The sequence below is a fragment of the Nocardia canadensis genome, from assembly GCF_032656385.1.
In the GTDB taxonomy this organism is placed as follows: domain Bacteria; phylum Actinomycetota; class Actinomycetes; order Mycobacteriales; family Mycobacteriaceae; genus Nocardia; species Nocardia canadensis.
Map to the genome: position 1 here is coordinate 1,093,947 of NZ_JAVCWB010000010.1, position 56,750 is coordinate 1,150,696.

A 56,750-nucleotide genomic window follows, 5' to 3' on the forward strand; every position below is an offset into this window, starting at 1 on the left:
ATCAGCGGACGTACCGTGCTGTTCGCCAGCTTCCTGCCGCCGGCCTGGCTGGCCGGCGTCGCCCTGCTCGGCACTGCCAAGATCATCGAGAACATGGAGATCGGGCACAACGTCATGCACGGGCAGTGGGACTGGATGAACGATCCGGAAGTCCACTCCACCTCGTGGGAATGGGACAACGCGGGCCCGTCGGCGCACTGGAAGATCACCCACAACTTCCTGCACCACAAGTACACCAACGTCCTGGGCATGGACGACGACATCGGCTACGGCCTGCTGCGCGTCACCCGCGATCAGCGCTGGATGCCGTTCTACCTGGGCAACCCGGTCTACAACCTGCTGCTGCAGATGCTGTTCGAGTACGGCGTCGCCATCCAGCATCTGGAGCTGGGCAAGGTCGCCAAGAAGAAGTGGACCAAGGACTCGCCCGAGTGGCAGCAGTTCGACGCCGACCGCAAGCTGGTGCTCAAGAAGATCGGCAAGCAGGCGGCCAAGGACTACGTGATCTTCCCGCTGCTCACCGGTCCCTCGTTCTTCACCACCCTGACCGCCAACATGGCCGCCAACGTGGTGCGCAACGTGTGGACCAACGCGGTGATCTTCTGCGGCCACTTCCCCGACGGCGCGGAGAAGTTCACCAAGGCCGACATCGAGAACGAGACCCAGGGCGAGTGGTACCTGCGCCAGATGCTGGGCAGCGCCAACATCTCCGGCGGCAAGGTCATGCACTTCATGACCGGCAACCTCAGCCACCAGATCGAGCACCACCTGTTCCCCGACCTGCCGAGCAACCGCTACGCCGCCATCGCCGTGCGGGTGCGCGAGCTGGCCGAGAAGTACGACCTGCCCTACACCACCGGGTCGCTGCCGGTGCAGTACTTCAAGTCGTGGCGCACGATCCTCAAGCTGTCGCTGCCCAACAAGTACCTGCGCCACACCACCGACGACGCCCCGGAGACCAAGTCCGAGAAGCTGTTCGGCGGCAATGCCGTCAGCACCGTCGACCCGGTGACCGGCCGTCGCCGTGGCCTGCGCACCGCGCTGGACGCCGGGCGCAAGCTGGCCCGCCGCTCGATGGCCTGACCGGCTGCGGTTGACTGGTCGGCGTGTGTGCCGACCAGTTGAGCGTCTACGACGCGATCCGCCTGCGCCGTGATGTGCGCGCCGAGTTCACCGGCGAGCTCGTCGACGACGACACCCTGTGGCGGATTCTGGACGCCGCCCACCGCGCGCCCAGCGTCGGCAACTCCCAACCGTGGGACTTCGTCGTGGTCCGCAAGCCCGACACTCTGCGCCGCTTCGCCGACCACGTCGCGGGCAAGCGGGTCGAGTTCCGGGACGCGCTGCCCGCCGATCGGGCCGAGACCTTCGAGCCGATCAAGATCGACGGGATCATCGAGAGCGGCACCGGCGTCGTGGTCACCCACGACGACCGGCGCGGCGGACCGCAGATCCTGGGCCGGGCGACGGTGCCGGAGACCGGCGTGTACTCGACGGTGCTGGCCATCCAGAACCTGTGGCTCGCGGCGACCGCGGAGCGGGTGGGCGTCGGCTGGGTGTCGTTCTACGATCCGGAGTTCCTGCGCGCGCTGGTCGACCTGCCCGCCGGGATCAAGCCGGTGGCCTGGCTGTGCGTCGGACCGGTGCGCGAATTCCAGCGGGTCCCCGACCTGGAACGATTCGGGTGGCGATCGGGTCGCTCGCTCACCGAAGCCGTGCACCACGAAACCTTCGGCGGCTGAACGCGATCCGGGCACCCGCTGCGACAGCGGATGCCCGGAGGGGTGTGTGTTGGTGTCAGGCCAGTCGGATCAGGCCGTAGTCGAAGGCGTGTCTGCGATAGACGACCGAGGGCCGGTCCGTCTCGCGATCATGGAACAGGAAGAAGTCGTGCCCGACCAGTTCCATCTGGTAGAGCGCATCGTCCACCGACATCGGTGTCGCGGTGTGCACCTTGGTGCGCACGATGTGGCCGGGACCGTCCTCGTGTTCGGGTTCCTCGGCATGGGCGTGCGCCGCGGCGCCGTTCGGCGCGGCGAACAGGGATTCGTCCACCAGCGTCGCGGTGGCCTGCGCGACCGAGACCGGCGTCTTGTCGCCGTAGTGCACGACGCGCCGCTTGTCCTTGGTCCGGCGCAGTCTGCTCTCGATCTTCTGGGTGGCCGACTCCAGCGCGGCGTAGAAGCTGTCTGCGCAGGCTTCCGCGCGCACGATCGGTCCACGGCCGCGCGCGGTGATCTCGACGCGCTGACAGGCCTTGCGTTGACGACGGTTGCGTTCGTGGAAAAGTTCCACATCGAAGAGGAATATCGACGGATCGAAGCGCTCTAGCCGAGCCAGCTTCTCCGCGACATAGATTCGATAGTGGTCGGGGACTTCGACATTCCGACCGGAGACCACCACTTCGGCGTGCGGGCTCTCGGTCGAGTCGGCGGCACTGTCAGCCAGTGCCGTGGGGTCAGCATCTCGCACTGATGCCCGTGAAGAAGTCGTCACGCGTACCTCCCGGATATGGCCGCACACGATGAAGCGAGTGCGGCGGGATTGAGCTGTGCCGATCGGGATTCGCTCGGCACCAGATGTCCGCGGCGCCACCTCCCAAACTTGTCGTTCGGTGTGTGTCCGCGACGCTAGTCCGCCACGGGCAAGTGCGCCACTGTTCACGCAAATTTCGCGGAGTCAAGCCGCGCAGGTCACCAAAACGGCGCACGGAAGTACGCCGATTCGACTAAGAACGCGTACCGATTCGGTGACAGTCGCCCCTGTCGTGAGGACGTCGTCGACCACGACTACCTCGGCATTCGCCGCGATGGCCGCCGCGTCGGCGAGCTGGGTCACGGTCATGATCTTGTCGCGCAGATTGTGGGCACGCTCGCGTGGCGTCAACCCCACCGAGTCGCGGACCCCGCGCCGCATCCGCAGCAGCGGCACACTCCGGCTATCGATCAGCCATCGCGCGGCCTGCGCCGCCGAGCGCGCCACCGGGTCACCACCGCGGCGGCGCGCGGCCGCCGATCGAGTCGGCGCGGGCACGAGCACCAGCGGGCGATCAGGGGCCCGTAGCCGGTCCAGAGCCAGCGCCAGCGCCAGCCCGAGTGGTGCGGCCAGGTCGCGCCTGCCGTGCTCCTTGGCGGCCAGCACGGCGCGGCGCCCCGGACCGCGATAGGGACCCAGCGCCCAGCACGGGACGCCGGGATCGGTGCGCGGACGGACCCGCACCGGGACCCGGCTCAGCTCGGCCGCGCAGCCGGGGCACCACGCCACGCCCGCCGTCGCGCAGCCACCGCAGTGGACGGGCAGCACCAGATCGAGCAGGGCTCTCATAGCGGGTGAGTATCACAGCACCCACCGACAAGTCAGCTGGGCAGCACCGGGACGACGCGCTCGCCGGTCAGACCCGGCACCTCGCGCCAGAAGCGGTCGTTGCGAGCCGGATCGGCGGTCTGCAACTGAAGCACGGCGCGGGAGTCGGCCACGTACTGGGTGGCGGGCGCGGCCGTCACCACCCGCACCGGCGGGGTCAGGTTCTGCGAGGTCACCGGGGAGAACTGGGAACCGTCGATGGAGACGGTGAAAACCGGGTCGACGTTGCCCTCGCGGGCCACCATGATCGTGTCGCCGGTGACCCAGCTCAGCGAGACCGCGCGAGTGCTCAACCCGAGCGCGAGCGGCAGCGGGGAGGTGAGCGCGTACTTGCCGTCGGGACGACGTTCGACCACCGCCACGTAGACCTTGCCGTCGGCGATCAGCGCGGCCCGCACGCCGGTGCGCGAGACCACCACCTCGCTGATCGGCGGCCGCGGCGCGCCCGTCCCCTCGAACAGGGCGGTGGTGTCGACGTCCTGGACCGAGACGTTGCCGGTGGCGCGGTCGGTGACCGCGCGGATGACGCGTTCGCCATCGATCACCGTCCAGGCCGCGCCGCCGTCGGAGGTCCACGACGGGCGGGCGACGCTGGTGCCCTCGGCCACGGCGAAGGCCTTGGCGCCGTAGTTGCCGATCAGCAGGGTGCGGCCGGGTTCGGGTGCGGGCCTGCCGGTGTCGGCGACGGCGGCGACGAACTGGCCGTCGGCGGAGATGCCCACCGACTGCAGGTTGGTCGCCTCGCCGAAGGACCCGCTCGGGGTGACGATGCCGTCGGGGGTGACCTGCACCAGCGTGCCGTTGCGCAGCGCGTGCAGGCCGATCCGGTTCTGGCCGGGGGCCGAGGCGCTGTACTGGTCGAGGTCGGCGACCGACCAACCGGCCGCGTACCGGTCGTCGAGCGGTTTGCCGTCGGCGAGCAGCACGTACGGGCCGAGGATGTCGGCGCCGGCCAGCGTCATCACCACCTGGGCGGCGAGCAGTTCGCGTTCCTTCTGCCCGAGCTGGGCGACCCCGGTGAAGTCGATGCGCACCCCACCGATGCCGATGCCCACTTCGCCGGGCTCGTCCTTGGCCTTGACGATCGGGCCGCGCACGGCCACCGGTTGCGCGAGCTGATTGCGCACCACCGGCGCGATCGCCGACTGGGGCCCGGCGCCGAGCATGCCGATCAGCCGCTCGGTCAGCTGGGCGCGCGGCACCGAGATCCAGCGCGGGTCGGGGACCAGCACGGAACTGCCCGGATCGACGTATTGCAGCACGTAGCGGCGGTAGGTCTTGTCGAACGCGGTGGAATCCATCACGACGCCGGGGGGCAGTTCGGTGATCCGCCACTCGCCGTCGATCTTGCTCATCTCGATCTTGTTCTCGAGCGTGCCCTCGACGGCCCGGTAGCTACCGTCGCCGCCCAGCTCGCCGACCTTGCGAGCGCGGATCACGTAGCTGGCCTTGTCGCCGGAGCGCGATTCCCGCAGGGTGTCGGGGCGATCGACGATGGTGATGCTCGCCTCGTCGTTCCATTCACCGGCGGTCTCGGGCGCCATGTACTGACGGGCCGCGGCGTGCCGGTTGGCCGGATCGGCGCTGGCCGCGAGGAAGTCACCGACCAGCAGATCGGGGTCGCGGCCCGAGGTCGGCGGCGGCGGTCCCTCCGAGGTGGGCGCGCGATTGATCGTGCCGAGTGCCTGGGGTGCCGAGGACTCCGGCAGGCTGGCGCACCCGCTCAGGACCAGCGCGCCGACCAGCGCGGCCGCGACCAGCGCGGCGGCCCGCCGCCCCCAGCGCACACCCCGCACGTTCGTCATGACTGTCGGTCTCCGGTCTCGGTGGACATCGGCTGGTCCTCGGCGCCGGTGGTCTCGGCGCGCCCGTTCGACGCCGGGTGCGCGTCGGGCGGGTCCGTCCGGGCGTCCGAGGGGATCGGCCCGGTGCCGGTGGGCTCGGTCGGCATCACATCGGGGCCCGCGGTGCCTGCCGGCTCGGTCTCGATCGCGCCCGCGGGCTCGGTCCTGATCTCCGCACGGTCGCCGGAATCCGGTTCGGGATCGGCCTCGGGCAGGGCGGGAACCTTGCGCAGCATCGGTTCCAGGGCCAGCGGACTGGCCCCCAGTTTACGGCCGCGCACCATCGGCAGCAGCAGCCGGAAGCTGGCGCCGACGCCGGGATCACCCCACGCCTCGAGCCTGCCTTCGTGCAGGTTGGCGTCCTCGACGCTGATCGACAGGCCCAGACCGGTGCCGCCGGAGCGCCGCACCCGCGACGGGTCCGAGCGCCAGAACCGGTTGAAGACCAGCTTCTCCTCGCCCGGCCGCAGGCCGACGCCCTGATCGCGCACGACGGTCGCGACCGCGTTGGCCTCGGCGTCGCCGCGCATCCGGATCAGCACCGGCTTGCCCTCGCTGTGGTCGATCGCGTTGGCGAGCAGGTTGCGCAGCACGCGCTCGACCCGGCGCGGGTCGACCTCGGCGACGACCGGCTCCTCGGGCAGATCGATGACGACCTCCACGCCGGCTTCCTTGGCCAGATGCCGCACCGTGGAGATCGCCGCCCGCGCGCACATCCGCACGTCGAGCGATTCCACCTGCAGCTCGGCCACACCGGCATCGTGCCGGGAGATCTCGAGCAGGTCGTTGAGCAGGCCCTCGAACCGGTCCAGCTCGTTGACCAGCAGCTCGGAGCTGCGAGCCAGCGCCGGATCGAGATCGTCGCTGGAGCCGTGGATGAGGTCGGCGGCCATGCGCACCGTGGTGAGCGGGGTGCGCAGCTCGTGGCTGACGTCGGAGGTGAACCGGCGTTGCAGATTGCCGAATTCCTCCAGCTGGGTGATCTGGTTCGACAGGCTCTCGGCCATTTCGTTGAACGCCTGCGCCAGGCGGGCCATGTCGTCCTCGCCGCGCACCAGCATGCGTTCCTTGAGCCTGCCGTCGGCGAAGCGACCGGCGATCCGCGCCGCCGACCGGATCGGCAGCACCACCTGCCGGGTGACCAGCGCGGTGATCGCGGCGAGCAGCACCAGCAGCACCACGCCACCGATGAGCATCGTGCCGCGCATCAGCGACAGACTCGCTTCCTCGCTGGCCAGCGGGAAGATCAGATAGATCTCCAGGGTCGCGACCTCGGCGCTCGGGCTGCCGATGATCAGCGCGCGCCCGCGATAGCCGTCCGGGTCGGCGACGGTGGTGAACTGGTAGGAGACCTGGTTGCGCTGGACGAAGCGGCGCAGCTCCTGCGGCACCTCCGAGATGGGACCGGTGGTGAGTTCCTGCGGCGGCGTGCCGCCGACCATCGCCAGCGCGGAGTCGAAACTGCCCGCCGCGCCACTGGACTGCCCGGTGCCGCCACGGCTGGACAGCGCGGCGCGGGCGTCGGCGAGCTGTTGCTGCTGACTGTTCGCGTCATGAACGCCGGAGAGCTTGCCCTCGATCGTGCTGCGGGCACGATCCATCTCCTCGACGGCGGCGTTGATCTTGGCTTCGAGCAGCCGGTCGGTGATCTGACCGGTGAGCACGACACCGAGGATCGTGATCACGATGAGCGAGAGGGTCAGCGTGGACACGATGACACGCAGTTGCAGCGACCGGCGCCAGAGATGGCCCAGCGCGGTCCCGACAGCCTGGAACCAGGCCATGACCGGAGCCGCCCATCGCCGCAACTGCGTGACGAAGGTTTGCGCACGTCCGTCGTGCGCTGGAGGCGCTGACGCTGTACCGGCAGGTCGACCGTCGGTCACAGCGGCGCCTCACAGGTACCGATCACGGCGGTCCGGCCTTGTAACCGACACCGCGGACGGTCAGGACGATCTCCGGGTTCTCCGGATCCTTCTCGACCTTGGCGCGTAGTCGCTGCACGTGCACGTTGACCAGGCGGGTATCGGCGGCGTGCCGGTAACCCCAGACCTGTTCGAGCAGCACCTCACGGGTGAACACCTGGCGCGGCTTGCGCGCGAGCGCGACCAGCAGGTCGAACTCCAGCGGGGTGAGCGAGATCTGCGCGCCGCCGCGGGTCACCTTGTGCGCGGGCACATCGATGACGATGTCGGCGATCGAGAGCAGCTCGGCGGGCTCGTCCTCGGTACGGCGCAGACGCGCGCGCACGCGGGCGACGAGTTCCTTCGGCTTGAACGGCTTGACGATGTAATCGTCGGCACCGGACTCCAGACCGAGCACCACGTCGACCGTGTCGGTCTTGGCGGTGAGCATCACGATCGGAACGCCGGAATCGGCCCGGAGCACGCGGCATACGTCGATGCCGTTCATCCCGGGCAGCATCAGGTCCAGCAACACCAGGTCGGGGCGGATCTCCCGCACCGCCGACAGGGCCTGCGTGCCGTCGCCGACCACGTGCGGGTCGAACCCTTCCCCGCGCAAGACGATGGTCAGCATCTCAGCGAGTGCCATATCGTCGTCGACGACCAGAATCTTGGGCTTCATAGTCCTATGTTGTCATCTCCCAGGCCAGGATCGGGCCGCCACGCCATTAATGGTGTGAACCCGTCGCGTATCCAACCTTATCCGGCAAAGATTTCCGAGCAGAGGGTGAGTAGGGCGGGCCCATCGTCATCGGATCGGTATGTCCACCAGCGACCGAACCAGTCGCGGTCGGCCAGCTCACGATAGACCTCCCCGGTACGGTGCTGTAGACCGCCGTCCCGCTCGTAGGCGTCCAGGGCCCTGGTGGTGTCGAGTTCACCACGGCGCCGGGCGCGTTCGGCCGCGACCTCGGTGGGAATGTCGATCAGGACGGTGAGGTCGGGCGTCGGCAGGGCCAGCCTGCCGAACTCCAGATCGCCCACCCAGGAGACGATTTCACCGTCGGCGTCCTGTTCGGCGCGAGCGGCAGAGTAGGCGGCGTTGGACGCCACCCAGCGGTCCAGGATGACGATGTCGTTGGCGTCCAACAGGTTCGACAGCTCCGCGCTCGCGTCGGCACGGTCCAGGGCGAACATGATCGCCATCGCGTTGATCGAGCCGGCGAGGTCGCCGTGCCCGCCGCGCAGGGCCTCCGCGGCCAGATCGGCGTGGACGGACCGGCCGTATTGCGGAAAGGCCAGGCTGCCCGCGCGCAGCCCCTTTCCGGACAATTCGTCGATCAACCCGTCGATCAGCGTCCGTTTACCGGCGCCGTCGAGGCCTTCCACCGCAATCAGCACGCCCATGAGCGGTGAGATTACCCGGCCGGAGGCGGCGAGCGCCGCATGCCCCACCCCGGAATCTCCGGCGGCCGCCGGACGCGGCGACGAGCCGGGCGCCGGACGGCCGTGTCTTCCGACGCGCCGGGACGACGGGGACCGGATTGCCCGTTTCACCTCGCGACACCAGTGTGAAGTGGTCTCATTCCAAAGTCCTCGGCGGATCGGCTCCGTCCGGGCTACCGGGGCGCACGTCAACCCCGCGCCCGCGCCGGGCCGCTCGACCCAGGAGTCATCATGCTCAACCGAACCGTTCTCCGTGCCGCCGTGGCCGCCGCCGCGCTCGGCATCGCCCTCGCCGGCTCCGGCGTCGCGACCGCCGCGCCCACCGCCGATCCCATCGGACGCGGCGAGCACGCGCGCAGCGGCTCGGCCGCCCTGCTCAGCGGCTCGGCCGAAGCCGGTTCCGCCGCCGCTGGCTCGGCGGCCGAACTCGCCGCCTGCGCGCTGCTGGAAGCGGTCATCCCGCTGCCGATCTGCCTGCTGCTGGTCTGACCGGGTACGGCACGGGCCTGCCACCAGAACTGCGGTCTGGTCCGTGCCGACTCCCCCGGCGAGGATTCCGCCATGCACAAGATCTTCCGCCTCACCGCCGCCACGCTGGCTCTCACCGCCGCCCTCGCCTGCGGCACCGCCTCCGCCCAGACCCCGGTCGCCACCCCCGACGCGGGCTCCTCGGCGGCCTTCAACTCGGTGATGTGCGCCCTGCTCGGCATCAGCAGCGAACACAACATCTTCTGCACCGGCGTGATCATCGGCTGACGAAGCCAGGCGCCCGGCCCGACCACCCTCCCCGAGGGCACTCGATGCTCGTTCGCACACCGACCACCTCGACCGCCGCGCTGGCCGCCCTCGCCCTGCTCGGCGCCGGCGCCGCGACAGCCGAATCCCCGGCACCGACCACGGTCGGCGCCGACATCGCCAGCGGCTCCGATGCCGTCCCCACGATCTGCAATACCGGGCCCGTCGGCCGACCCGCCCGGAACACGACAGTGGCCCGTCGACCGGTCGGTCGACGGGCCACTGTCGTGAGTATCAGTAGCGGTAGTGGTCCGGCTTGTACGGGCCTTCCACGTCCACGCCGATGTACTCGGCCTGATCCTTGGTGAGCTTGGTCAGCGTGCCGCCGAGAGCCTCGACGTGGATCCGCGCGACCTTCTCGTCGAGGTGCTTGGGCAGCCGGTAGACCTCGTTGTCGTACTCCTGCGGCTTGGTCCACAGCTCGATCTGGGCGATGACCTGGTTGGAGAAGCTGTTCGACATCACGAACGACGGGTGGCCGGTCGCGTTGCCCAGGTTCAGCAGGCGGCCTTCCGAGAGCACGATGATCGACTTGCCCGAGTCGAAGGTCCACAGGTCGACCTGCGGCTTGATCTCGAGGCGGGTCGCACCCGAACGCTCCAGCGCGGCCATATCGATCTCGTTGTCGAAGTGACCGATGTTGCCGAGGATGGCCTGGTCCTTCATCGCCTTCATGTGCTCGAGGGTGATGATGTCCTTGTTGCCCGTCGAGGTGATGACGATGTCGGCGTTGCCGATCGCCTGCTCCACGGTGACCACGTCGTAGCCGTCCATCAGCGCCTGCAGGGCGTTGATCGGGTCGATCTCGGTGACCTGCACGCGCGCGCCCTGGCCGGCCAGCGACTCCGCGCACCCCTTGCCGACATCGCCGTAACCGCAGATCAGCACCTTCTTGCCACCGATGAGCACATCGGTGCCCCGGTTGATGCCGTCGATCAGCGAGTGGCGGGTGCCGTACTTGTTGTCGAACTTCGACTTGGTGACCGAGTCGTTGACGTTGATCGCCGGGAACACCAGCTCACCCGCGGCGGCGAACTGGTACAGCCGCAGCACGCCGGTGGTGGTCTCCTCGGTGACGCCCTTGACCGAGTCGGCGATGACACTCCACTTGGTCTTGTCGGCCTCGAGGCTCTCGCGCAGCAGGTTGAGGAACACCTTGTACTCGGCCGAGTGGTCGGCGTCCTCGGGCGGCACCACGCCGGACTTCTCGAACTGCGCGCCGCGCAGCACGAGCATGGTCGCGTCGCCACCGTCGTCGAGGATCATGTTCGCGGGCTCGTCCGGCCAGGTGAGCATCTGCTCGGCCGCCCACCAGTACTCCTCCAGCGTCTCGCCCTTCCAGGCGAAGACCGGAGTGCCCTTGGGCTCGTCGACGGTGCCGTTGGGCCCGACGACGATGGCCGCGGCCGCGTGGTCCTGGGTGGAGAAGATGTTGCACGACGCCCAGCGCACCTGTGCGCCGAGAGCGACGAGCGTTTCGATCAGGACGGCGGTCTGCACCGTCATGTGCAGCGATCCGGAGATGCGCGCGCCCGCGAGCGGCTGCACATCGTGGTATTCGCGGCGCAGAGCCATCAGGCCGGGCATCTCGTGCTCGGCGAGGCGGATCTCCTTGCGGCCGAATTCGGCCAGCGAGAGATCTGCCACCTTGTAATCGATGCCGTTGCGAACGTCAGCGGTCAGCTCGGTGCGCGCGGGAAGTTCTGAGGTCGTCATCAGCCTCTCCTGGTAGTCAGTACCGAGGCAAGGCTACCGCGTGTGGGCTCGCAGGTTTCCCGGTCCTCGACGGGCGGCGGTCAGGCCGCGGCGCGGTATCGGGCCAGCAAACGCCGCTCCTTGGGCGGGGCGACATTGGCCAGCGACAGGTCGCCGCCGTAGTGGGCGGCCACCTTGGGGTCCATCACCGCACGCCACAGCGGCGGGACGGCCGCCAGCAGCAGCATCGTGGCGTAGCCGGCGGGCAGCTGCGGCGACTCCTCGGTCGAACGCAGGGTCTGGTAGCGGCGGCCGGGGTTGGCGTGGTGGTCGCTGTGACGCTGCAGATGGAACAGGAAGATGTTGGTGACCAGGCGATCGCTGTTCCAGCTGTCGCGCGGGGAGCAGCGCTCCCAGCGGCCGTTGGGCTTGCGGGCCCGCAGCAGTCCGTAGTGCTCGACATAGTTGACGGCTTCCAGCAGCCCGAAGCCGATGACGGCCTGCAGGACCAGCCACGGCGCGATCGCGGGCCCGAAGGCCAGCAGCAGCGAACCGAACAGCACCGCGCTCATCGACCACGCCTGCAGGATGTTGTTCTTGGTGCTCCACCAACCGCGCCCCTGCCTGGCCAGGCGCGCGCGCTCGAGCTGGATGGCCGACCGGAAGCCCCCGATCACGCTGCGCGGCAAGAACTCCCACAGCGACTCCCCCAGGCGGGCACTGGCCGGATCGTCGGGGGTGGCGACCCGGGCGTGATGGCCGCGATTGTGCTCGACGAAGAAGTGCCCGTACCCGGACTGGGCGAGCGCGATCTTCGACAGCAATCTTTCAGCACTCTCGACCCGGTGGCCCAGTTCGTGGGCGGCGTTGATGCCGATCCCGCTGACGAAGCCGACGGTGGCGGCCAGTCCGAGCTTGTCGATGACGTCGAGTTCGTCGCCCGCCCACATCGCGCAGGCGATCACCAGGCCGATCAGCTGAACCGGCAGGAACAGATAGGTGCACCACCGGTAGTACCGATCGGCGGAGAGCGCCTCGTAGTCCTCGTCGCGCGGATTGTTGCCGTCCTCGCCGACGATCCAGTCCAGGACCGGAATGGCGATGAGCACGATCACGGGTCCGATCCACCAGAGCACTTCCGCCTTGGTGTGGTACACGAGTTGGGAAGGCAGCAGCGCCGACGCCGGAGCGATCAAGCCCAAGGCCCATAGATACCGTTTGGGATCACGAAATCCCCCCGGTTTGCCAACCGTTTGCACGCACGCTCCGCTGTAAAAAAACTAATCGCCGACCGATGTGAATACTGACAGACCGTAGGCGCGTTACACAGAGTCACGGCGCCAAACGTGGTGACGGTTACATGGTGGCGAATCAGAGCCGATCAAGCGCGGTCGTGATCGCCGTCACCGATCGGGGCCCGGACGCCGCGTACCTGCACGATCGCTTCGACGTACGGACTCAGCAGCGCGCTCATCTCGGCGGGCGCGTCCCGCTCCGGCACCGGCGGATTGGGGATGTAACTCAGCGCGATCCGCACCAGGGCGTGCGCGAGCACGTCGGCCTCCGCGTCGGTGGCGTCGACCCAGCTGCGCTGGAAGACCACGGCCAGCCGCGCGGTGGCGTGCTCGAGCAAGGGGCCCGCGTCGAGGGTGATCAGGCGCAGCAGGTCCGGCTTCATCTCCCCGGCCAGCAGCGAGCGCACCAGCGGGTCGGCCGCGGCCGCGAGGAAGAACCCGGTCATGCCGACCCGGATAGCGGCGCGGGCGTCGCCGACATTGTCGTCGAGCGCCTCGCGCACGTGGTCGACGAGCTCGTCGGCCAGCCGGAGCGCGTAGGCCTGGGACAGACCCGCGCGCGACCCGAACTCGTTGTAGAGCGTCTGCCTGCTGACCCCGGCGCGCGCCGCGACATCACCGAGCGTGATCTTGGACCAATCACGCTCGGTGAGCAGTTCGCGCATCCCGTCCAGAACGGAGGTGCGCAGCAGTTCCCGCGCGGCCTCCTGGTACGGGATGCGCGGTCCGGTGCGCGGCGTGCCCGCGACGCTCACGAACGTTCGATCTCGACCATGAAGAAATCGGACTTGGCCGCGCCGCAGTCGGGGCAGGTCCAGTTGTCCGGGATGTCCTCCCACTTGGTGCCGGGGGCGATGTTGTCATCGGGCCAGCCCTGCGCCTCGTCGTATTCGAACCCGCACTGCACACACTGGTAGAGCTTGTACTCGGTCACCGCGATACTCCTACCGCCTCGAAGTCGATCTTCTCCCGCACCCCGCAGTCCGGGCAGCACCAGTCGTCGGGAACCGACGCCCAGGGCGTGCCGGCCGGAAATCCCTCGCGCGGGGCTCCTTTCGTTTCGTCGTAGACATAATCACAGACCGGGCAGCGATACGCACTCATGCCTGGCCCTCCTGTCCGTACCGGGCGAGCACCCGCTCGCGACGCTTGGGTTCGATGTTGGCGCGGGTGACGTCGCCCGAGTAGTGCGCGAGCACGCGCTTGTCCATGACCTTGCGCCAGATCGGCGGGAAGTAGGCGATCAGGATCATGCTCGCGTAGCCGCTGGGCAGGTTCGGCGCACCGTCCCAACTGCGCAGCGTCTGATAGCGACGGGTGGGGTAGGCGTGGTGGTCGCTGTGCCGCTGCAGGTGGTACAGGAAGATGTTGGTGACGATGTGGTCGCTGTTCCAGCTGTGCTCGGGCGCGGGCCGCTCGTAGCGCCCGGTGGCCGTCTTCTGCCGGACCAGGCCGTAGTGCTCGAGGTAGTTCACCGACTCGAGCAGGCTGAAGCCGACGACGGCTTGCAGGATCAGATACGGCAGCACCTCGATGCCGAAGATCGCGATCAGGCCCAGCCACAGCACCACCGACATCGCCCAGGCGTTGAGCACGTCGTTGCGCAACGTCCACGGGCTCTTGCCCAGCCGATGCAGGCGTTCCTTCTCCAGGTGCCAGGCCGAGCGGAAGCTGCCCCACACGGTGCGCGGCCAGAACGCCCAGAACGTCTCGCCGATGCGGGCGCTGGCCGGGTCCTCCGGCGTCGCGACGCGGACGTGGTGGCCGCGGTTGTGCTCGATGTAGAAGTGGCCGTAGAACGACTGGGCCAGCGCGATGCGCGCGAGCCAGCGCTCCAGCTCGACCTTCTTGTGGCCGAGTTCGTGCGCGGTGTTGATGCCGATGCCGCCGATCATGCCGACGCTGATCGCGATGCCGATCTTGTCGACCACGTTCGCCCCGCCGGGGAAGCCGAGCCAGTGCAGGTTCGGCGCGGTGATGATGTAGCAGGCGAAGATCAGCGAGGCGTACTGGAACGGCAGGTACAGGTAGGTCAGGTACCGGTAGTACTTGTCGTTCTCCAGGTACTCCATCACCTCGTCGGGGGGATTGTCGCCGTCGGGACCGAAGAACAGGTCCGCGACCGGGATCACGATGTACACCAGCACCGGTCCGAGCCAGAACGGCACTTCGGCCAGGCGATGCCAGCCGAGCTGATTGAGGCCCCAGATGAGGGGGATCGCGATCGTGAACAATCCGGTCGGGGCGAACAGGCCCCACAACCAGAGATAGCGCTTGGAATCGCGCCACTGCGGGGGCGCCACCCGCTGTTCGGACGCGTTGGCATCTGTCGACATCGTCGTCTCCATCCTGCGACACAGCTCACATCTGTGATGTGCGTAACTCTCTGTCACAGACGATAGGTCCCGATGTGTCCGGCGTCTAGACAAATTTGCAGATTTGTAAAGCTGCAACAGTCGGATAACGGAACAGCGACCGCGCCCACCTGGGGCACGATCGCTGTCATCGCAGGTCAAAGACTGATTCAGAGCCCTATACGCCCACCAGCAGAACATCGGCGCCGGCCGGTAGCCCGGACACCGGCCACCACCGCAGATCCGTCGATTCGGCACTGCGGACCGGCACCGCGCCCGGCGGGGCGACGATCTCGAACAGCAGGTCCAGATGCCGCGTCGGCACCCCGAGCGAACAGGTGATCGGGTGCGCCTGCGCGCCGTACAGTCCCGGCGTCAGCCGCAGGTCCGCGATGCCCGACTCCTCCACCGCCTCGCGCAGCGCGGCGTCGGCGACGGTCTCGTCACCGGGCTCGCAGTGCCCGCCGAGCTGGATCCAGCGACCCACCCGGGGATGCAGCGTCAGCAGGATCTCGCTGCGGTCGTGCGAGAGCACGATCGCCGAGGCCGTGATGTGGCCGGGCGCGTGCTCGCGCAGGCACCCACGCGGCGCCGAACCCAGGAACGCCAGCATCGCCTCGCGCAGCGATCGGTCCTGGCCGGACTCGGGCCGCCAGTCGGTCAGCAACTCGGTGGCCGAGGCGTGCAGGGACTCCGCGCTCACAGTTCGACCAGGCCCGCGCCCGGCGAGCCGACCGTACGCGGCGCGGGTTCGTCGAGCGGTACCCCGATCGCGATGGCGCCCAACGGCATCCAGTCCTCGTCCAAGCCGAGCACCTCGCGGACGAGTTCGGGCGCGAAGATCGTCGACCCGATCCAGCAGCTGCCAAGGCCGTCGGCGGCCAGCGCCACCAGCAGCCCCTGCACCGCGGCGCCGACCGCGACGGTGAACATCGTCTGCTCGGCGGCCTGGCGGCGGGCGTCGGGATAGTCGTGCGCGCCGTCGGGCACGCAGAACGGGATGATCACCTCGGGGGCGTCGAACAGGATGCGCCCCCGCGCGACCCGGCGCTCGACGCGCTCGGGATCGAGTCCGTCGGCGGTGAGGTCGGCCCGCCACCGCTCGGCCATGGCCTCGAGCAGCTGCGCGCGCAGCTTGGGCTTGCGCAGCCAGACAAAGCGCACCGGCCGGGTGTGGTGCGGCGCGGGCGCGGTGAGCCCGACCGCGACGGCGGCCCTGATCCGTTCCGGGTCGACCGGCTCGTCGGCGAAGGCCCGGACCGAACGCCGCAGCGGCACCGCCTCTTTGCGGCCCTTCTCGATCGCCTCGGCGGTGCCGAGCCAGAACAGGTCGTCGACGCCGCCGCGCAGCAGTGCCGCCGCGCTCGACCCGTCGTCGTCGGTCGCCAGACCGCGCACCACCGCGACCGGGACGCCGCCGAGCTTGCCCTTGACCAGATCGGCGGCGGCCGCGAGTTCGTCGGCCACGGCCACCTGGGTGACGTGCAGGTCGTTGCCCTGCCCGTCGACGGCGCCCGCGTAGTCGTGCAGCACGCGCAGCCCGGCCGCGCCGATCGCGGCGTCGATCTGGCCGTTGCGCCAGGCCCGGCCCATGGTGTCGGTGATGACCACGGCCACGTTCACCCCGAGCCGCTGCGCCAGCGCGGCGCGCAGCGCCTTGGCACTGCCATCGGGATCGGTGGGCAGCAGCACCAGTTCGCCCTCGGCCACGTTCGAGCCGTCGACGCCGGAGGCGGCCTGCACGATGCCGAGCCGGTTCTCGGTGATCAGGGTGCGGCCCTTGCGGGCGAGCACCCGCACCGCCTCCTCGTCGACCAGCTTGCGGCGCGCGGTGTCGCGCTCCTCGGGATCGGTCGGCGCGGCGACGATACGGCCCTCGGCCTTGGAGACGATCTTGCTGGTGACCACGACGATGTCGCCATCGGCCAGCCACGGCGCCTGTGCGGCAAGGTGTTCGGCGAGGTCGTCGCCGGGCCGGAACTCCGGCAGGCCGGTCACCGGCAGGATCCGCAGCTCGTCGGCCGCGTGGTCGGGCAGCACGCTCACGGCTGCGTCCTCTCGGCCCGCTCGGGCGCCCTCCGTGGTTACGCGGGCTGCCTCCTCCGGGCGCTGACCGATCATGCCGGGACTCCTGCCAGTTCCATTGCGGCGCGGGCCATTTCGGCCGTGGCCTCGGCGTCGGTCATCAGCAGCGGCACGCTGCGGACCTCGACGCCGGGGACCTCGGCGGTGTCGGTGGAGTGCACCAGCCAGCCGTCGAGGATGCCGGTGGCCGAGCGGGCGCCGTAGTGCCGCCCGATCGCCTCGGCGGTGGATTCCACGCCGATCACCGTCAGGCACTCATCGGCCATGCCGCGCAACGGCTTTCCGTCGATCACCGGCGAGAGGCCGATGACCTTGGCCGCGGTGGTGCGCAACGCGCCCCGGATACCGGGCACGGCGAGGATCGCGCCGATGCTCACGACGGGGTTCGACGGGGCCAGCAACACGGCGTCGGCGGAGGCTATGATTTCGGTCACATCGGGGGCCGGGGAGGCTTGTTCGGCGCCGATCGAGGCAAAGGAATGAGTCGGGAGCGCCGCGCGGTACCGCACCCACCATTCCTGGAAGTGGATCGCGCGACGTTCGCCGGCGTTGTCGGGATCGCTGACGACGACGTGGGTTTCACAGCGATCGTCGGTTGCCGGGATCAGGCGCACGCCCGGCTGCCACCGATTGCACAGCGCTTCGGTGACCGCGGACAGCGGATATCCGGCGCGCAGCATCTCGGTGCGGATGAGGTGGGTGGCGATGTCACGATCGCCCAGGCCGAACCAATCGGGCTGGGCGTTGTAGGCGGCCAGCTCCTCTTTCGCGTGCCAGGTCTCGTTCGCGTGGCCCCACCCGCGCTCGGTGTCGATGCCGCCACCGAGGGTGTACATGCAGGTGTCGAGGTCGGGACAGATGCGAAGCCCGTGCATCCAGACGTCGTCGCCGACGTTGACGATGGCGGAGATGTCGGCGTCGGGCAGCAGCTGCCTGACGCCTTGCAGGAACCGTGCACCGCCGACGCCGCCGACCAGAACGGCGATCTTGGGCTCGCGCACCGCGTGTTGTGCAGTCACAGGGTCACAGCCTATGCGGTGGCGGTTGCCGATTGATTTCGCGGCGAATTCCAGCAAAGTTGCTGGTCATTTGCCACAGCACATAACAAGATCAAAACGAAAGGCGGGTGCGGAGTGTAACGGAAGGGTGACGGCGGGTTGACCACCGGCGAGTGCGGCGTGTCTAATCACAGACATGTCATTCCGGTCACCGCGAGAAGGCATAGCGCGGGGGCGTTTGCGAGAGGGTGTTGGCTCGCCGGAAGACAGGTTCGGGGAAGCCCGCGAGACTACGTCGCGGTGTTCGGCCGCCGGGGTTCGTGTTGGCCCGGCGGAAAGAATCATTCTGCGCTAACACATAGTGAGGAGGCGGAACGATGACCGAAAACATGGTCTCGCCGACCGATTCCACAGCAGGCGCAGCTCACGCTGTCTGCGCCGACACGAGCTGGCCGGAACCGGACGTGGTAAGCGAAGTCGCGGCTCCCCGGCTGAGTCTGGTCGTCACGGGCTTCGACGAAATGTTCGAGTCCATCGAAGAGCAGTGGCAGGAGCGCGCGCTGTGCGCTCAGACCGACCCCGAGGCGTTCTTCCCCGAGAAGGGCGGCTCGACCCGTGAGGCCAAGCGCATCTGCCTGGGCTGTGAAGTACGCGATCAGTGCCTGGAATACGCACTGGCGCACGACGAGCGTTTCGGTATCTGGGGCGGTCTCTCGGAACGAGAGCGTCGCAGGCTGAAGCGCGGAATCGGTTAAGAGAATGTTCGAAAGTAGACTCTGAGGCTCCAGCCCGGAGCACGCAGGCGCAGTACGTCGGTGCTTCGGGCGCACGCCCAGTAGTCGCGCCGTCCCCAGGCTCGACGGGCACGACCCGGTGCACGCGAGAAAGGTGGACGACTCCCATGGCACGTTCCCGCCGTCATACCCCGGCGCCCACCGCACGCTCGGTCACCCGCCGCGGCCGCGGTGTCCGTGGCCCCATGCTCCCGCCCACCGTTCCCGCGTGGCGCACGAGGGGCCAGAAATTCGACCGGCTGGTGCTCGAGGCCTTCGCCCCGCTGGACACCCGCTGGCACGATCGCCTCACCAAACTCGACATCGCCGTCGACGACGTACCGAAAATCCGTCCGCTGCACCCTGATTCGGTCACCTGGCCGGACGAGGTGGTGGCCGACGGACCGGTCCCGCTGTCGCGGCTGATCCCCGCGGGCGTCGACCGGCACGGCGCGGCCACCCGCGCCAGGGTGGTGCTGTTCCGCAAGCCGCTGGAACTGCGCGCCGCCGATCCCGACGATCTCGTGGAACTGCTCCGCGAGGTCCTCGTCCAGCAGATCGCGACCTATCTCGGTGTCGACCCGGACCTGATCGATCCCGAGCCCGAATAACGACCCGCCGACAACGGGACGTATCACCGCGTGTCCGTATCCACTTTTGCGGGCCGGAGGGCTAATCTCGACGTCGTGATCCCCATGCGTCGTTGCTGCCGACCCGGCTGCAAGAACCCGGCTGTAGCGACGCTGACGTATGTGTACTCCGACTCGACCGCCGTCGTCGGACCGCTGGCCACCGTCGCCGAACCGCATTCCTGGGATCTGTGCGAAACCCACGCCTGCCGCATCACCGCGCCCAAGGGCTGGGAGCTGGTCCGCCACGAAGGCGGATTCTCCTCGAGCACACCCGACGACGACGATCTGACCGCGCTGGCCGAGGCCGTGCGCGAAGCGGGCCTGCGCCGTCGCCCCGCCGACGCCGACCAGCCCGGCTACCGGGACAGCGCGCCCCCGCCGTCGCGGACCACCCGCACCGGCCGCCGCGGCCACCTGCGCGTCCTGCCCGATCCGTAGGCCTCGGCAACCCACTCATCGCGCGAGGATCCGGACAACTCACCGACCACGTCCCAGTCCGTCCGTCATCACGCAGGACCTGTCGCGAACCGTCGCGCTACCGGACCTGTACGGCCTCAGTCGCGGAGAGGCGGATAGGGTGAGACTCATGACGACTGTCGCGCGCTCTGGCGAACTCGTGAACGCCGTGATCAAGGCTTATGACGTCCGCGGGGTGGTGGGCGAACAGATCGATGCGGGATTCGTCAGGGATGTGGGCGCGTCCTTCGCCCGGCTGATGCGCGCCGAGGGCGCGACCCGGGTCGTGATCGGCCACGACATGCGCGAGTCCTCCCCCGAGCTGTCGGCGGCCTTCGCCGAGGGCGTGCGGGCCCAGGGCCTCGATGTGGTGCACATCGGCCTGGCCTCGACCGACCAGCTCTACTTCGCCTCGGGCAAGCTGAGCTGCCCCGGCGCCATGTTCACCGCCAGCCACAATCCGGCCCGCTACAACGGCATCAAGCTGTGCCGCGCGAACGCGCTGCCGGTCGGCCAGGACACCGGGCTGGCCACCATCTCGGCCGAGATCATCGCCGGGGTCCCCGCCTTCGACGGCGCGGCCGGCACCGCCACCACCACCGATCTGCTCGCCGACTACGCGAGCTTCCTGCGCGAGCTGGTGAACCTCGACGACATCCGCCCGCTGACCATCGCGGTCGACGCGGGCAACGGCATGGGCGGCCACACCGTGCCCGCCGTGCTCGGCACACTCGGCCCGGTCACCATCGTGCCGCTGTACTTCGAACTCGACGGCTCGTTCCCCAACCACGAGGCCAACCCGCTGGACCCGAAGAACCTGGTCGACCTGCAGGAGCTGGTGCGCCGCAGCGGCGCCGACATCGGCCTGGCCTTCGACGGCGACGCCGACCGCTGCTTCGTCGTCGACGAGCGCGGCGAGCCGGTCTCCCCGTCCGCGATCACCGCGCTGGTCGCCCAGCGCGAGCTCGCCAAGGAGCCGGGCGCGACGATCATCCACAACCTGATCACCTCGCGGGCGGTGCCCGAGCTGGTCGAGGAGCTGGGTGGCAAGCCGGTGCGCACCCGCGTGGGGCACTCGTTCATCAAGCAGGAGATGGCCTCGGAGGGCGCGGTCTTCGGCGGCGAGCACTCCGCGCACTACTACTTCCGCGATTTCTGGGGCGCCGATTCGGGCATGCTGGCCGCGCTGCACGTGCTGGCCGCGCTGGGCGAGGGTCAGCGTCCGGTCTCGGAGCTGATGGCCGCCTACGACGTCTACGCGGCCTCCGGCGAGATCAACTCGACCGTGGCCGACGCCGCCGAGCGCACCGCCGCGGTGCTCGCCGCGTTCGCCGATCGGACCGTCTCGGTGGACCGCCTCGACGGCGTGACCGTCGACCTGGGCGAGCACGCCTGGTTCAATCTGCGCGCCTCCAATACCGAACCGCTGCTTCGACTCAACGTCGAAGCCGGATCGCAGGCCGAAGTAAACGCACTCGTGACCGAGATCCTGAGCATCGTTCGCGCCTGACTGGGAAAATGAAACCAGTACCGGTGGAATCAGACGTCGGGAGCACGGCGTCGGACGAGGCAAACGGCTCTGTTCGACACCGAGATCCCGAGCATCGTTCGCGCCTGACTGGGAAAATGAAACCAGTACCGGTGCTGACTGGAATAGTGGAATCACAGACCTGGTATTCGCCGACGGCTCGCCGGCAGACGACACAGCGCGATGAGGGGAGGTGGGATCGGCGATGATCGCTGGCACACCCGTATTCGACCTCGACGATGCCGCGTCGCTGGAGGCGGCCGACACCGGTGGCGCCTTGCGTTCGGCGGCTTCGGGCGGCGCGCAGGTGCGCGCCACGGCCGCGGCGGTCGCCGAGGCCTCGCTCACCGAACGCCTCGCCGAACTGCGTCCGCGCAGCCTGGTCCTCGTGTCCGGCTCGGGCCGGGCCACCCGCGCCGCCGGCCTGCTGGTCGCCGGCCTCGGTGACCGGGCCGGGCTGCCGATCGTGCCCGTCACCGCGCTGCCGCCGTGGGTCGGTCCGCTCGACGTGGTGCTGGTGGCAGGCGACGACGCGGGCGATCCGCGCCTGATCGATGCCGTGGACCGCGCGCTGCGGCGCAGTGCCGAGGTCATCGTGGCCGCGCCCAACGAGGGTCCGCTGCGCGCGGTCGCCGCCGGTCGCGCGATCGTGCTCGAACCGCGCGTGCCCGTGCTCGACCACAACCGGCTGCTGCGGTTCCTCGCCGTCGGCATCGCCGTGCTGCGCGGGGTCGACGCCCAGCGCAGCGTGCCCGCCACGCCCGACCTGACCGAGCTGGCCGACATGCTCGACGCCGAGGCGCTGCGCGACGGCCCGCACAACGAGGTCTTCCACAATCCGGCCAAGACGCTGGCCGCGCGGATGCACGGCGTCGGCGTGGTTCTCGCCGGCGACTCCCCCGCGGCGGTCGAACTGGCCGGGCACGGCGCCGAGGTGCTGCTGCAGTCGGCGGGCAAGCTCGCCGCGGCCGCCGACCTGGCCGACGCGGTCGCCGCCGTCGGACGACTGGCCGAGGCGGCGGGCGGTGCCGCACCGGGCTTCGATCCGCTGTTCCACGACGAGGAACTCGACGGTCCGGCCCCGGTCGACCGGGTGCGGGTGCTCGCGCTGAGCGTGCATCCCGATCAGGCCGCCGCGCGGCGCAAGCTCGCGGTGTTCGACGGCGTGGGCGGCGGGCTCGTCGACGCCGACCTGGTGCACGCCGACGTCGACGTGCTGCAGACCCAGCTGGCCGAGCCGGGCTCCGCCCCGACCACGGACAGCGGCGCCGCCACCTCCGCCGCAGGGGGCGGACACGGCAGCGAGATCGAGCAGCTGGCGGTGCTGGCCTTGCGCCTGGACATGGCCGCTGCCTATCTCCGGTTGACGGGTGCGCGCGGCCCGGCCGCGCCCGACCCGGACCCATACCACGACGGGGGACGCTACTAGTGCAGGAACTCGTTGGTGCGCTGCGTTCCTACGCCTGGGGATCGCGCACCGCGCTCGCTCAGCTGTGCGGTCGGCCGGTGCCGTCGGCGCATCCGGAGGCCGAACTGTGGTTCGGCGCCCATCCCGCCGACCCGGCCCATGTGAAAGCCGCCGGTGGCACCCGCTCGTTGCTCGAGGTCGTCGCCGCCGATCCGGCGCGCGAACTCGGCGCCGTCGCCGACACCTTCGGCACCCGGCTGCCGTTCCTGCTGAAGATCCTGGCCGCCGAGGAACCGCTGTCGCTGCAGGCGCACCCCAGTTCGGCGCAGGCCAGGGCGGGCTTCGAACGGGAGAACCGCACCGGGGTGCCGCTGGATTCGCCCATGCGCAACTACCGCGACGACAGCCACAAGCCGGAACTCGTTGTGGCGCTGGGCCGGTTCGAGGCGCTGGCCGGTTTCCGCGACCCGCGCCGCACCGTCGACCTGCTGCGCGCGCTCGACGTGCCCGGCCTCAACGTCTACGCCGAACTGCTTGCCGCCCAGCCCGATTCGGCCGGGCTGCGCACGCTGTTCACCACCTGGATCACGCTGCCCGCCGCGGCGCTGTCGGCGCTGCTGCCCGCGGTGCTCGAGGGCTGCGTGCGCTACCTGTCCGGCAAGGGCGATCGCGCCTTCACCGCCGAGGTGCGCACCGCCCTGGAGCTGGCCGAGGTCTACCCCGGTGACGCGGGCGTGCTGGCGGCGCTGCTGCTGAACCGGTTGACGCTGGAGCCCGGCCAGGCCCTCTACCTCGACGCCGGCAACCTGCACGCCTACCTGCGTGGCGTCGGCGTGGAGATCATGGCCAACTCCGACAACGTGTTGCGCGGTGGCCTCACCCCCAAGCACGTCGATGTGCCGGAGCTGTTGCGGGTGCTCGACTTCGAGCCGATCGACCTGCCGGTGATCGAACCGGAGCCCGCTGCCGACGGCGGCGTGCGGTACCGCACGCCCGCCCCGGAGTTCGCGCTGTGCCGGTTCGATCTGTCCGCCGACGCCGAACCGGTCGCGCTCGCCGACGCCGGTCCAGGCATCGTGCTGTGCACCGAGGGCACCGTCGAGCTCTCCCAGAACGGGCGCACGCTCACCGTCGCTTGCGGCAGCGCGGCGTGGATCTCCGCGGCCGACACCGAGATCAAGGCCAGGGCGATCGATGGGTCGGCGCAGCTGTTCAGCGCCTGCGTCGGCGCCGAGAACTGACGCCGAAGCGTACATTTCACGCCCCTCCCTCTAGGCTGTTGCGGGCACGAGCGTGTACAGCGGAGAGAAGGGCGGGCCGGGTATGTCGGCTGGTGGTGGCAAGAAGGCGATCGTCGCCGCGTTGACGGCCAACGCGGGAATCGCGGTGTCGAAGTTCGTCGGCGCCGTGATCACCGGATCGGCGTCGATGATGGCCGAGGCGGTGCACTCGGTCGCCGATACGGCCAACCAGGGTCTGCTGCTGTTCGGTCAGCGCGCGGCCGCCAAGGACGCCGACGAGTTGCACCAGTTCGGCTACGGACGCAACCGCTACTTCTACTCCTTCGTCGTGGCCTTGGTGCTGTTCACCCTCGGCTCGGTGTACGCGATCTACGAGGGCATCCACAAGATCCAGCATCCGGAGGAGCTGAGCCAGCCGATCGTCGCGATCGTCATCCTCGGCATCGCGATCGGCTTGGAGACCTTCAGCTTCATCACCGCTGTCCGCGAGTCCCGGCCGCTCAAGGGCGAAGCGAGCTGGTGGCGGTTCATCCGCAACTCGCGCAGCCCCGAGCTGCCGGTGGTGCTGCTCGAGGACACCGGCGCGCTCATCGGCCTGGTGATCGCCTTCGGCGCGGTCGGCCTGACCATGGTCACCGACGATCCGATCTTCGACGGCATCGGCACCCTGGCCATCGGTGTGCTGCTCGGCGTCATCGCCATCGTGCTGATCGTGGAGATGAAGAGCCTGCTGATCGGTGAGGGCGCGACCCCGGAGCAGGACGACGCCATCCGCGCCAACCTGGTCGACGGCGCGAAGATCACCTCGGTGATCCACCTCAAGAGCGAGTACCTGGGCCCGGAGGAGATGCTGGTCGCCGCCAAGGTCGCGATCGCGCCGGACCTCGACATCGCCGACATCGCCGAGGCCATCGACGCGGCCGAGGTGCGGGTGCGGGCCGCGGTGCCCACCGCCCGGCTGATCTACCTGGAGCCCGATCTGTACCGGACCCAGTCCGTCTGATCCGTCCGGCTCACCGAATCGCCGTCGTCCCGTCCGGGTCGGCGGCGATTCGCGTCGGCCGACACGGCGGCCGCACAGGGCGGGCCGTCCCGGTCTGTGCGGGTACCGTTCGGTGCCATGGCCGGTGAAGGTGGAGAGAGCAAGATCGCGATCATCGCCGCGCTGGCGGCGAACGCGGGCATCATGACCGCGAAGTTCATCGGCGCGTTCATCACCGGCTCGTCGTCGATGCTCGCCGAGGCCGTGCACTCGGTCGCCGACACCGCCAACGAGGCATTGCTGCTGGTCGGGCAGCATCGGGCCGGACGGGTTCCCGACACGCTGCACCCCTTCGGGTATTCGCGCAACCGGTACTTCTATTCGTTCGTCGTCGCGCTGGTGCTGTTCACCATGGGCTCGCTGTTCGCGGTGAACGAGGCGATCCACAAGATCGCGTCCCCGCACGGGATCGAGTCGCCGTCGGTCGCGATCGTGATCCTGCTGGTGTCGATGGTGCTCGAGGGCTTCAGTTTCCGCACCGCGCGCAAGCAGTCCGCGCCGTTGAAGGGTGAGCGCAGCTGGTGGCATTTCATCCGCACCACCCGCAATCCCGAGCTGCCGGTGGTGCTGCTCGAGGACATGGGCGCGCTGATCGGCCTGGTGTTCGCGCTGGCCGGGGTGGGCCTGACGGTGCTCACCGGCAACGGGGTGTGGGACGGCATCGGCACCCTGTTGATCGGGCTGCTGCTCGGTGTGAACGCGATCGTGCTGATCATCGAGACCAAGAGTCTGCTCATCGGGGAGGGCGCCACGGCCAAGGAGGACACCGCGATTCGCGCGGCCCTGCTCGCCGACCCTCGCATCGTGCGGGTCATCCGGATCCAGACCCAGTACCTCGGTCCGGAGGATCTGCTGGTCAACGCGAAGATCGCGATGCAACCCGGGCTCGACATCAGCCAGGTCGGCGAGGCCATCGACGCCGCCGACTACCGCATCCGCGTGGCCGCGCCCCACTCCTGCACCGTCTACCTGGAACCCGACGTCGTCAAGACCGAATCGGCGGGCGCCACACCCTGATTCAGTGGTAGGCGGGCGCCGCGCCGCGCAGCAGCTCCAGCGGCTCGGTGACGATGCCGAAGCGGGTGCGCAACAGATGCCCGGCGGCGTGCAAGCCGGGCATGCCGTGTACGCCGGGACCGGGCGGGGTCGACGACGAGCACAGGTAGGTGCCGGGGATCGGGGTGGCGTAGGGGTTCCAGCGGGCCAGGGGGCGGAAGGCGGTCTGGCGCACGGTCATCGCGCCCGCCGAGATGTCCCCGCCGACGTAGTTGGCGTTGTGGGCGGGCATGAAGGCCGCCGGCGTCACGTGTTTCGCGAGGATCAGGTCACGGAAGCCGGGCGCGAAGCGTTCGACCTGGGCGATCACCGCCTCGCTGATGTCGCGGTCGGAACCGTTGGGCACGTGGGCGTAGGTGTAGAAGGTGTGCTTGCCCGCCGGGGCCCTGGTCGTGTCGACGACCCCGGGCTGGATCGCCAGCACATAGGGCCGCTCCGCGAATTCGCCCGCCGCGATCCGGCGTTCGGCGCGCATCGCCTCGTCGCGGGTGCCCACCAGATGCAGGGTGCCTGCCAGCTCGCAGCCGGGCGCGGTCCACGGCACCGGGCCCGACAGCGCGAAGTCGACCTTGCAGGCGGCCCCGCCGTAATGGAATCGGCCCAGGCGTTCGCGGTAGCGCGCGGGCAGGCGGTCACCGGCGATGCGCAGGAGTTCGGCGGGCGAGGTGTCGAACAGGACGGCGCGGGCCCGCGCCAGCTCGGCGAAGTCGTCGACCCGGTGCCCGGTGACGACCTCGCCGCCGAGCCGTTCCAGCTCGGCGATCAGCGCGTTCGGGATGGCCTGGCTGCCGCCGCGCGGAATCACCCAGCCGCCCGCGTGCGCCAGGGTGCCGAGCAGCAGGGCGGCGCCGACCGCGGGCAGGGCGCGCGGCTGGGTGATCGCGTGGGTGGCGACGCCGGTCAGCAGCGCGGGCGCGACCTCGTCGTGGAAGCGGTTGTTCCACAGGGGTGATCCCTGTTCGAGCAGCCGCAGGCCGAAGCGGACGGCGGTGGGAATTCGCAGCGGCGGGTGCCGCAGATCCGACATCGCCAGGTCGACCACGTCGGGCCAGTGCTCGACGAGCGGCCCGAACAGCGCGCGCCAGGCGGGGCCGTCGCGGCCGAGGTCGGCGACCGTGGATTCGAGGTTGCGCCAGGCCGATCCGGCGATGCCGCCGTCGAGCGGATGCGCGTAGGAGATCGTCGGGGTCAGCAGCTCGACACCGTGTGCGGGCAGATCGAACGCGCGAAAGAAGGGCGAGGCCAACGCCATCGGATGCGCGCCGGCGCAGAGGTCGTGGTGGAAACCGGGCAGGGTGAGTTCGGCGGTGCGTGACCCGCCGCCCGGCTGATCCTGGGCCTCGAGCACCCGCACCGAGAGGCCGGCGCGCGCCGCGATCACCGCCGCGGCCAAGCCGTTCGGGCCCGACCCGACTACTACGACCTCAGCCATCCGTCGTCCCTTCGCCTTCGGTCGCCCCGGGCGACCTGCGTCGTTGTCTCCAACCTACGCGGCGTGGGGACCGTCGCCGACGAGTCGTCGGTCACCCGGCCGGGCCCGTGCGGTTACCCGAACGCGGCCCAGCTCTCGACCAGCAGGGCGATCCGCCGTTCGCGCAGTTCCGGGCGCAGCCTGTCGCTGCGTTCCAGCGTCGCGAGGCCGTGCAGCCCGGCCCAGGCCACCTCGGTGCGCGCGCCGAGTTCGTCACCCTCGGCGCCGGCGCTGAACATGGCCTCGAGGCCGGCGAAGGCGTCGCGCAGCGGCTGTGGCGCGTCCAGGCCGAAGTTCAGATCGGTGGTGAGCACGAAGATCGCGTCGTAGCGGGCCGGGTTGGCGGTGGCGAAGTCGAGGTAGGCGCGGGCGACCCTGTCGAACACCTCGGTGCGGGTCGTCGCGCTCTCCCGCGCCAGGCGCATCTCCTCGGCCAGCTCGACACAGCCTTGCAGCGCGACGGCCCCGACGATGGCGGCCTTGTTCGCGAAGTGGCTGTAGAGCACCGGCTGGCTGTACTCGATGCGCTCGGCCAGTTTGCGGATGGTGACCGCGTCCCAGCCCTCGGCTTCGGCCAGCTCGCGAGCGGTGTCGACGATCTGCTGCTGGCGTTGGGCGCGTTCACGTTCCTTGCGGGTCTGGGTGCTCATGCTCGAAATTCTAGCAACGCTAGACAAGATAGCGAGACTCGCGTTATCGTTCTCCCATCACCTAGCAGCGCTAGATTTCAGAGCGTTGCAATACAGAGCCAGGAGCACACCATGACCGTCTCGCGCATCGCCACCGCCCTCTCCGTCCTCGGCGCGGCCTTCATCCTCTACATCGGCCTGAGCTACCTGATCACGCCGGAGACCATCGCCACCGGCTTCGGCCTGCCCACCCGGCCCGAGGGCGACGCGGTGGCCTTCCTGAATCTCAAGGGCGTGCGCGATACCGTGTGCGGCCTGCTGATCATCGCGCTGCTGGCCGCCCGCCAGCGCTTCGCGCTCGGCATCACGATGCTGGTGCTGGCCCTGATCCCGACCGGCGACATGATCACGGTGCTGAGCTGGGACGGCTCGGCCGCGGCCGCCTTCGGCATCCACGGCTTCACCGCCGCGCTCGTCGCCCTGACCGGCGCGCTGCTGATGCGCGAACACCGCACCGTCACGGCCACCGTCGACCAGCGGGTCGCCGTCGCCGCGTGACGCCGGTCACGCGGCGATGAATTCCGCGCGCCCCCACCGTCTTCACCCACAACGAGCACACGACCGAGGAGGAACCACCATGGCGAACGCACCGCACGGCCCCGCGTCCTACTTCCCCACCATCGAGGCCAAGTACGGCCGCACCGTCGACGAGTGGCTGACCATCCTCGGCGCCGCCGAACAGACCAAGCACGCCGCGCTGGTCACCTGGCTCAAGACCGAGCACGGCCTCGGGCACGGGCACGCCACCGCCCTGGTGCAGTACCACCTCAACCCGGAGAAGTGGGCGCGCGCCTGAGGTTCGGCACCGTGAAGGCCCCGCAGCGCCTGCGGGGCCTTTCCCGTCTGTCACCGCACCGGAACGGGTTTCGGCTCGGGTTCCGCGACGTCGTCGACCGGGTGGTCGTCGACCATCGTCTCCTCGTCGAAGGGCAGTTCGCGATCGAGGACACGGCGAGTGCGGTCGGCGTCGACGGTCTTGGTCCAGGTGCCGATGAGCAGGGTGGCCACGGCATTGCCCGAGAAGTTGGTCAGCGCACGGGCTTCGGACATGAACCGGTCGATGCCGACGATCAGGCCGACGCCGTCGAGCAGTTCGGGACGGTGACTCTGCAGGCCACCGGCGAGGGTGGCCAGCCCGGCGCCGGTCACGCCCGCCGCGCCCTTGGACGCGATGATCATGAACAGCAGCAGGCCGATCTGCTCGCCCAGGCTCAACGGCTTGCCCATCGCGTCGGCGATGAAGATCGACGCCATGGTCAGGTAGATCGCGGTGCCGTCGAGGTTGAACGAATACCCGGTCGGCACGACGACGCCCACCGTCGTGCGCTCCACGCCCGCGTGCTCCATCTTCGCCACCAGACGCGGCAGCGCCGACTCCGAGGACGAGGTCGCCACGATCAGCAGGTACTCGCGTGCCAGGTACCGGCACAGCTTCAGGATCGACACCCCCGAGACCAGCCGCAGCACCACCCCGAGCACGCCGAAGACGAACACCAGGCAGGTCAGGTAGAACGCGATCATCAGCGTCGCCAGCTCGACCACCGCCGACCAGCCGGTGCGGCCCACCACATTGGCGATCGCGCCGAACGCGCCGATCGGAGCCAGCCACAGGATCATCGACAGGATCCGGAACACCAGCTTCTGACCGAGCGAGACCGCGCGCAGGATCGGCGCGCCCGCCTCGCCCATCGCCTGGACCGCGAAGCCGACCAGCAGCGCGACGAACAGCGCCTGCAGCACGCTGCCCGCGGTCAGCGAGGACACCAGCGTCGTCGGCACGATGGCCTGGATGAAGTCCCAGGTGCCGCCGGCACCGTGCGCCTGCTCGGCGTATTTCGCGCCCGCGCCCGCGCTGCCCGCACCCAGCCCGGTGCCCGGCTCGATCAGGTTCCCGACGACCAGACCGATGCCGAGCGCGACCGTCGACATCGCCAGGAAGTAGGCGATGGCCAGGCCACCGACCTTGCCGACGGTGGCGGCCGCGCGCACCGATCCGATGCCCAGGACGATCGTGCAGAAGATGACGGGTGCGATCATCATCTTGATCAGGTTCACGAACAGGGTGCCCAGCGGCGCCAGCGACTGACCGAATTCCGGCGCCAGCCGGCCGACCAGGATGCCCGCGAGGACCGCGAAGATCACCGCGATGTACAGCCAATGGGTATGGTCGCGTTTCCGCGAAGGTGCGGCGGTTGTGCTCATGGCGCACAATCATCCGGAACCACTGTGACTCCCATCACATTTGGTGCATAACGTTCAAGACGAGGTCGGAGGGCAAGATGCGACGAGTGCGGTTGTCGCTCGCCGGGCAGGCCTTCGTCTGGCAGCTGGTGGTGCTGGCCCTGATGATCGGGACCGGGACCGTGCTGGCGGTCTTCGACGCCCGTCACGACCACGATGTGGCCACCGAACTGCAGGTCCGCGACGTGGCGGTGACCGTGGCGCGCGCGCCGTCGACGCTGGCCGCGGTGAACTCGCCCTACCCCAGCGGACTGCTGCAGCCCACCACCGAACGCATCCGCGCCGACACCGGCATGGACTTCATCGTGGTGATGGCGCCGGACCGCACCCGCTACACCCACACCAATCCCGAGCTGATCGGCAAGCCGTTCACCGGCAGCATCGACGCCGCGCTGGCCGGGCAGACGCTGACCGAGACCTTCACCGGCTCGCTCGGCCCCTCGATCCGCGCGGTCACCCCGGTCTACGACGGCGGCCGGGTGGTCGCCCTGGTCTCGGCCGGGGTGACCAGGGCCAGGATCGGCACCCAGGTCGCCTCCCAGGTGCCGGTGATCCTCGGTGTCTCCGCGGCCGGGCTCGCGCTGGCGGCCTGCTCGTCGTTCCTGATCAGCCGCAGGCTGCGGCGCCAGACCCACGGCCTGGCACCCGACGAGTTGCGCGCGCTCTACGAGCACCACGACGCGGTCCTGCACTCCGTGCACGAGGGCCTGGTGGTGTTCGGGACCGCGCCGGGGCCCGCCGAGGTGGTCAACGATCAGGCGCGCACGCTGCTCGACCTGCCCGACGGCCCGGTGCATCGCACCGACCTGCCGACCTCGCTGCAGCAGATGCGGTGGGGCGTGGTGCGCGACGAGACGCACGTGACCACCGACCGGGTGCTGCTGGTCAACCAGGACGTCGTCAGCTGGGAGGGCCGCCCGATCGGCACCGTGCTGACCATCCGCGACCAGACCGAGCTGCGCGCGGTGCTCGGCGAGCTCGACTCCGTACGCGGGTTCGCCGAGTCGCTGCGGGCGCAGGCGCACGAGGCGGCCAATCGGCTGCACACCGTCGTCACCATGGTCGAGCTGGGCCGCCCGGAGGAGGCGGTCGCCTTCGCCACCGCGGAGCTGCGGCTCTCGCAGGTCCTGATCGACCGGCTGCTGTCCGCTGTCGGCGACGCGGCACTGGCCGCGCTGCTGCTGGGCAAGGTCGACCAGGCCGCCGAGCGCGGGGTGAGCCTGGCCATCAGCGAGGACACCGCGCTGGACTCCGCCGATCCGCTCTCGGCGCACGAGGCGGTCACGCTGGTCGGCAACCTGGTCGACAACGCGATCGACGCGGCGGCGGGCACCGTCGACAAGCGAGTCGAGGTATCGGTGTATCACCGTGACGGCGAGCTGGTCGTCCGGGTCGCCGACAGCGGGCCCGGCATGTCGGCACAGATGTTCTCGCGCGCCGCCGAACGCGGCTACACCACCAAGACCGACCACGCCGGACTCGGCTTGGCACTCGTGCACCGCCTCGTCGATCGGCACGGCGGCGCCATCACCACCACGGCCGCACCACACAGCGCGGTCATCGTTCGCATTCCGCTGAGGGAGAAGAAATGATCCGGGTCCTGATCGTCGAGGACGAGCCGTTGATCGCCCAGGCCCACCGGGCCTATCTCGAGCGGCTGGACGGGTTCGTCACCGGCGGCGTCGCGCATACCGGTCGCGACGCGCTCACGCTGGCCGCCGAGGCGATCGCCGACGGCAATCCGTTCCACCTGGTGCTGATGGACATCGGCCTGCCCGATATCAGCGGACTCGAGGTGGCCGCCGCCCTCAACGGCCTGGAACCGCGCCCGGACGTCATCGCGATAACCTCCGCCCGCGAGCTGACCATGGTGCGCAATGCCGTCGCCCACGGCGTGGTGCTGTACCTGCTCAAGCCGTTCACCTTCGCCGCGTTTCGCGAGAAGCTCGAGCGCTACCGCGATTTCGACACCGCGCTCCCCGCGGGCGAGGCGGCGCTGTCGCAGTACGACATCGATCGCGCGCTGGGCGCCCTGCGCACCGCCGACCAGCGTGCCGGTGCGCCCAAAGGCGTTGTGCAGCACACTCTCGAGGAGGTCTCGCGCGCGGTGCGCTCGGCCGAGTCGGGCATCACCGCGACCGATGCCGCCGCGGCCGTGGGGGTTTCGCGCATCACCGCGTGGCGCTACCTGGAAAAGCTGGCCGACGACGGACTGGCCGAGCGCCGCGCCGATTACGGCCGTGCGGGTCGGCCCAAGACTCGGTATCGCTGGCGCGCGGGCGCCTAGGGCGGGCCCGCGCCGGAGTCAGGACAGGCTCGCGGCGCCGGCCAAGCCGTCGGGCGACGGGGTGCGCGCCACCGGACCCAGCTCGACCGGCATGTGCTCGAAACCGTGCAGGGTGAACAGGTTCCGCCGCACCGGCTCCCCGCGTAGCCGCAGGTTCGGATAGCGGGTGTAGAGCGCGCGCAGGGCGTGCACGGCCTCCATCCGGGCCAGGCTCGCGCCGAGGCAGGCGTGGATACCGCTGCTGAAGGCGACGTGTTCGCGCAGGTTGGGGCGGTCGATGTCGAAGCGGTGCGGGTCGGCGAAGACGGCGGGGTCACGGTTGGCGCCCGCCAGCGACAGGATGACGGTGCTGCCCTCCCGCACGGTGACGCCGTCGATCTCGACGTCCTCGAGCGCCTGCCGCGCGGTGGTCTGCACCGGCGGATCGAAGCGCAGTGTCTCCTCCACCACGGCGGGCCAGCGGTCGGGGTCGTCCTGGGCCAGCGCGAGCTGGTCGGGGTTGGCCGACAGCGCCGCGATCGCGTTGCCGATCAGATTCACGGTGGTCTCGAAACCGGCGCCCATCAGCAGACTGGCGCCCGCCTGGAGTTCGCGCAGGTCCAGGTCGCCGGAACTGACCAGCGTCGAGAGGATGTCCTCGCCGGGGTCGCGGCGCAGCTGGGCGATGTGCGCGGCCAGGTAGTCGTCCATGGATTCGATCGCCGCCATCGCGCCCCGGTAGGTGCGCCACGAGGTGCCGATGTCGAGCAGCGGCGTGACCCGGTCGCCCCAGCGCAGGAACAGGTCGCGGTCGGCGGCGGGGAAGCCGAGCATGTCGGCGATGATCGCGATCGGCACCCTGGCGGCGAAATCGGTGATCAGGTCGACCGAGCCGTGCGCGGGCATCGCGTCGAGCAGCTCGGCGGTGACCACCTCCACCCGGTCCCGCAGCCGGGCGATGGCGCGCGGGGTGAACGCCGAGGCCACCGGCTTGCGCATCCTGGTGTGCTCGGGCGGGTCCAGGACCAGCATCGACGGCGGCTCGACCGGGTTGGGCGGGACCGTGACCCGCTCGGCCAGCTTGCGCCACGGACCCGGCAGGTCACCGCCGAGCGCCTGCCGCACACCGAATCGGGTATCCCGCAGAATGGCCCGGACCTGGGCGTGGTCGAAGGCCGCGTAGGACAGCGGGGTCCGCAGCAGTCCGCCGGGCGCGCGCAGTTCGTCGATCAGCGGGTAGGGATCGTGCAGGCCGCGCTGTCCGCTGAGCAGGACGGCGAACGGGTCGCCCTTGCGCACCTGCCAGCGCAGGACCGCCCGTGGCGCTCCGTGCTCGGCCGACCATCGCAACCAGTACCGCGCGTTCATCGCCACCCCTGCCGCTCTGCCGAATGGATGACTCCACCGTACGGACTTCGGGCACGACGCGGAACGTGTTCCAGTCGGAGATCGACCTATACCTGGGTAGGAGACGCGACGGCGGTCAGCGCCGGACCGTCACCCGCTCGGTGGCGGCCCGATGCTCCACGGCCGCCGGATCGGGATTGACCACCTGGACCAGCGAGGCGCCGGCGTACAGCACCGCGATGTAGCCGTCGATCAGCTCGGCCACGGTCTCCCACGGCGCGCTCGACAGCACCCGGTCGCCGGCGGAGATCCCTTGCAGCGCCGCCGACTTCCTGGCCTCGGCGAGCACCTCGCCGACCGAGAGGCCGTCGAGCGCGGCCCGGAAGCCGCCGGGCAGGAACTGGTCGCCGTGCACACGCACCGCCGTGGCGAAATCGGTGACGCCGACCGGCAGGTCGCGCACCGGAGTGCCCATCGCGTCCAGCGACAGCACCGCCACTTCGTCGACGCCGTCGGCGTCGTCGAGCCGGTCGGGGGTGACCAGCGCGAGGTCGGCGTCGGGATCGGGGGTGAGCACCACCTCCGTGCCCGCCCACCAGCAGCCGAGCAGCACCGCCGCGGTCTGCCAGTGCGCGGGCAGCAGCACCGCGACCCGGGCGCCGGGACTGAGCGCGAACTCGTCGCGCAGCAGATTGGCGGTCTTGGCGGCCCAGTTGGCCAGCGTCAGGCCCGACAGCTCGATGCGGGCGCCGGTGGCGTCGTCGTACCAGGTGACGCGCGGACCGGCCGGGTCGCGTTCGAGAATCGGGTCGAGGAGGACGTCGGTGAGCGTCGAGTTCGGCTCACGCATGGGTCAGTTCACGCATTTCGGTCCGTTCTGGCCTGCGTCGATCGGCGGGGCTGGCGGTACTGGCGTCGCGGTCGCCGAGGATGTTCCGTCGAAATCGAACATGCCTGCCGCGGCCGAGCCCGGACCAGAATAGTCGCTCGCCAGCACCACGCTCACGGTATCCGCCGACAGTGACGGATCCGCGACCACGGTGAGACCACCGAGCGCCTCGGCCACCGCCGCGGCCTTCGGATCCTCGGCGTCCACGGCGAGCACCCGGCTCGAACTCACGCTGCCTCCGGAGTAATTGCCCACCAGGCCCTCGCGGAAACCCTTGCCGGTCAATGCCGTCGACACCTTGGCCGCCAGCCCGGCCTTGCCGCCGGCGTTGAACACGCTCACCGTCACCGTCGACGGGTCGAGCTTCGGCTTGTCCTCACCCTTCTTCTCCTCGCCGACGAGCCCGGCGACATAGGCCTGCACCGCCTTGGGCTCGACGCGGACCACCGATTCACCCGCCGAGGTCATGCTGTTGAGGTCGGCGACCGGGATGGTCTCGAATTCCACCTTGCCGCCGGAGAGATCCTTGAGCTGCTGCAGGAAGGCCAGCACGTCCCAGTCCTCGTCGAGCACCACCGTGCGCCCGACCGCCTCGCTGATCTCGCTGAGCTTGTTCGGATTCGCCAGGATCTTGGCGTTGAGCAGCTGGCCGACCAGCTGGGCCATGAATACCTGCTGACGCACGATGCGATCGATGTCACCGCGCGGCAGCCCGTGCCGCTGACGCACGAAGCTCAGCGCCTGCTGCCCGTCGAGGCGCTGCTGCCCGGCCGGGAAGTCCGCGCCCGACATCCATTCGTCCACCGCGTTGTTCAGGCACACCTCGACCCCGCCCACGGCATCGGTGAGCAGCACGAAGCCCAGCAGGCTGACCTCGGCGTAGTGGTCGACCGTGATGCCGGTGAGCGAGGCCACCGACTTGATCAGCGCCTGCCTGCCCGACTTGGTCGACTCGCGTTCGGCGTCGGCCTCGGAGCTGCCTTCGGCCAGCAGCTCGGCGCGTTCGGTCTCCTTGGTGGAGCCGTAGGCGGAGTTGATCTTGGCCTTGCCCTGGCCGGGAACGTCGACGTAGGAGTCGCGCGGGATCGAGATCGCGGTGGCCGAGCGGCCGTCGTTGGGCACCCGGACCAGCACGATGGTGTCGGTATTGGTGCCCACCTCGTCGCCCGCGTGCAGCATCGCGCGCTCGGCGGAGGTCAGCGGGTTGCCGTGCGCGTCGGTGCGGCTGTCGACACCGACGAGCAGGATGTCGACCGCGCCGTCGCGGCCGCCGCCGAGACCGAGGCCGCCGATGCGATCGATATTGGCGATCAGGTTGTCGACACTGCGCCACGCGAATCCGGTGAGGGCGAGCACCAGCACCGCCGAGATCGCCACCATCACCTTCACCGGACCGATGGCACCGGGCTGCGTGGCGACCGTGGGTGGTCGTGTCGACTCTCGCACTCGTGATCCTCTCGACGAACTCCGCGCCCGGCTCCGTATCTCCCCCGGCAAACCCCGCCATCTCGTGTGCCTGGGCTCGTCCACCGACACCGGCCATCACAGGCTAACCAACAGTTACCACAGTCGCGCCGAACCGCAGGTGTTCCGGCGTGCCAGACTGGCCGCGTGAACCCCGATTTCCCCGTCCCCTCCCGGCTGATCGTAACCGGAGCGCGCGGCCTGCTGGGGCGAGAGATCCTGCGGCTCGCGCCCGATTCCGCGGGCTACGGCAGAGCCGAACTCGACATCACCGACCGCGCCGCCGTCGACGCCGTGTTGCGCCCGGGCGCGGTGGTGCTCAACTGCGCCGCCTACACCGCGGTCGACGCCGCCGAGACCGACCGCGACGCCGCCTTCGCGGCCAACGCCACCGGTCCCGCCGTACTGGCCGCCGCCTGCGCCGCGGCCGGGGCCCGGCTGATCCACGTCTCCACCGACTACGTCTTCCCCGGCACCGCGAGTACGCCCTACGAACCCGGCGACCCCACCGGACCGGCGACGGTCTACGGCCAGTCGAAGCTGGCGGGCGAGCGGGCGGTCCTGGAACTGAGCCCGGACGCGCAGGTCGTGCGCACCGCCTGGGTGTACTCCGGTGTCGAGGGGGATTTCGTCGCCACCATGCGCAGGCTGGAACGCGAACGCGACACCGTCACCGTGGTCGACGACCAGCTCGGCTGCCCCACCAGCGCCGCCGATCTCGCGGCCGCACTGCTCGAACTGAGTACCCGGCCCGACGCCCCGCGAGTGCTGCACGCCACCAATTCCGGCACCGCCACCTGGTTCGATCTCGCCGTCGCCGTCTTCACCGAGGTCGGGGCGGATCCGGCGCGGGTGCTGGCGTGCGATTCGAGCGCCTTCCCCAGACCCGCACCGCGACCGCCCTATTCGGTGCTGTCCTCGGCGGCGTGGGACGCGGCCGGTCTCACCCCGCTGCGGCCTTGGCGTTCCGCACTAGCCGACGCACTCCGGCGCGTGTCCGACTAGGCTGCCCAGTCGTGAACGCAGCCGATTCCGCGGCCCCTGCGGGCCTTGCCGTCGTCACGGTGACTTATTCACCGGGCGAGCACCTCGAGCACTTCATCACCACCCTGGCCGACGCCACCAGCGAGAAGCCGCAGGTGATCCTGGCCGACAACGGCTCGACCGACGGCGTGCCCGAGCTCGTCGCCGAGGCCAACTCGCACGTGCGACTGCTGCGGACCGGCGGCAACATCGGCTACGGCGGTGCCATCAACCGGGCCGTCGCCGAGATCGACCCGTCGATCGAGTTCGTGATCCTGGCCAACCCGGACATCCGGTGGGGCGTCGATTCCATCGACAAGATGCTCGAGGCCGCCCAGCGCTGGCCGCGCGCGGGCGCGTTCGGGCCGATGGTCCGGGAGCCCGACGGCAGCGTCTACCCGTCCGCGCGCCGGGTCCCCGGCCTGGCCGACGGCGCGGGCCACGCCATCCTGGGCACCATCTGGCCGAAGAACCCCTGGTCGGTGCGCTATCGACAGGAGAACGAGGAGATCTCCGAGCGGGTGGTCGGCTGGCTGTCGGGGTCCTGCCTGCTGGTGCGCCGGGCCGCGTTCGACACCATCGACGGCTTCGACTCGCGCTACTTCATGTACATGGAGGACGTGGACTTCGGTGACCGCATGGGCAAGGCGGGCTGGCACAATGTGTTCGTCCCCGACGCCGAGGTGACCCATGCCAAGGGCCACGCCGCGGGCAAGCATCCCGAGCTGATGCTGCCCGCCCACCACGCCAGCGCCTACCGCTTCCAGGCCGACCGGCATCCACACTGGTGGCAGGCGCCGTTGCGGGGCGCGCTGCGCGCCGGACTTGCGGTTCGCTCCCGGATTGCGGTTCGATCGGCGCTGCGCGAGAAAGCGCGTTCCGCCTGAACCGTCAGCGCCAGGAGGCGGCAACCCGCGTAACCACGTAGGGCGCCGGGGCAGGCAAAATCGGACACCGGCGCCTGAGCAGGCGCCGGTCCACTGTGAACAGGGGAAACTCGATGGCAGGCAACTCAGGCACCGACGCGGTCATCCTCGTCGGCGGACAGGGCACGCGGCTGCGTCCGCTCACCCTCTCGGCGCCCAAGCCGATGCTGCCGACGGCCGGGCTGCCGTTCCTGACCCACCTGCTGGCCCGCATCGCCGAGGCCGGGATCACCCACGTGGTGCTGGGCACCTCGTTCAAGGCCGAGGTGTTCGAAGAGCACTTCGGTGACGGCTCCGACCTGGGGCTCGAGCTCGAGTACGTCACCGAGACCGAGCCGCTGGGCACCGGTGGCGGTATCCGCAACGTGCTGCCCAAGCTGCGCGCGGACAACGTGATGGTGTTCAACGGCGACGTCCTGGGCGGCACCGACCTGGGCGCGATCCTCGACACCCACGAGTCGACCAACGCCGACGTCACCCTGCACCTGGTCCGGGTCAGCGACCCCCGCGCCTTCGGCTGCGTGCCGACCGACGCCGACGGCCGGGTCACCGCGTTCCTGGAGAAGACCCAGGACCCGCCGACCGACCAGATCAACGCGGGTTGCTACGTGTTCCGCCGCGAGTACATCGAGAAGATCCCGACCGGGCGTCCGGTCTCGGTCGAGCGCGAGGTCTTCCCCGCGCTGCTGGCCGAGGGCGCGCGGGTGCAGGGCCACGTCGACGCCTCCTACTGGCGCGATATGGGCACCCCGGAGGACTTCGTGCGCGGCTCGGCCGACCTGGTCCGCGGCATCGCCCCCTCGCCCGCGCTGCCGGGTCAGCGGGGTGAGTCGCTGGTGCATCCCGGTGCGGGTGTCGCCCCGGGCGCGCTGCTCATCGGCGGCACCGTGGTCGGCCGCGGCGCCGAGATCGGCGCCGGTGCCCGCCTGGACGGCGCGGTCATCTTCGACGGCGCGATCGTGGAAGCGGGCGCCACCGTCGAACGTTCCATCGTCGGCTTCGGCGCCCGGATCGGTCCGCGCGCACTGGTCCGCGACGGCGTCATCGGCGACGGCGCCAATGTCGGCGCGCGCTGCGAACTCCTGCGCGGTGCGCGGGTGTGGCCCGGCGTGGAGATCCCCGACGGCGGCATCCGCTTCTCCACCGACGTCTGATCCATCCACCCCGCGGCCGACCCGGAACGCCCGCTCGCCTAGCTGAAGCCGACCGCCTGGTCGCCCCAGGCGGTGTGCAGGTCGGCGTCGGGGTTGTCGACCACGCGATCGATGGTGTCGATGAGCAGGGTGGTGCGGTCCGAGGGCCGGTAGTGGGGCCAGTGCTTGGAGCCGTCCAGGGCCGCGGGCACGCCGTGTTCGGCGAAGGCCAGCCAGCGGCGCTGCATGCGGCCCGAGACCGCGACCGAGGCCTTGCGGCCGCCGAGCCAGAAGGTCGGGTCGTGGTTGAGCGTGCCGAAATTGCCGAAGACGTACGGCAATTCGGTGGCGTGTCCGGCGCCGACGCGCGCGGCCTTCAACATCGGGGTCGCGTAGTCGAAGCGGTACATCCAGGTCGGCGAATGCTGGGCGTGCGCCTCGGCGACCCACGCCGCGGGCATTCGGAAGGCCGCGTCGGTCGACATGGCCAGCGCCCCTCGGGTTTTCGCCAGATCGGGGTAGGCGGAGGTGATCTCGGCGATCCGCTCGGGTGACATCTCCGGATGCGAGGCCGCGACATCGCGCAGCATCGCGTTCACCGCGTCGGGCGTCACCGGCATGATCGGCGAGCGCAGCACCCGGAACAGCGAGGCCTCGTCCCGGTTGGTCCCGATCAGCAGCGGCACCCGATGCGAACGCCCCTGCTGGAAGCGGTCGATCGGGTAGCCCGGCAACAGCTCACCGTCGACCACCGGCGCCGCGGCCAGCCTGCCCGGCTCCTTGATCGGCACCTCGTCGAGCAGCACCGCGCCCACCTCGACGAGCTGCTCGATCGGCAGCTCCAGCAGCCGATCCGCCTCGCCCGGACCGAGTTCGAGCAGTTCCAGGTAGCGCTGCGCGACGACGGCCGCGCGCTCCTGGCCGAATACCGTGGTGGCGGGCGGACTCTGGGCGATCGCCTTGTGGAACAACCCCGCCGCCGACGGCGAGGTGAGCAGCGCCGTCACGCAGCCCGCGCCCGAGGACTCACCGAAGACCGTGACATTGCCCGGGTCGCCGCCGAACGCCGCGATGTTGTCGCGCACCCAGGCCAGCGCCGCCAGCTGATCGTGCAGGCCGAGATTCGGGGTGAACGGCTCGCCGAACGCGGACAGATCGAGGAAGCCGAGCACGCCGAGCCGGTAGTTCACCGAGACGACGACCACGTCGCCCGCCTCGGCCAGCTTGCGCCCGTCGTAGATGGTCTGCGCCGCGGTGCCGAGGCAGTAGGCGCCGCCGTGCAGCCAGACCAGCACCGGGCGCGGCTCGTCGTCGCTGGGTTCGGGGCGCGGGGACCAGACGTTGACCCACAGACAGTCCTCGCCCATCGCCAGATCGGAGTCGACCGGGACCATCGCGCCCATAGCCTGCGGGGCGATGTCGCCGAACACGACGCAGTCGCGCACTCCGTCCCAGGGCTGCGGGGGCCGCGGCAGCGAGAACCGGTCCGGTCCGGCGGGCGCGGCGGCATACGGGACGCTGCGCCATACCGCGATCGGCCCGTCCCAGGTCCCGCTGACGACGCCGTACTCCGTGCGGGCCAGTGGTTCGGCTTCGTGCGTCCGCACGTCGGCGTCGAGATCGGACTGAATGCTCATCGCACACCTCCTAGCCGGCGCGACCCACGGGTGCCTGTGTATTTGCTCCCGCGGGCCGCAGCACCTGGTGACTCCTTACGAGAGTACGTCCGCGCGGCCGGGTCAGCCTCCCAACGCACCATTCCCGCAGGTAACAGTTACTTCCCGGAACACGCCCGAACCGCCTTTCAGCGCGCCAACCGACCGTCACGATGCGCATTCGGCCACGTCTGGCGCCCGCTCTCGCCCCAGCTACGCCGAGGTGGACCGACGCCTCGCATCATTTGCTGCGAATACGCTGGAATCGTCTGCCGTGCCCACGGTCACCGGCGGAACTGCCGACGGTGAGCAAGCCCACCCGACCTCCGCACCGTCGAAGACCCTCGACATACACGCCCGCCTAGACTGGGCCGATGCCGAACTACAGCTTCCGGTGCCGCTCCTGCGGCGACACGTTCGAGGTGAACCGGCCGATGGCGCAGGCCTCGGACCCGGCCGCCTGCCCGGCGGGCCACGACGACACGGTCAAACTGCTGACCACCTTCGGAACCGTCGGTCGTGCAGGCGCCCCCGCCCCGGTACCCGCGCCGAGGCCGGCCGGTGGCGGCTGCTGTGGCGGCGGCGGCTGCTGCTGACCGGCGCACTGAACATCGCTGGTACGCCGCGTGACTCAGTCGCGGCGGTCGGAGTGGCCCAGGTCGCGGTCGGGGGCGATGCGGTCGCGGACCCGCTGCTTGAGGACGGCGATGTCGGGGAAGCCGCCGTCGGCCTTGCGTTCCCACAACTGCTCGCCGTCGAGGGTGATCCGGAAGATGCCGCCCTGCCCGGGGACCAGCGCGACCTCGCCGAGTTCGGTGGCGAAGGTGGTCAGCAGTTCCTGAGCCATCCAGCTCGCGCGCAGCAGCCAGCGGCATTGGGTGCAGTACTCGATCGCGATCCTGGGCACGGGGCCAGTATTCCCCAGCGGTGTTTCAGGCGTGGAACGTGCCGTCGAGGTAGACCCACGCGCCGTCGACGCGGACGAAGGTGCTGTTCTCGTGCATCGTGTCGCGTGCGCCGTCCACCCTGTAGTGGGCGATGAACTCGACGGTGCCGTTGTCGTCGAACGGGCCACCGCGCTGCGTGCCGACGATCTCCAGGAACAGCCACCGCTGTGCGGGGTCGAGTTCGAGCTCGGCGGGCCGGGTGTTCGGATGCCAGGAACGCAGCAGATAGTCGACGTCGCCGACGACGTAGGCGGTGTAGCGCGAGCGCATCAGAGTCTCGGCGGTAGGCGCGGGCCGGATGCCCGCCAGGATCGGCCCGCAGCAGTCGTCGAACGATTCGCCGCGGCGGCACGGACACGGTTTCGCTTCACCCATGCCGGTCATCCTGCCGGGTCGCGACCGGTGGCGGCCACGCGGGATCAGCCGAACGGCTGGTGCGCGAGCGGGACCAGTTCCAGGGTCCGCGCGAGGTCGCCGGTCTGATCACGCCAGCGCCGCAGGTCGGTCACACTGGGAGCCATCTCGTAGTCGAGGTGGTGGGCGGCCCGGGACAGCGCCGCCCACAGCGCCCCGACCTGCCCTGCCGTCTCCGGGCCCGCGTACACCCGCAGGGCCAGCAACTGAGCCCGCATCGGACAGCGCATGAGCTCGGGGGCGATCTGGGCCCACAGTTCGTCGACGGCCTGCTCGAGGGCGAGGCGCAGAATCCACGCGACCGCCCGCGACCACACCCCACCGGCGTCGGAGACGTCGCCGGACAGCAGGTTCTCGGCGGCCTCCAGCCGTTCGGCCACCGACGGGCGCGGGGTGTACTTCGCGCGCCGCGGCCTGCCCCGGCGATTCACCGGCACACCATCGACGCGCCACCGGGGTCGCCGAGCGGCCCGCCCCCGCTCACGTGCGCACCGCGGCGGGCTCGTGAGCGCGCAGCCAGGAGATGAATCGTTCGGTGTCGCTGATCAATTCCCGCATCGGACGGTCGATCGGCACGTGCGCGCCTGCGGTGGCGTCGCGCAGGACACCGACCAGCCAGCGGCCGCCGACCGCGCTCAGATGCTTGTTGAGATCGTCGACCCGGGCCCCGGGACCCATGATCGCCAGGGTGATCATGGCGCGAGTGGTGTGCGCGTTGCGCACCCGCCGTTCCACTTCGCCGTGCTCGAGGCCGGCGGCGAGCAGTTCCTGGCGGGCCTTGGCCAGCCCCGCCGCCTCGATCGCGGAGCGGCAGCAGGTGGCGACGAGCTCGTCGGCGATGGCGGGCGGCAGCTGCGGGGTGCGCAGCAGCGAGCGGGCGTCGTCGAGATAGCGGCGCACCGGGTCACCGGTCACCCGCACCTCGACCACGGAACGTTCCCGGCGCTGCACCTCGAGCACGGTGGCGTCGAGCTGCATCCGGCGCACCGCTTCGGCGAGGCGCTCGTCGTGGGTGAACACCACCACTTGGCGCGTGGTGGCCACCTCGGCCAGCACCCTGGCCAGGCCGTCGACCTTCGCCGGGTCCATCGCCTGCACCGGGTCGTCGATCATCACGAAGCGGAACGGGCTGTGCGACATGGTGGCTCGCGGCAGGAACAGCGACAGCCCGAGCGCGTGCAGCTCGCCCTGGCTCATCACGCCGAGCGCGGCACCGTCCACCTCGTCGACGGTCACATCCAGCAGGACCCGCCGCGCGGTGCCCGCGCTGCCCTGCAACCGGATCGCGCCGAGCTCCACATTGCTCTGCTGCCGCAGCGTGCTCCACACCCAGCGCGCGGTGCTCTCCAGCGGGCGCATCCGTTCGCCACGGATGGTCGCGGTCGCCGATTTGAGCCAGTCCGCCGCCTTCTTCACCACCCGCAGTTCGGCCGCGTCGGCGGAGACCGCGCGGGCGGGGTCGAGCCAGGCGAGGATGCGCGGGACGAGCGGGGACCACACGGCGTCGAGGCGCTCGAGTTCGGCACGGGTATCGCGTTGCAGGGCAGTGAGTTCGGTGGCCAACGCGGCATAGGTGTCACGCAGCCGCTCCGGGAACCCGTCATCGTGGTCGGACTCGCCGAGCTCGGCCCACACCGACCAGAGCGCGCGCACCGCCGACACCCGCCGCCTGAGCGGCACCTCGTCACCGGCCACCTGCCCGTCGCCGGACGCGGCCTTGCCGTCCAGCGCGGCACCATCACCCAGCGCCGCTCCGCCGCCCGTCGAGGCCTTGCCACCCAACGTGACACCAGCACCCGGCGCGGTCTTGCCGCTCAGCGCGGCGCTGTCACCAGGTGCGGCATTGCTGCTCGGTGTATCGCCGACCGGAGGCGCGGTGCCGAGTTCGGTGGGAAGGCGCGAGGTGAGCGAGCGGGCGGCGGCCGTCGCCGTCTCGAACTCCGCGCGGGCCGTGCGCAGGGCGGCGAGTTGGGTTTCGCGCTGGCCTATTTCGGCATCGGCGGCGGCGAGCCAGGCGATGTCGAGGTCGCCGCGGCCGCAGACCGGGCAGGGGCAGGTGCCGCCTGCGGTGACGTGTTCGCGGGCGCGGGTGAGCAATTCGAGGACGCGCAGATCGGCTTCGGCGTCGGTGGTGGCGTGGCGCGACAGCGCGGCCGAGGCCTCGGCCAGGCGATCCACGACCGCGGCGACCCGGGCCGGATCGGGCAGGGACAGGCGCAGGATCGCCCGGAGTCCCTCGGGACCGTCCGGGCCGAGCACCGACCCGGCGACCGCGGCGGCCACCGCGTCGAGATCGGGCTCGGGCACGCGCAGCAGGTCGGCGACATGGCGGGCGCGATCGTCGTCGGCGTCGGCGAGTTCGGCGAGCAGGTCGGTGCGGGACTGCCGCGAATCCTTCACGGCGCGTTCGAGTTCCAGCTTGCGCAGGCGGATGTGCTCGGCGGCGGCAGCCAGTTCGTCGAGACCGAGCAGGCGGTGCAGCGCGTCGAACAGGTCGCTCGGTTTGCCGTCGACCAGGGCGCCGAGTTCGCTGTAGGACAGGAACGGGCGGTACAGGTCGAGCCGGCCGCGCCTGCTGCGCGGGTCGATCGCGACGGTGCGCTCCGTGCCGCGGCGCTCGGTCCACTGCGCCTCGCCGAGTTCGCCGCCGGGCGCCCAGTGCGTGGCGACCGTGAGCTCGGCGTTCTCGCCCGCGGTGAGCAGGTCGACCTCGATCCGGGCCAGGTCGGGTTCGTGCAGGTTGCGCCAGCCTTCGCGCCACGCGGTCGAGCGGCCGTCCCAGCGCCGGTTGCCGCCGGTCAGCGCGAACTCCGCGGCCTCGGCGAAGCTGGACTTGCCGCTGCCGTTGCGCCCGACGACCAGGGTCAGCCCGGGCCCGGGGTTCAGGCGGAGCGTGGCCGTCGGCCCGATGCCGCGGAAGCCGTGCACGGTGATCGAGCGCAGGAAGACCCCGGTATCCCCGGAATCCGGTGCGGCTCGATCACCGTCGGCCTCGACGAGGGCTGCCAGCACGCACTCGGCGACCCGCCCCTCCACGGCGGGGTCGGCGGCGAGCTCACGCGCGACCACCTCGGCGATGCGATCCGAGCACACTTCTGCGACTTCCCCCTTCGCGGCCGCACGCACCGCGGCGGCCGATCTGCCCGGCCCACGAGATCCTCCTCGGCAAACGCTACCTGATCGCGGAGCGTTCGCCCAGGGGATGCGCAGTGCCCCAGCGAATCTGCCCGCGGGAGTGGAATGGCCATCGTGGCGCCACGGCGGGCCCCTCGATGTCCACCCCTCGCCCACCCCGGCGGGCAGCTCGATGAGGTGTTCACACCCGCGCTACGCTGCGGTGAGCGACGTGGGCGGTTCGGGCGAGCCGAACAGGTCAGAATGCCAGACTTTGCGCCAGACAGCAAGTCCAACGGCGTGAATCTGCCACCGCGGCAGTGTTTTCCAGGAGATTCGCCGACGTGAACGGCAGTTGTCGGTCCCCTGCGGTACATATTTCGGCGACAGAGAACGGGGGAAGGCGATGACCGACCGACAGGCGCCGTGGACCGAGGACCAGGTCCGTGCACTCGCGCCGGACGCGAGCTCACTGGCTGCCGCACGCAAGCTGGCCGGTCGCTGGCGCGAGACCGGAGCCGCGGGGAGCGCGGTGTGGGGGCTGTGCCAGGGCAGCGGCGCCAAGCCGTATCAGACGATCGTCGACCTGGCCGGGCCCGCGTACAAGTGCTCCTGCCCGAGCCGCAAGTTTCCGTGCAAGCACGCGCTGTCGCTGCTGCTGAGCTGGTCCGGCGGCGCGGTGGCGGCCCAGGAGTCGCCCGCCGATTTCGCGGCGGAATGGCTCGCGGGCCGGGCGGCCAAGGCGGCGGCCCCGCCCAAGACCAAGGCCACGTCCACGCCGTCGCAGGCTACCGTCGAGCAACGCCGGGCCAGGGTATCGGCGGGACTGACCGAGCTGGAGGTGTGGCTCACCGACCAGATCCGGACGGGCCTGGCCCAGACCGACCGCTCGTTCGCCGCCTACGAGTCGATCGCGGCCCGCATGGTCGACGCCCAGGCGCCCGGCGTCGCGGCGACCCTGCGCCGGCTGCCCGGCGCCGTGCTGACCACCGAGCACTGGCCCGAGCTGCTGCTGCGTGAATACGCCCGGCTGCATCTGCTGGTGCTGGCCCACCGCACCATCGACGCCGTTCCCGAGCCGTTGCAGGCCGGTATCCGCACCCACGTCGGCTATCCGACGCAGGCCGAGACGGTGCTCGCCGAGCCCGCGGTGCGTGATCGCTGGCTGGTGCTCGGCATGCGGGCCAGCGAGGAGGAGCGGCTGCACACCCGGCGCACCTGGTTGCGCGGCCGGAGCAGTGGACGCTGGGCCGTCCTGATCGAACATTCCTTCGGCACACCGAATTTCACCGGCGAGGTGCCCGCGCCGGGCCACGCGGTCGATGCCGATCTGCACTTCTACCCCGGTGCCGCGCCGCTGCGTGTGCAATGGGGCGCCCGCCACGGCGTCCCCGAGCCGTTCACCACCGTGCCCGCGATCGGCGGTGTCAGCATCGCCGACGCGCTCGACGCCTACGCCTCGGCGCTGGGCGCCGATCCGTGGCTGCGCGCGTGGCCCGCCCTGCTGGCCGATGTGGTGCCGGTGCTCGACGAGCACGGGTGGCAACTCGTCGACGCCGACGGCGCGGCCCTGCCGCTGCCCGCCGGGGTGCGGCCGTGGCGGCTGTTCGCGGTCGCCGGTGGTCATCCGGTGACGGTCACCGGCGAGTGGCGCGCCGACGGATTCGATCCGATCTCGGTGTTGAGCGCGGGTGAGGTCACCGATCTGGAGACCGAGTTCCCCACTCACTCGGCGCCGACTCCCGAACTGGCCGAACTGGTCTCGGTCGCGCTGCTCGGCACCGCGCGGCGCAGCGCCGACGGGGTCCGGCTCGACGCCGCCGTCACGGCGGCGGTACCGCAGCGCGCGGGCGAACCGGCGGTCCGCCTGCTCGACGCGGCCGCCCTGCAAGATCTCTACCTGCGCGGCGGCCGGATGCCGGGTACCGCGCCGAAGCCAGAGCCTGCGCCGGACGACCCGCGCCCGCTGCTGCCCCGCCAGGCCGCCGACCGACTCGGCCGCCTGCTGACCGAGAAGTCGGCGTTCCTGCCCGAATGGTTCGCCGCCGCGGCACCGTTCGACTTCCGGCTGCCGGATGTGCTGTGCGTGCCCGCGCTCACCGCGGCCGCCGACGTCCAGCTGCGCGGGCCGCTGCTGCGGCTGGCCGGGCGGCGCGGCCGGTGGCTGGCGGCGCGGAACCCGGCGTGGTCGGGTCTGCTCGATTCGTTCCCGGTGGACCGGGTCGCCGATCCCTCCGTACCCGAGAATGCCGGCGGATCACCTGGCGCGGCGGATGTCTGGTTGTTCGGCGCACCGGGTGAGCGCAAGGACTGGCTGGCGCGGCTGCGTCGTACCGATCCCGCCGCCGCGCTCGAGGTGTTGAGTACCGCCTGGGCCAAGGAATCGGGTCCGATCAAGGCCGAGCTGCTCGCGCTGCTCGTCGACGGGCTGAGCCTCGACGACGAACCCCTGCTCGAGCGGGCCCTCGACGATCGCCGCGGCGATGTGCGGCGCACCGCGGCGGGCCTGCTGGCCCGACTGCCCGGTTCGGCGCTGGGGCGGCGGATGGCGGCGCTGGTGTCGTCGTGGCTGCGCGTCGGCGCCGACGGCACGGTCGAGGTCGCCGTGCCCGCCGCGGTCGACGCGCAGGCCAGGCGCGACGGCATCACCGACGGCACCGACCAGGCCACCCTGCGCTGGGACACCCCGGACTCGACGCTCAAGACGCTGCACCAGGCGATCGCGGCGACCCCGCTGACCGCGTGGGATCAGCTCGTCGGCGCCACCGGATCGGCCACCGCGACCGCCGCCCTGACCCTGACCCTGCCGCCGCGCTACGCCAAGGCGATCGTCGACGGCTGGGTCGACGCCGCTCTCACCCAGCGCGACACCTCCTGGGCCCGTGCGCTGTTCGCGCACGCGACCCCGACCGAGCAGGCCGTCCTGCGCCGCCGCGAGCTGTTCACTCTGCTCGATGCCGCAGACCGGATCGAGCACGTGCTCGACCTCGACGCGCACCAGCTCACCGAACTGCACGCGATCCTGCCCGGCCTCGACCACCCGTGGCCGCGACCGGTCGCCGAGCACGTGGTGCGACTGCTCGGTACACGCGCCCGCACGACCTCCCGGCAGGCCCACGCGAACGCCGGCGTGTACGCCGACCGGGCCCTGATCACCGCGGCGGGCGTCCATCTGCCCGTCGACCTGGCCGCGCGCGTCACCGCGCTCGCCGACAGCACCGACGACCCCGCCTGGCAACAGGCCTTCCACCGCCTCGCCCACGACCTCACCGACCGCGCGACCATGCTCGAGGAGCTGCGATGACCACCACCGAACCGGCAACCACCCTGTTGCGTCCACACGCCGAACAGGCCTTCGCCGACGAGCTGGCCGCGCTGGGCCGCGTCGACGACCGGCCCCGGCCGCCGTCCTGGCGGCTCTCGCCGTGGGCGGTGGTCACCTATGTGCTCGGTGGCACGCTCGCCGACGGCACGGTCATCACCCCGAAGTACGTCGGGCCGCGGCGGCTGATGGAAGTGGCCGTCGCGACCCTGGCCACCGATCGCGCGCTGCTGCTGCTCGGCGTGCCCGGCACCGCGAAGACCTGGGTGTCGGAACATCTCTCGGCCGCCATCAGCGGGGAGTCGACGCTGCTGGTGCAGGGCACCTCGGGCACCGCCGAGGAGGCGATCCGCTACGGCTGGAACTACGCCCGGCTGCTGGCCGAGGGCCCGAGCGATGCCGCACTGGTGGCCTCGCCGGTGATGACGGCCATGCGGACCGGAGCCATCGCTCGCATCGAGGAGCTGACCCGCATCCCGTCGGATGTGCAGGACGCGCTGATCACCATCCTGTCCGAGAAGACCCTGCCGGTGCCCGAGCTGGGCGCGGAAGTGCAGGCGGCCAAGGGTTTCAACGTGATCGCCACCGCCAACGATCGCGATCGCGGCGTGAACGATCTGTCCTCGGCGCTGCGCCGCCGTTTCAACACCGTGGTGCTGCCACTGCCCGCCGACGAGGATTCCGAGGTCGCCATCGTCAGCAGGCGCGTCGAACAGCTCGGCGCCGCACTGGAATTGCCGACCGTGCCCGCCGCGGCCGAGGAGGTCCGCCGGGTGGTGCGGGTGTTCCGCGAACTGCGCTCCGGGATCACCGCCGACGGCCGCACCAAGCTCAAGTCGCCCTCGGGCACGCTGTCCACGGCCGAGGCCATCTCGGTGATCACCAACGGCCTGGCTCTGTCGGCGCACTTCGGTGACGGCGTGCTGCGCGCGTCCGATATCGCTGGCGCCGTGCTCGGTTCGGTGATCAAGGACCCGGTCGCCGACTCGGTGATCTGGACCGAATACCTCGAGGCCGTGGTGCGCGAGCGCCCGGACTGGGCCGACTTCTACCGTGCCTGCCGCGAGATCTCGCACTGACGCCGGGGCCGACGGGGAGGACGGAACAGACCGCACACATGGGGTTTTCGATGAATCAGACCGAGAACGAGGTCACCGCGGAATCGACCGCGCACGAGAACCAGGCGGGCCGCAGGGCCGAGCCGGGTGACGCCGCGGTGACGCGCGTGTTCGGCATCCGCCACCACGGGCCGGGTTCGGCCCGATCGCTGCGGCAGGCGCTCGAGGAGTTCCGCCCCGACGCCATCCTCATCGAGGGTCCCGCCGACGCCGACCCCCTGGTCGGCTTCGTCGCCGCCGACACCATGAATCCGCCGGTCGCCCTGCTGGCGTATGTCCCGGATACCCCTGCCCGAGCCGCCTTCTGGCCGTTCGCGGTGTTTTCCCCGGAGTGGCAGGCCATGCGCTACGGCGTCGACCACGCCGTGCCGGTGCGCTTCTGCGATCTGCCCGCCGCGATCACTCTGGCCGCCGACGACGAGTCACGCGGCGACCGCACCGATCCGCTGGCCGCCCTCGCCTCGGCCGCGGGCTATGACGACGCCGAGCGCTGGTGGGACGCCGTCGTCGAATCCGTCCCCGACAGTGCCGCTTTCGACGCCATCGCCGAGGCGATGGCCGCCCTGCGCGAGGACGCGATCCATCACGCGCCGACCGGGCACCCCGACCGGGCGACACCGGAACCAGACTTCGCCGCGCTCCCTACCGAGACGGCACTTCCCCACCGCGATGAGCTCCCCAGCGATGATTCGCCGTCTCCGGACCTCCTCGCCGTACCCGAATCGGGCTCTCCGCTGACTGCCGATCCCGAGAACCCCGCGCTCGCACCGCTGGTCGTGGACCAGCACACCCTGCGACGCGAGGCGTACATGCGGCAGGTGATGCGGCAGACGCTCAAGGACGGGGCGAAGCGGCTGGCCGTGGTGTGCGGCGCCTGGCACGCGCCCGCACTGACCGGGACGCTCGGACCGGCCGCGCCGGACGCGCGGCTGCTCAAGGGATTGCCGAAGATCAAGACCGCGCTGACCTGGGTGCCGTGGACGCATTCGCGGCTGGCGGCGGGCTCGGGGTACGGGGCCGGGGTCACCTCGCCGGGCTGGTATCACCACCTGTTCACCGAGACCGAGCGCCCGGTGGCGCGCTGGCTGACCAAGGTCGCCGGGGTCTTGCGGGCGCACGATCTGCCGGTGTCGAGCGCGCACATCATCGAAGCGGTGCGGCTGGCCGACACCCTGGCCGCGCTGCGCGGGCGGCCGCTGGCCGGATTGTCCGAGGTCACCGAGGCCGTGCGCGCGGTGATGTGCGGTGGCGACGAGACCATGCTGCGGCTGGTGATCGACGAACTCGTGGTCGGTGAGACGCTCGGCGGCGTCCCCGCGGACACCCCGACCGTGCCGCTGGCGGCGGATCTGCGGGCACGCAGCAAGACCCTGCGGCTCAAGCAGGAAGCCCTGGCCCGCACGGTCGATCTGGACCTGCGCAAGGAGCGTGATGTCGAGCGCTCGCAGCTGCTGCACCGGCTGCGGCTGCTCGGCGTCGACTGGGGCACCCCGACGGTCGGCGAGGTCCGCAACACCGGCACCTTCCGGGAGACCTGGACCCTGCGCTGGGAACCGGAATTCGAGGTCCGCATCGTCGAGGCCGCGGTCTGGGGCACCACGCTGCGCACCGCCGCCGAAGCCAAGATCCTCGACACCGCGAGCCGGGACGGCGTCTCCGTCGCCGATCTCGCCGACGCGCTGGAGATGGCGCTGCTGGCCGATCTGGGCGGGGCCACCGACGGCCTGATCACCCGGCTGGAAGCGGCCGCGGCGCTCGACCACGACGTCACTCATCTGCTGGGCGCGCTCCCCGGGCTGACCAGGACGCTGCGCTACGGCGATGTCCGTGGCACCGACACCAAGGCGCTGGCCCACGTGGCCGACGGGCTGCTGGTGCGGATCTGCGCCGGCCTGCCCGGCGCCGTCACCGGTCTCGACACCGACGCGGCCGAGGCGCTGCGCGCCCAGATCGATGCCGCGCACACCGCGATCAGCACCCGCGACGACGACCACACCACCAGCGAATGGCTGGCCACGCTGCAGCGCATCGCCGATCGCGACGATGTGCACGGCGCGATCAGCGGCCGCGCGGTGCGCCTGCTGTGCGACGCCGAACGCATCGACGACGCCGACTCGGCCCGTCGCCTGGCCGCCGCGCTGTCGGTCGGCAACACCCCCGCCGCCAAGGCCGCCTGGATCGACGGCTTCCTCGGCGGGCGCGGCCTGCTCCTGGTCCACGACCGGGAGTTGTTGCGCCGCATCGACGAGTGGCTCCGCGAACTCAGCGAGGACCAGTTCGTCGCCACCCTTCCCCTGCTGCGCCGCACCTTCGGCTCCTTCGAATCCGGCGAGCGCCGCGCCATCGGCCAGGCGCTGCGCGACACCGGCACCACCCCGGCCGCTGCCACCGGCGCGACGCCGATCGACCCGGTGCGCGGGCAGCTCGCCCTGCGCGCCGCCACCGCGATCCTCGGCGCCGCCGGATGACCCGGCCCGGAGCGCGGGCGGCAAGCCCGCTGCCACAGCACCGCCCGCTCGATCACCAGGAGCAGCCCGCATGACCGATATCGACGACAACCATTCGCGCCGTTGGCGGCTCGTTCTCGGGCAGGCCGCGCAGGAACAGCTCGGCGGCCTGTCCTCGGGCCCCGACCAGGCGATGGACCAGGCCCTCGGCGCCCTCTACAACACCGGCGAGGCCGGCGGATCGACGAAGCGGTCCGGCGGACTCGGCGGTTCGGCGCCCCGGGTGGCGCGCTGGCTCGGCGACATCCGCACCTACTTCCCCGCGACCGTGGTCGAGGTGATGCAGCGCGATGCCGTGCAGCGGCTCAACCTCACCCAGCTGCTGCTCGAACCCGAACTGCTGGAATCGGTGGAACCCGATGTGCACCTGGTGGGGACGCTGCTCGGCTTGAACCGGGTGATGCCGGAGACCACGAAGGCCACCGCCCGGATGGTGGTCGAGAAGGTGGTGCGCGAGATCGAGCAGCGCATCGCGGCCAAGACCGTCGCCGCGGTCACCGGCGCGATCAATCGCTCGGCCCGCACCCACCGCCCGAAACTGCGCGACATCGACTTCGACCGCACCATCCGCAAGAACCTCGCCAACTACCTGCCCGAGCATCGCACGGTCGTGCCGGAACGGCTCGTCGGCTACGGGCGCAAGGCGCAGTCGATCCAGCGCGACGTGGTGCTGGCGATCGATCAATCCGGCTCGATGGCGGCCAGTGTCGTCTACGCGTCGGTCTTCGGCGCGGTGCTGGCGTCGATGCGGTCGCTGAAGACCTCGCTGGTGGTGTTCGACACCGAGGTCGTCGACCTCACCGACCAGCTCAGCGACCCGGTCGACGTGCTGTTCGGCACCCAGCTCGGCGGCGGCACCGACATCAACCGCGCCATCGCCTACTCGCAGTCGCTGATCACCCGGCCCACCGACAGCCTGTTCGTGCTCATCTCCGATCTCTACGAGGGCGGCGTGCGCGAGGAGATGCTGCGCCGATGCAACGCGATGAAGGAGGCCGGCGTCCAGGTGGTGGTCCTGCTCGCGCTCTCGGACGAGGGCGCGCCCGCCTACGACCACGACAACGCCGCCGCGCTGGCCGCGCTCGGCATCCCCGCCTTCGCCTGCACCCCGGACAAATTCCCCGATCTGCTGGCGACCGCCCTCGATCGTGGCGACCTCACCCATTGGGCCGACACCCACGCTCCCGCCGTGTAGTACCGCGAGTTTCGCTAGGCTGCGAAGCGATCGGGTTCGGTGAACGGGGTGAGGCGATGTTGCGGCGCGGGGAGGTGTTCGCCGGGTTCGTCATCGAGCGGGAGCTGGGGCGCGGTGGGATGGGCGCGGTGTACGCGGCCCGTGATCGGCGGCTGCCGCGGCTGACCGCGCTCAAGCTCATGCACCGTGACCTGTTCACCGACTTCGAGATCCGCACCCGGTTCGAACGGGAAGCGGACCTGGTCGCGCAGCTGGATCATCCGAACATCATCACCGTCTACGACCGTGGCGTCGACGAGGAACAGCTGTGGATCGCCATGCAGTTCGTCGACGGGGTCGACGCGGCGGCGGTCCCGGTGCCGCAGTTCGGGATCGAGCGGATCGCGCAGGTGGTCACCCAGACCGCGAGCGCGCTGGACTACGCGCACCGCCAGGGCGTGCTGCACCGCGACGTGAAACCGGCCAACATCCTGCTCTCGAGGACCGCGGGCGTCGGCGCCGGCTTCGACGAACGCGTGCTGCTCACCGACTTCGGCATCGCGAAACTCCTCGACGACACCGGCGGTCTCACCCGCACCGGCCAGTTCACCGCCACCATCGCCTACGCCTCGCCCGAACAACTCAGCAGCGCGCCACTGGACGGCCGTGGCGACCAGTACTCCCTGGCCTGCACGATCTTCCGGCTGCTCACCGGCACCGGCCCGTACGACGCGCCCAATCCGGCGACCGTCATGCTCGGTCATCTCACCGCCGTTCCCCCGCGCGCCAGCACCCGCCGGTCGGCGCCGCTGCCCGCCGCGGTCGACGCCGTCCTCGCCAAGGCCATGGCCAAGGAACCCGCCCGGCGGTTCGCCACCTGCACCGAGTTCGCGGCCGCCTTCGCCGAAGCCATCCGCCGCCGCGCACAGACCCCGGCGAGCGGAGCCCACCCACTCACCGGCGCGGCCGCGCCCCGCACCGGCGGGCTGCCGACCACGAACGGCACGCCGGAAGCCCGGCCCGGCACCGACTTTCGCGGCAGCGGCGCCGGGCCGGCGACGAGCACCACGAGTGCGGCACGCGCCGATTCCCCGCAGCCACGGCCGGCCGCGGAACCGGATCTGTCGCGCCGGCTCGACCCGACCGCACGCGGCGCGGCGCCCGGCGGGCCACGCATCGACACCCGGCATCCGAACCGGCACGGCGGCTCCCCTGATCCGGGTCAGCGCGCCACCGGGCCGCGAGACGACGGCCCGGCCGCACCTCGGCGCGAGCACTCGCTCCGCGGCAACGACGCCGTCGCCGGCGCGGGATCGGTCTGGCTGAACGCGGTGCACGGCTGCCTGCTCGGGGGCGCGATCGGTGACGCGCTCGGCGCACCGATCGAGACCAGGACCCTGCGCCAGATCCGGGCTCAGTACGGGCAGGCGGGTCTCACCGACACCGACCCGCTGCGGATCTCGGAGGAGACGCAGCTGACCGCGTTCACGGTGGAGGCGCTGATCCGCGGTTCGGTGCGGGCGCGGGCCAAGGGCATCGGCGGAGCGACCATGGGTCTGTTGCAGCAGGGCATGCTGGTCTGGCTACGGGGTCAGGTCGTCGAACTGCCCGACCAGCCCTTCACGCTGCACAGTTCATTGACCGGCTACCCCGAACTGATCGAGCAACGGGGCGTGGCGAATTCGGTGTACACGGCCCTGCGCCAGGCGGCGGCGCGCCGCGCACCCACCGCCCCGCTGGGCACCCGCCAGCAGCCGATCAATCGGTCCAAGGGCAGCGGCGCGGTGATGCGCGCGGCGCCGTGTGGATTCGGCTACGCCGCCGACCGTTCCGGCACGGCGACCGGGGCGATCTTCGAATTGGGTTGCGACGCGGCCGCACTGACCCACGGCCATCCCAGCGGCTGGCTGCCCGCGGGCACCCTGTCGGCGCTGATCTATCAGCTCGCCCGGGGAAACGACACCACGACGGCGCTCGCCCGCGCCCGAGCCGAACTGGCGACCTACCCCGATCACGAGGAAACCTCGGCCGCTCTCGATGCCGCGGTCGCCTCGGCCGCGGCGACCGCGCGCTCCGGCCGCGGACCAACCCCTGAGGAGGTCGAATCCCTCGGCCAGGGCTGGATCGGCCCCGAGGCCCTGGCCATCGCCGTGTTCGCCGTGCTGGCCGCGGAATTCCGGGGCGGCGCCGCGCACGAGATCGTCCGCACCGGACTCCTGTTGTCGGTCAACCACTCCGGTGACAGCGACGCCACCGGCTCGATCACGGGCAGCCTCCTCGGCGCCCGCTACGGTCGCACCGCTCTCCCCCGCCGCTGGTCCGACACCGTCGACGCCCGCGCCGCCCTGGACCGCCTCGCCACCGACTATTGCACCGAATTCGGCCTCACCCCACCCCGCGACGCCCACGGCCAGCCCACCGACGACTGGTACGACCGCTACCCGGCGTAGGCGAATCGCGCCGATCGGACCAGCTCAACGCTGTTCGAATCGGCTCGATTGTGACCACCTGCGCCGGACAGATCGCGAACGGGCTCGTCGGCGACGGTGTCACCGGCGAGCCCGTTCGAGAATCTACAAGTCCGCGATGGCGGCCAGTGGGGGTGTGCGGGCCGCGCGGACGCCGGGCCAGACGGCGGCCAGGACGCCGACGATGCCGGAGGCGATCAGGACGGTGACCAGCTGGGACCACGGGATGGTGATCTGGTCGATGCCCAGGTCGCGCAGGGTGCGCAGGAAGCCGACGCCCAGGGCGATGCCGAGGACGAGGCCGACGATGGCGCCGAAGATCGCGATCAGCATGGATTCCAGGTAGATCGTGCGACGGACCTGGGCACGCTGGGTGCCGACGGCGCGGAGCGTGCCGATTTCGCGGCGGCGCTCCACCACCGACAGGGCCAGGGTGTTGATGATGCCGAGCACCGCGATCACCACCGCCAGGGCGAGCAGGCCGTAGAGGATGGCCAGCAGGGTGTTGATCTGCTTGCCCTGGGCGCCCTTGAACTGCTCGTGGTCTTGCACCTGCACCACGACGAACGGCTCGGTGGCCTTCTCCAGATTCGTCCGCATGGCGGTGAGATCGCTGCCGGGCGCCGCCTTCACCAGTACGAAGATGTTGGTGCGCAGGCTCTGCGGC

The 56,750-nt window shown here is 70.6% G+C and carries 52 protein-coding genes (2 of these 52 cut by a window edge); 25 read left to right on the top strand and 27 right to left on the bottom strand.

Annotation, left to right across the window (positions count from 1 at the left end; all coding sequences use genetic code 11):
- A protein-coding gene (locus Q7X29_RS28315) for a fatty acid desaturase family protein (RefSeq protein WP_218718638.1) crosses the window boundary here: on the top strand, positions 1-1,083 show its 3' portion. It extends 162 nt beyond the left edge of the window; only the last 1,083 of its 1,245 coding nucleotides appear in the window; the start codon falls outside the window, past its left edge; the stop codon is at positions 1,081-1,083.
- Positions 1,084-1,106: 23 nt separating this feature from the next.
- Positions 1,107-1,742 (top strand): 5,6-dimethylbenzimidazole synthase, encoded by a 636-nt coding sequence (gene bluB / locus Q7X29_RS28320; protein ID WP_316575893.1) that lies wholly within the window; start codon positions 1,107-1,109, stop codon positions 1,740-1,742.
- A gap of 55 nt (positions 1,743-1,797) precedes the next feature.
- Here the strand turns inward: bluB and hpf are convergent, their stop codons facing one another.
- From hpf to Q7X29_RS28350, 6 genes are all read right to left on the bottom strand, one after another.
- Positions 1,798-2,496 (bottom strand): ribosome hibernation-promoting factor, HPF/YfiA family, encoded by a 699-nt coding sequence (gene hpf, locus Q7X29_RS28325; RefSeq protein WP_218718636.1) that lies wholly within the window; start codon positions 2,494-2,496, stop codon positions 1,798-1,800.
- 183 nt (positions 2,497-2,679) lie between these two features.
- On the bottom strand, positions 2,680-3,324 hold the full coding sequence (locus Q7X29_RS28330) for a ComF family protein (protein ID WP_316575894.1): 645 nt from the start codon (positions 3,322-3,324) through the stop codon (positions 2,680-2,682).
- 32 nt (positions 3,325-3,356) lie between these two features.
- Positions 3,357-5,168, bottom strand: coding sequence for an MtrAB system accessory lipoprotein LpqB (gene lpqB / locus Q7X29_RS28335; RefSeq protein ID WP_316575895.1), 1,812 nt, complete (start codon positions 5,166-5,168; stop codon positions 3,357-3,359).
- Complete coding sequence (gene mtrB / locus Q7X29_RS28340) at positions 5,165-6,991, bottom strand: MtrAB system histidine kinase MtrB (protein WP_316575896.1); 1,827 nt, start codon at positions 6,989-6,991, stop codon at positions 5,165-5,167. The genes lpqB and mtrB overlap by 4 nt, the downstream gene beginning before the upstream one ends.
- Positions 6,992-7,115: 124 nt before the next feature.
- Positions 7,116-7,793 carry an MtrAB system response regulator MtrA gene (gene mtrA, locus Q7X29_RS28345; RefSeq protein ID WP_019048752.1) on the bottom strand — a complete coding sequence of 226 codons (678 nt, stop codon included), beginning with the start codon at positions 7,791-7,793 and terminating at the stop codon, positions 7,116-7,118.
- A 77-nt stretch (positions 7,794-7,870) separates the two neighbouring features.
- A complete protein-coding gene (locus Q7X29_RS28350; protein WP_218718683.1) occupies positions 7,871-8,518 on the bottom strand; it encodes a dTMP kinase in 648 nt (215 codons plus the stop codon).
- Positions 8,519-8,788: 270 nt separating this feature from the next.
- On the opposite strand from Q7X29_RS28350, the gene Q7X29_RS28355 reads away from it, so the two are divergent.
- Both Q7X29_RS28355 and Q7X29_RS28360 read left to right on the top strand, forming a co-directional pair.
- On the top strand, positions 8,789-9,046 hold the full coding sequence (locus Q7X29_RS28355) for a hypothetical protein (protein ID WP_316575897.1): 258 nt from the start codon (positions 8,789-8,791) through the stop codon (positions 9,044-9,046).
- 72 nt (positions 9,047-9,118) lie between these two features.
- A complete protein-coding gene (locus Q7X29_RS28360) occupies positions 9,119-9,313 on the top strand; it encodes a hypothetical protein (protein WP_218718631.1) in 195 nt (64 codons plus the stop codon).
- 273 nt (positions 9,314-9,586) lie between these two features.
- On the opposite strand, the gene ahcY is transcribed toward Q7X29_RS28360, so the two are convergent.
- The 9 genes from ahcY to cofD all read right to left on the bottom strand — a co-directional run bounded on the left by ahcY (position 9,587) and on the right by cofD (position 17,800).
- Entirely contained in the window at positions 9,587-11,068 is a 1,482-nt protein-coding gene (gene ahcY / locus Q7X29_RS28365) for an adenosylhomocysteinase (protein WP_218718629.1), read from the bottom strand.
- A gap of 80 nt (positions 11,069-11,148) precedes the next feature.
- Positions 11,149-12,306: an alkane 1-monooxygenase gene (locus Q7X29_RS28370; RefSeq protein WP_218718628.1), complete on the bottom strand. Its 1,158-nt coding sequence runs from the start codon at positions 12,304-12,306 to the stop codon at positions 11,149-11,151.
- A gap of 122 nt (positions 12,307-12,428) precedes the next feature.
- Positions 12,429-13,097 carry a TetR/AcrR family transcriptional regulator gene (locus Q7X29_RS28375; protein WP_308248482.1) on the bottom strand — a complete coding sequence of 223 codons (669 nt, stop codon included), beginning with the start codon at positions 13,095-13,097 and terminating at the stop codon, positions 12,429-12,431.
- Complete coding sequence (locus Q7X29_RS28380; RefSeq protein ID WP_189026616.1) at positions 13,094-13,276, bottom strand: rubredoxin; 183 nt, start codon at positions 13,274-13,276, stop codon at positions 13,094-13,096. Before Q7X29_RS28380 ends, Q7X29_RS28375 begins: the two co-directional genes overlap by 4 nt.
- The gene (locus tag Q7X29_RS28385) at positions 13,273-13,446 is read right to left on the bottom strand and encodes a rubredoxin (protein ID WP_218718627.1); all 174 of its coding nucleotides are present in this window, start codon (positions 13,444-13,446) and stop codon (positions 13,273-13,275) included. The genes Q7X29_RS28380 and Q7X29_RS28385 overlap by 4 nt, the downstream gene beginning before the upstream one ends.
- Entirely contained in the window at positions 13,443-14,678 is a 1,236-nt protein-coding gene (locus Q7X29_RS28390; protein ID WP_316575899.1) for an alkane 1-monooxygenase, read from the bottom strand. Before Q7X29_RS28390 ends, Q7X29_RS28385 begins: the two co-directional genes overlap by 4 nt.
- Positions 14,679-14,874: 196 nt before the next feature.
- Positions 14,875-15,399, bottom strand: coding sequence for an NUDIX hydrolase (locus Q7X29_RS28395; protein WP_218718625.1), 525 nt, complete (start codon positions 15,397-15,399; stop codon positions 14,875-14,877).
- Positions 15,396-16,742, bottom strand: coding sequence for a coenzyme F420-0:L-glutamate ligase (locus Q7X29_RS28400; RefSeq protein WP_316575900.1), 1,347 nt, complete (start codon positions 16,740-16,742; stop codon positions 15,396-15,398). Before Q7X29_RS28400 ends, Q7X29_RS28395 begins: the two co-directional genes overlap by 4 nt.
- A gap of 71 nt (positions 16,743-16,813) precedes the next feature.
- The gene (gene cofD, locus Q7X29_RS28405) at positions 16,814-17,800 is read right to left on the bottom strand and encodes a 2-phospho-L-lactate transferase (RefSeq protein ID WP_316575901.1); all 987 of its coding nucleotides are present in this window, start codon (positions 17,798-17,800) and stop codon (positions 16,814-16,816) included.
- 500 nt (positions 17,801-18,300) lie between these two features.
- Here cofD and Q7X29_RS28410 point away from each other — a divergent pair, with 500 nt between their 5' ends.
- The 8 genes from Q7X29_RS28410 to Q7X29_RS28445 all read left to right on the top strand — a co-directional run bounded on the left by Q7X29_RS28410 (position 18,301) and on the right by Q7X29_RS28445 (position 25,876).
- Positions 18,301-18,534, top strand: coding sequence for a WhiB family transcriptional regulator (locus Q7X29_RS28410; protein ID WP_133733920.1), 234 nt, complete (start codon positions 18,301-18,303; stop codon positions 18,532-18,534).
- A 146-nt stretch (positions 18,535-18,680) separates the two neighbouring features.
- The gene (locus Q7X29_RS28415) at positions 18,681-19,163 is read left to right on the top strand and encodes a metallopeptidase family protein (RefSeq protein ID WP_218718623.1); all 483 of its coding nucleotides are present in this window, start codon (positions 18,681-18,683) and stop codon (positions 19,161-19,163) included.
- A gap of 84 nt (positions 19,164-19,247) precedes the next feature.
- Positions 19,248-19,622 (top strand): DUF3499 domain-containing protein, encoded by a 375-nt coding sequence (locus Q7X29_RS28420; RefSeq protein WP_255587790.1) that lies wholly within the window; start codon positions 19,248-19,250, stop codon positions 19,620-19,622.
- Positions 19,623-19,770: 148 nt separating this feature from the next.
- Positions 19,771-21,150, top strand: coding sequence for a phosphomannomutase/phosphoglucomutase (locus Q7X29_RS28425; RefSeq protein WP_316575902.1), 1,380 nt, complete (start codon positions 19,771-19,773; stop codon positions 21,148-21,150).
- Positions 21,151-21,373: 223 nt separating this feature from the next.
- Positions 21,374-22,597: a tobH protein gene (locus Q7X29_RS28430; protein ID WP_218718620.1), complete on the top strand. Its 1,224-nt coding sequence runs from the start codon at positions 21,374-21,376 to the stop codon at positions 22,595-22,597.
- Complete coding sequence (gene manA, locus Q7X29_RS28435) at positions 22,597-23,817, top strand: mannose-6-phosphate isomerase, class I (protein ID WP_316575903.1); 1,221 nt, start codon at positions 22,597-22,599, stop codon at positions 23,815-23,817. The genes Q7X29_RS28430 and manA overlap by 1 nt, the downstream gene beginning before the upstream one ends.
- Positions 23,818-23,899: 82 nt before the next feature.
- Positions 23,900-24,820 (top strand): cation diffusion facilitator family transporter, encoded by a 921-nt coding sequence (locus tag Q7X29_RS28440; protein WP_316575904.1) that lies wholly within the window; start codon positions 23,900-23,902, stop codon positions 24,818-24,820.
- A gap of 117 nt (positions 24,821-24,937) precedes the next feature.
- Complete coding sequence (locus Q7X29_RS28445; RefSeq protein WP_218718617.1) at positions 24,938-25,876, top strand: cation diffusion facilitator family transporter; 939 nt, start codon at positions 24,938-24,940, stop codon at positions 25,874-25,876.
- Position 25,877: 1 nt separating this feature from the next.
- Here the strand turns inward: Q7X29_RS28445 and Q7X29_RS28450 are convergent, their stop codons facing one another.
- Both Q7X29_RS28450 and Q7X29_RS28455 read right to left on the bottom strand, forming a co-directional pair.
- Positions 25,878-27,347 (bottom strand): phytoene desaturase family protein, encoded by a 1,470-nt coding sequence (locus Q7X29_RS28450; RefSeq protein WP_316575905.1) that lies wholly within the window; start codon positions 27,345-27,347, stop codon positions 25,878-25,880.
- A gap of 113 nt (positions 27,348-27,460) precedes the next feature.
- Positions 27,461-28,036 carry a TetR/AcrR family transcriptional regulator gene (locus tag Q7X29_RS28455; protein ID WP_316575906.1) on the bottom strand — a complete coding sequence of 192 codons (576 nt, stop codon included), beginning with the start codon at positions 28,034-28,036 and terminating at the stop codon, positions 27,461-27,463.
- Positions 28,037-28,147: 111 nt separating this feature from the next.
- Between Q7X29_RS28455 and Q7X29_RS28460 the strand changes: the two genes are divergently transcribed.
- Entirely contained in the window at positions 28,148-28,573 is a 426-nt protein-coding gene (locus Q7X29_RS28460; RefSeq protein WP_316575907.1) for a DUF4267 domain-containing protein, read from the top strand.
- 79 nt (positions 28,574-28,652) lie between these two features.
- Complete coding sequence (locus Q7X29_RS28465; RefSeq protein ID WP_218718613.1) at positions 28,653-28,871, top strand: DUF4287 domain-containing protein; 219 nt, start codon at positions 28,653-28,655, stop codon at positions 28,869-28,871.
- 50 nt (positions 28,872-28,921) lie between these two features.
- Here Q7X29_RS28465 and Q7X29_RS28470 read toward each other — a convergent pair whose 3' ends face one another.
- On the bottom strand, positions 28,922-30,277 hold the full coding sequence (locus Q7X29_RS28470; RefSeq protein ID WP_218718612.1) for a cation:dicarboxylate symporter family transporter: 1,356 nt from the start codon (positions 30,275-30,277) through the stop codon (positions 28,922-28,924).
- A 77-nt stretch (positions 30,278-30,354) separates the two neighbouring features.
- On the opposite strand from Q7X29_RS28470, the gene Q7X29_RS28475 reads away from it, so the two are divergent.
- Both Q7X29_RS28475 and Q7X29_RS28480 read left to right on the top strand, forming a co-directional pair.
- Positions 30,355-31,908: a sensor histidine kinase gene (locus Q7X29_RS28475; RefSeq protein ID WP_218718611.1), complete on the top strand. Its 1,554-nt coding sequence runs from the start codon at positions 30,355-30,357 to the stop codon at positions 31,906-31,908.
- Entirely contained in the window at positions 31,905-32,603 is a 699-nt protein-coding gene (locus Q7X29_RS28480) for a response regulator (RefSeq protein ID WP_316575908.1), read from the top strand. The genes Q7X29_RS28475 and Q7X29_RS28480 overlap by 4 nt, the downstream gene beginning before the upstream one ends.
- Positions 32,604-32,621: 18 nt before the next feature.
- On the opposite strand, the gene Q7X29_RS28485 is transcribed toward Q7X29_RS28480, so the two are convergent.
- The 3 genes from Q7X29_RS28485 to Q7X29_RS28495 form a co-directional block, all read right to left on the bottom strand.
- Complete coding sequence (locus Q7X29_RS28485; protein ID WP_218718609.1) at positions 32,622-33,950, bottom strand: cytochrome P450; 1,329 nt, start codon at positions 33,948-33,950, stop codon at positions 32,622-32,624.
- Positions 33,951-34,065: 115 nt separating this feature from the next.
- Positions 34,066-34,779 (bottom strand): TIGR03089 family protein, encoded by a 714-nt coding sequence (locus Q7X29_RS28490; protein WP_218718608.1) that lies wholly within the window; start codon positions 34,777-34,779, stop codon positions 34,066-34,068.
- A 3-nt stretch (positions 34,780-34,782) separates the two neighbouring features.
- Positions 34,783-36,198: an LCP family protein gene (locus Q7X29_RS28495; RefSeq protein WP_218718680.1), complete on the bottom strand. Its 1,416-nt coding sequence runs from the start codon at positions 36,196-36,198 to the stop codon at positions 34,783-34,785.
- Between the two features lie 231 nt (positions 36,199-36,429).
- Between Q7X29_RS28495 and rfbD the strand changes: the two genes are divergently transcribed.
- The 3 genes from rfbD (at position 36,430) to Q7X29_RS28510 (ending at position 39,385) form a co-directional block, all read left to right on the top strand.
- Positions 36,430-37,287 (top strand): dTDP-4-dehydrorhamnose reductase, encoded by an 858-nt coding sequence (gene rfbD, locus Q7X29_RS28500; protein ID WP_316575909.1) that lies wholly within the window; start codon positions 36,430-36,432, stop codon positions 37,285-37,287.
- 11 nt (positions 37,288-37,298) lie between these two features.
- Positions 37,299-38,192 (top strand): glycosyltransferase family 2 protein, encoded by an 894-nt coding sequence (locus Q7X29_RS28505; protein WP_218718606.1) that lies wholly within the window; start codon positions 37,299-37,301, stop codon positions 38,190-38,192.
- A gap of 113 nt (positions 38,193-38,305) precedes the next feature.
- On the top strand, positions 38,306-39,385 hold the full coding sequence (locus Q7X29_RS28510) for a mannose-1-phosphate guanylyltransferase (protein WP_218718605.1): 1,080 nt from the start codon (positions 38,306-38,308) through the stop codon (positions 39,383-39,385).
- Positions 39,386-39,423: 38 nt separating this feature from the next.
- On the opposite strand, the gene Q7X29_RS28515 is transcribed toward Q7X29_RS28510, so the two are convergent.
- Positions 39,424-41,001: a carboxylesterase/lipase family protein gene (locus Q7X29_RS28515; RefSeq protein WP_218718604.1), complete on the bottom strand. Its 1,578-nt coding sequence runs from the start codon at positions 40,999-41,001 to the stop codon at positions 39,424-39,426.
- 392 nt (positions 41,002-41,393) lie between these two features.
- On the opposite strand from Q7X29_RS28515, the gene Q7X29_RS28520 reads away from it, so the two are divergent.
- Positions 41,394-41,615, top strand: coding sequence for an FmdB family zinc ribbon protein (locus Q7X29_RS28520; protein ID WP_218718603.1), 222 nt, complete (start codon positions 41,394-41,396; stop codon positions 41,613-41,615).
- 35 nt (positions 41,616-41,650) lie between these two features.
- Here the strand turns inward: Q7X29_RS28520 and Q7X29_RS28525 are convergent, their stop codons facing one another.
- The 4 genes from Q7X29_RS28525 to Q7X29_RS28540 are packed head-to-tail and all read right to left on the bottom strand — an operon-like array spanning position 41,651 to position 45,473.
- On the bottom strand, positions 41,651-41,926 hold the full coding sequence (locus tag Q7X29_RS28525) for a SelT/SelW/SelH family protein (protein ID WP_218718602.1): 276 nt from the start codon (positions 41,924-41,926) through the stop codon (positions 41,651-41,653).
- A gap of 25 nt (positions 41,927-41,951) precedes the next feature.
- A complete protein-coding gene (locus Q7X29_RS28530) occupies positions 41,952-42,350 on the bottom strand; it encodes a YchJ family protein (RefSeq protein ID WP_218718601.1) in 399 nt (132 codons plus the stop codon).
- Between the two features lie 35 nt (positions 42,351-42,385).
- Positions 42,386-42,811 carry a hypothetical protein gene (locus tag Q7X29_RS28535; protein ID WP_218718600.1) on the bottom strand — a complete coding sequence of 142 codons (426 nt, stop codon included), beginning with the start codon at positions 42,809-42,811 and terminating at the stop codon, positions 42,386-42,388.
- Between the two features lie 49 nt (positions 42,812-42,860).
- Positions 42,861-45,473, bottom strand: coding sequence for an AAA family ATPase (locus tag Q7X29_RS28540; protein WP_316575910.1), 2,613 nt, complete (start codon positions 45,471-45,473; stop codon positions 42,861-42,863).
- A 427-nt stretch (positions 45,474-45,900) separates the two neighbouring features.
- On the opposite strand from Q7X29_RS28540, the gene Q7X29_RS28545 reads away from it, so the two are divergent.
- The 5 genes from Q7X29_RS28545 to Q7X29_RS28565 all read left to right on the top strand — a co-directional run bounded on the left by Q7X29_RS28545 (position 45,901) and on the right by Q7X29_RS28565 (position 56,065).
- Positions 45,901-48,798, top strand: a complete 2,898-nt coding sequence (locus tag Q7X29_RS28545) for an SWIM zinc finger family protein (RefSeq protein ID WP_316575911.1) — start codon at positions 45,901-45,903, stop codon at positions 48,796-48,798.
- Positions 48,795-49,895, top strand: coding sequence for an ATP-binding protein (locus Q7X29_RS28550; protein WP_218718597.1), 1,101 nt, complete (start codon positions 48,795-48,797; stop codon positions 49,893-49,895). Before Q7X29_RS28545 ends, Q7X29_RS28550 begins: the two co-directional genes overlap by 4 nt.
- 50 nt (positions 49,896-49,945) lie before the next feature.
- A complete protein-coding gene (locus tag Q7X29_RS28555) occupies positions 49,946-52,402 on the top strand; it encodes a DUF5682 family protein (RefSeq protein ID WP_316575912.1) in 2,457 nt (818 codons plus the stop codon).
- A gap of 70 nt (positions 52,403-52,472) precedes the next feature.
- Positions 52,473-53,636, top strand: a complete 1,164-nt coding sequence (locus tag Q7X29_RS28560; protein ID WP_316575913.1) for a VWA domain-containing protein — start codon at positions 52,473-52,475, stop codon at positions 53,634-53,636.
- A 56-nt stretch (positions 53,637-53,692) separates the two neighbouring features.
- Positions 53,693-56,065 (top strand): ADP-ribosylglycohydrolase family protein, encoded by a 2,373-nt coding sequence (locus Q7X29_RS28565; protein WP_316575914.1) that lies wholly within the window; start codon positions 53,693-53,695, stop codon positions 56,063-56,065.
- A gap of 123 nt (positions 56,066-56,188) precedes the next feature.
- Here Q7X29_RS28565 and Q7X29_RS28570 read toward each other — a convergent pair whose 3' ends face one another.
- Positions 56,189-56,750 carry the 3' end of an ABC transporter permease gene (locus Q7X29_RS28570; RefSeq protein WP_316576360.1) on the bottom strand. The gene runs 1,958 nt beyond the window's last position, so only the last 562 of its 2,520 coding nucleotides appear in the window; its start codon lies off the right edge, out of view — the gene reads right to left on this strand; it ends in the stop codon at positions 56,189-56,191.

What these genes read in the sequence shown, in the direction of transcription:
- Q7X29_RS28425 (WP_316575902.1), top strand. Translation starts at nt 19,771, where the DNA reads ATGACGACTGTCGCGCGCTCTGGCGAACTCGTGAACGCCGTGATCAAG.
- Q7X29_RS28415 (WP_218718623.1), top strand. Translation starts at nt 18,681, where the DNA reads ATGGCACGTTCCCGCCGTCATACCCCGGCGCCCACCGCACGCTCGGTC.
- Q7X29_RS28355 (WP_316575897.1), top strand. Translation starts at nt 8,789, where the DNA reads ATGCTCAACCGAACCGTTCTCCGTGCCGCCGTGGCCGCCGCCGCGCTC.
- ahcY (WP_218718629.1), bottom strand. Translation starts at nt 11,068, where the DNA reads ATGACGACCTCAGAACTTCCCGCGCGCACCGAGCTGACCGCTGACGTT.
- Q7X29_RS28480 (WP_316575908.1), top strand. Translation starts at nt 31,905, where the DNA reads ATGATCCGGGTCCTGATCGTCGAGGACGAGCCGTTGATCGCCCAGGCC.
- Q7X29_RS28475 (WP_218718611.1), top strand. Translation starts at nt 30,355, where the DNA reads ATGCGACGAGTGCGGTTGTCGCTCGCCGGGCAGGCCTTCGTCTGGCAG.
- Q7X29_RS28485 (WP_218718609.1), bottom strand. Translation starts at nt 33,950, where the DNA reads ATGAACGCGCGGTACTGGTTGCGATGGTCGGCCGAGCACGGAGCGCCA.
- Q7X29_RS28350 (WP_218718683.1), bottom strand. Translation starts at nt 8,518, where the DNA reads ATGGGCGTGCTGATTGCGGTGGAAGGCCTCGACGGCGCCGGTAAACGG.
- Q7X29_RS28455 (WP_316575906.1), bottom strand. Translation starts at nt 28,036, where the DNA reads ATGAGCACCCAGACCCGCAAGGAACGTGAACGCGCCCAACGCCAGCAG.
- lpqB (WP_316575895.1), bottom strand. Translation starts at nt 5,168, where the DNA reads ATGACGAACGTGCGGGGTGTGCGCTGGGGGCGGCGGGCCGCCGCGCTG.
- Q7X29_RS28470 (WP_218718612.1), bottom strand. Translation starts at nt 30,277, where the DNA reads ATGAGCACAACCGCCGCACCTTCGCGGAAACGCGACCATACCCATTGG.
- Q7X29_RS28390 (WP_316575899.1), bottom strand. Translation starts at nt 14,678, where the DNA reads ATGTCGACAGATGCCAACGCGTCCGAACAGCGGGTGGCGCCCCCGCAG.
- Q7X29_RS28360 (WP_218718631.1), top strand. Translation starts at nt 9,119, where the DNA reads ATGCACAAGATCTTCCGCCTCACCGCCGCCACGCTGGCTCTCACCGCC.
- Q7X29_RS28420 (WP_255587790.1), top strand. Translation starts at nt 19,248, where the DNA reads ATGCGTCGTTGCTGCCGACCCGGCTGCAAGAACCCGGCTGTAGCGACG.
- Q7X29_RS28385 (WP_218718627.1), bottom strand. Translation starts at nt 13,446, where the DNA reads ATGAGTGCGTATCGCTGCCCGGTCTGTGATTATGTCTACGACGAAACG.
- Q7X29_RS28510 (WP_218718605.1), top strand. Translation starts at nt 38,306, where the DNA reads ATGGCAGGCAACTCAGGCACCGACGCGGTCATCCTCGTCGGCGGACAG.
- Q7X29_RS28530 (WP_218718601.1), bottom strand. Translation starts at nt 42,350, where the DNA reads ATGACCGGCATGGGTGAAGCGAAACCGTGTCCGTGCCGCCGCGGCGAA.
- Q7X29_RS28520 (WP_218718603.1), top strand. Translation starts at nt 41,394, where the DNA reads ATGCCGAACTACAGCTTCCGGTGCCGCTCCTGCGGCGACACGTTCGAG.
- mtrA (WP_019048752.1), bottom strand. Translation starts at nt 7,793, where the DNA reads ATGAAGCCCAAGATTCTGGTCGTCGACGACGATATGGCACTCGCTGAG.
- Q7X29_RS28495 (WP_218718680.1), bottom strand. Translation starts at nt 36,198, where the DNA reads ATGGTGGCGATCTCGGCGGTGCTGGTGCTCGCCCTCACCGGATTCGCG.
- Q7X29_RS28555 (WP_316575912.1), top strand. Translation starts at nt 49,946, where the DNA reads ATGAATCAGACCGAGAACGAGGTCACCGCGGAATCGACCGCGCACGAG.
- Q7X29_RS28545 (WP_316575911.1), top strand. Translation starts at nt 45,901, where the DNA reads ATGACCGACCGACAGGCGCCGTGGACCGAGGACCAGGTCCGTGCACTC.
- Q7X29_RS28450 (WP_316575905.1), bottom strand. Translation starts at nt 27,347, where the DNA reads ATGGCTGAGGTCGTAGTAGTCGGGTCGGGCCCGAACGGCTTGGCCGCG.
- Q7X29_RS28465 (WP_218718613.1), top strand. Translation starts at nt 28,653, where the DNA reads ATGGCGAACGCACCGCACGGCCCCGCGTCCTACTTCCCCACCATCGAG.
- Q7X29_RS28560 (WP_316575913.1), top strand. Translation starts at nt 52,473, where the DNA reads ATGACCGATATCGACGACAACCATTCGCGCCGTTGGCGGCTCGTTCTC.
- Q7X29_RS28445 (WP_218718617.1), top strand. Translation starts at nt 24,938, where the DNA reads ATGGCCGGTGAAGGTGGAGAGAGCAAGATCGCGATCATCGCCGCGCTG.
- Q7X29_RS28565 (WP_316575914.1), top strand. Translation starts at nt 53,693, where the DNA reads ATGTTGCGGCGCGGGGAGGTGTTCGCCGGGTTCGTCATCGAGCGGGAG.
- mtrB (WP_316575896.1), bottom strand. Translation starts at nt 6,991, where the DNA reads ATGGCCTGGTTCCAGGCTGTCGGGACCGCGCTGGGCCATCTCTGGCGC.
- Q7X29_RS28490 (WP_218718608.1), bottom strand. Translation starts at nt 34,779, where the DNA reads ATGCGTGAGCCGAACTCGACGCTCACCGACGTCCTCCTCGACCCGATT.
- Q7X29_RS28410 (WP_133733920.1), top strand. Translation starts at nt 18,301, where the DNA reads ATGTTCGAGTCCATCGAAGAGCAGTGGCAGGAGCGCGCGCTGTGCGCT.
- Q7X29_RS28440 (WP_316575904.1), top strand. Translation starts at nt 23,900, where the DNA reads ATGTCGGCTGGTGGTGGCAAGAAGGCGATCGTCGCCGCGTTGACGGCC.
- Q7X29_RS28515 (WP_218718604.1), bottom strand. Translation starts at nt 41,001, where the DNA reads ATGAGCATTCAGTCCGATCTCGACGCCGACGTGCGGACGCACGAAGCC.
- Q7X29_RS28550 (WP_218718597.1), top strand. Translation starts at nt 48,795, where the DNA reads ATGACCACCACCGAACCGGCAACCACCCTGTTGCGTCCACACGCCGAA.
- Q7X29_RS28330 (WP_316575894.1), bottom strand. Translation starts at nt 3,324, where the DNA reads ATGAGAGCCCTGCTCGATCTGGTGCTGCCCGTCCACTGCGGTGGCTGC.
- Q7X29_RS28430 (WP_218718620.1), top strand. Translation starts at nt 21,374, where the DNA reads ATGATCGCTGGCACACCCGTATTCGACCTCGACGATGCCGCGTCGCTG.
- Q7X29_RS28460 (WP_316575907.1), top strand. Translation starts at nt 28,148, where the DNA reads ATGACCGTCTCGCGCATCGCCACCGCCCTCTCCGTCCTCGGCGCGGCC.